At 35.2% G+C, this 55,118-nt stretch carries 42 protein-coding genes and 1 pseudogene; 8 read left to right on the top strand and 35 right to left on the bottom strand.

All coding sequences use genetic code 11. The features are described from left to right. The first annotated feature begins 320 nt into the window (after nt 1–320). Nucleotides 321–1,619 carry an NCS2 family permease gene (locus BEN26_RS10975; RefSeq protein ID WP_069797965.1) on the top strand — a complete coding sequence of 433 codons (1,299 nt, stop codon included), beginning with the start codon at nt 321–323 and terminating at the stop codon, nt 1,617–1,619. 63 nt (nt 1,620–1,682) lie between these two features. Next, nucleotides 1,683–2,030 carry a cupin domain-containing protein gene (locus BEN26_RS10980; protein WP_068724212.1) on the top strand — a complete coding sequence of 116 codons (348 nt, stop codon included), beginning with the start codon at nt 1,683–1,685 and terminating at the stop codon, nt 2,028–2,030. A gap of 173 nt (nt 2,031–2,203) precedes the next feature. On the opposite strand, the gene mnmA is transcribed toward BEN26_RS10980, so the two are convergent. From mnmA to BEN26_RS11015, 7 genes are all read right to left on the bottom strand, one after another. Beyond that, entirely contained in the window at nt 2,204–3,298 is a 1,095-nt protein-coding gene (mnmA, locus tag BEN26_RS10985) for a tRNA 2-thiouridine(34) synthase MnmA (RefSeq protein ID WP_068724214.1), read from the bottom strand. Nucleotides 3,299–3,380: 82 nt separating this feature from the next. Next, the gene (locus BEN26_RS10990) at nt 3,381–4,616 is read right to left on the bottom strand and encodes an MFS transporter (RefSeq protein WP_255421893.1); all 1,236 of its coding nucleotides are present in this window, start codon (nt 4,614–4,616) and stop codon (nt 3,381–3,383) included. Between the two features lie 132 nt (nt 4,617–4,748). Beyond that, entirely contained in the window at nt 4,749–6,194 is a 1,446-nt protein-coding gene (gene cshA / locus BEN26_RS10995; protein WP_069797967.1) for a degradosome RNA helicase CshA, read from the bottom strand. Between the two features lie 216 nt (nt 6,195–6,410). Continuing rightward, a complete protein-coding gene (ggt, locus tag BEN26_RS11000; RefSeq protein WP_069797969.1) occupies nt 6,411–8,018 on the bottom strand; it encodes a gamma-glutamyltransferase in 1,608 nt (535 codons plus the stop codon). A gap of 100 nt (nt 8,019–8,118) precedes the next feature. Next, nucleotides 8,119–8,730, bottom strand: coding sequence for a DedA family protein (locus BEN26_RS11005; RefSeq protein WP_255421894.1), 612 nt, complete (start codon nt 8,728–8,730; stop codon nt 8,119–8,121). A gap of 105 nt (nt 8,731–8,835) precedes the next feature. Continuing rightward, nucleotides 8,836–9,609 (bottom strand): SDR family NAD(P)-dependent oxidoreductase, encoded by a 774-nt coding sequence (locus tag BEN26_RS11010; protein WP_069797973.1) that lies wholly within the window; start codon nt 9,607–9,609, stop codon nt 8,836–8,838. Nucleotides 9,610–10,250: 641 nt separating this feature from the next. Next, nucleotides 10,251–10,835, bottom strand: a complete 585-nt coding sequence (locus BEN26_RS11015) for a lytic transglycosylase domain-containing protein (protein WP_084818725.1) — start codon at nt 10,833–10,835, stop codon at nt 10,251–10,253. Nucleotides 10,836–11,164: 329 nt separating this feature from the next. Between BEN26_RS11015 and BEN26_RS14350 the strand changes: the two are divergent. Beyond that, nucleotides 11,165–11,934, top strand: a pseudogene (locus BEN26_RS14350) (transposase); the annotation flags it as partial. 259 nt (nt 11,935–12,193) lie between these two features. Further along, complete coding sequence (locus BEN26_RS11025) at nt 12,194–12,709, top strand: L,D-transpeptidase (protein WP_069797975.1); 516 nt, start codon at nt 12,194–12,196, stop codon at nt 12,707–12,709. Nucleotides 12,710–12,751: 42 nt separating this feature from the next. Here the strand turns inward: BEN26_RS11025 and BEN26_RS11030 are convergent, their stop codons facing one another. From BEN26_RS11030 to BEN26_RS11090, 13 genes are all read right to left on the bottom strand, one after another. Beyond that, the gene (locus BEN26_RS11030) at nt 12,752–16,345 is read right to left on the bottom strand and encodes an AAA family ATPase (RefSeq protein WP_069797977.1); all 3,594 of its coding nucleotides are present in this window, start codon (nt 16,343–16,345) and stop codon (nt 12,752–12,754) included. After that, nucleotides 16,342–17,580, bottom strand: a complete 1,239-nt coding sequence (locus tag BEN26_RS11035) for an exonuclease SbcCD subunit D (RefSeq protein ID WP_069797979.1) — start codon at nt 17,578–17,580, stop codon at nt 16,342–16,344. The genes BEN26_RS11030 and BEN26_RS11035 overlap by 4 nt, the downstream gene beginning before the upstream one ends. Nucleotides 17,581–17,673: 93 nt before the next feature. Next, the gene (locus tag BEN26_RS11040; RefSeq protein ID WP_069797981.1) at nt 17,674–18,348 is read right to left on the bottom strand and encodes a tetratricopeptide repeat protein; all 675 of its coding nucleotides are present in this window, start codon (nt 18,346–18,348) and stop codon (nt 17,674–17,676) included. Nucleotides 18,349–18,485: 137 nt separating this feature from the next. After that, complete coding sequence (gene pgmB, locus BEN26_RS11045) at nt 18,486–21,461, bottom strand: beta-phosphoglucomutase (RefSeq protein WP_069797983.1); 2,976 nt, start codon at nt 21,459–21,461, stop codon at nt 18,486–18,488. Nucleotides 21,462–21,522: 61 nt separating this feature from the next. Then, nucleotides 21,523–23,217 (bottom strand): phospho-sugar mutase, encoded by a 1,695-nt coding sequence (locus tag BEN26_RS11050; RefSeq protein WP_069797985.1) that lies wholly within the window; start codon nt 23,215–23,217, stop codon nt 21,523–21,525. Nucleotides 23,218–23,386: 169 nt separating this feature from the next. After that, entirely contained in the window at nt 23,387–24,529 is a 1,143-nt protein-coding gene (locus BEN26_RS11055; protein ID WP_069797987.1) for a glycerate kinase, read from the bottom strand. 43 nt (nt 24,530–24,572) lie between these two features. After that, complete coding sequence (locus BEN26_RS11060) at nt 24,573–25,841, bottom strand: GntP family permease (protein WP_069797990.1); 1,269 nt, start codon at nt 25,839–25,841, stop codon at nt 24,573–24,575. Between the two features lie 142 nt (nt 25,842–25,983). Continuing rightward, nucleotides 25,984–27,144 carry a sugar diacid recognition domain-containing protein gene (locus BEN26_RS11065; protein ID WP_069797992.1) on the bottom strand — a complete coding sequence of 387 codons (1,161 nt, stop codon included), beginning with the start codon at nt 27,142–27,144 and terminating at the stop codon, nt 25,984–25,986. A 36-nt stretch (nt 27,145–27,180) separates the two neighbouring features. Then, entirely contained in the window at nt 27,181–28,689 is a 1,509-nt protein-coding gene (locus BEN26_RS11070; RefSeq protein ID WP_069797994.1) for a carboxypeptidase M32, read from the bottom strand. A 247-nt stretch (nt 28,690–28,936) separates the two neighbouring features. After that, entirely contained in the window at nt 28,937–29,536 is a 600-nt protein-coding gene (pcp, locus tag BEN26_RS11075) for a pyroglutamyl-peptidase I (protein ID WP_069797996.1), read from the bottom strand. A 13-nt stretch (nt 29,537–29,549) separates the two neighbouring features. After that, on the bottom strand, nt 29,550–31,184 hold the full coding sequence (locus BEN26_RS11080) for a peptide ABC transporter substrate-binding protein (RefSeq protein ID WP_069797999.1): 1,635 nt from the start codon (nt 31,182–31,184) through the stop codon (nt 29,550–29,552). A 36-nt stretch (nt 31,185–31,220) separates the two neighbouring features. Next, a complete protein-coding gene (locus BEN26_RS11085; RefSeq protein WP_069798000.1) occupies nt 31,221–32,069 on the bottom strand; it encodes a M55 family metallopeptidase in 849 nt (282 codons plus the stop codon). Between the two features lie 218 nt (nt 32,070–32,287). After that, nucleotides 32,288–32,740, bottom strand: coding sequence for an Lrp/AsnC family transcriptional regulator (locus BEN26_RS11090; RefSeq protein ID WP_068724271.1), 453 nt, complete (start codon nt 32,738–32,740; stop codon nt 32,288–32,290). A gap of 384 nt (nt 32,741–33,124) precedes the next feature. On the opposite strand from BEN26_RS11090, the gene BEN26_RS11095 reads away from it, so the two are divergent. Continuing rightward, the gene (locus tag BEN26_RS11095) at nt 33,125–34,402 is read left to right on the top strand and encodes an MFS transporter (RefSeq protein WP_069798002.1); all 1,278 of its coding nucleotides are present in this window, start codon (nt 33,125–33,127) and stop codon (nt 34,400–34,402) included. Between the two features lie 145 nt (nt 34,403–34,547). Here BEN26_RS11095 and BEN26_RS11100 read toward each other — a convergent pair whose 3' ends face one another. The 7 genes from BEN26_RS11100 to BEN26_RS11130 all read right to left on the bottom strand — a co-directional run bounded on the left by BEN26_RS11100 (nt 34,548) and on the right by BEN26_RS11130 (nt 43,693). After that, nucleotides 34,548–35,456 (bottom strand): zinc dependent phospholipase C family protein, encoded by a 909-nt coding sequence (locus tag BEN26_RS11100; protein ID WP_069798004.1) that lies wholly within the window; start codon nt 35,454–35,456, stop codon nt 34,548–34,550. Continuing rightward, entirely contained in the window at nt 35,434–36,666 is a 1,233-nt protein-coding gene (locus BEN26_RS11105; protein WP_069798006.1) for an MDR family MFS transporter, read from the bottom strand. Before BEN26_RS11105 ends, BEN26_RS11100 begins: the two co-directional genes overlap by 23 nt. Nucleotides 36,667–36,853: 187 nt before the next feature. Further along, on the bottom strand, nt 36,854–39,958 hold the full coding sequence (locus BEN26_RS11110; protein ID WP_069798008.1) for an ATP-binding protein: 3,105 nt from the start codon (nt 39,956–39,958) through the stop codon (nt 36,854–36,856). After that, a complete protein-coding gene (locus BEN26_RS11115) occupies nt 39,955–41,229 on the bottom strand; it encodes a metallophosphoesterase family protein (protein WP_069798010.1) in 1,275 nt (424 codons plus the stop codon). The genes BEN26_RS11110 and BEN26_RS11115 overlap by 4 nt, the downstream gene beginning before the upstream one ends. 112 nt (nt 41,230–41,341) lie before the next feature. Further along, a complete protein-coding gene (locus BEN26_RS11120) occupies nt 41,342–42,586 on the bottom strand; it encodes an MFS transporter (protein ID WP_069798012.1) in 1,245 nt (414 codons plus the stop codon). Between the two features lie 162 nt (nt 42,587–42,748). After that, nucleotides 42,749–43,327 (bottom strand): non-canonical purine NTP pyrophosphatase, encoded by a 579-nt coding sequence (locus tag BEN26_RS11125; protein ID WP_069798014.1) that lies wholly within the window; start codon nt 43,325–43,327, stop codon nt 42,749–42,751. Nucleotides 43,328–43,372: 45 nt separating this feature from the next. After that, nucleotides 43,373–43,693 carry a hypothetical protein gene (locus BEN26_RS11130; protein WP_069798015.1) on the bottom strand — a complete coding sequence of 107 codons (321 nt, stop codon included), beginning with the start codon at nt 43,691–43,693 and terminating at the stop codon, nt 43,373–43,375. A gap of 247 nt (nt 43,694–43,940) precedes the next feature. Between BEN26_RS11130 and BEN26_RS11135 the strand changes: the two genes are divergently transcribed. After that, a complete protein-coding gene (locus BEN26_RS11135; protein WP_068724295.1) occupies nt 43,941–44,399 on the top strand; it encodes an OsmC family protein in 459 nt (152 codons plus the stop codon). A gap of 91 nt (nt 44,400–44,490) precedes the next feature. Here the strand turns inward: BEN26_RS11135 and BEN26_RS11140 are convergent, their stop codons facing one another. The 3 genes from BEN26_RS11140 to BEN26_RS11150 are packed head-to-tail and all read right to left on the bottom strand — an operon-like array spanning nt 44,491 to nt 47,976. Beyond that, nucleotides 44,491–46,473, bottom strand: coding sequence for a TRAP transporter permease (locus BEN26_RS11140; RefSeq protein ID WP_069798017.1), 1,983 nt, complete (start codon nt 46,471–46,473; stop codon nt 44,491–44,493). Further along, nucleotides 46,463–47,029 (bottom strand): DUF1850 domain-containing protein, encoded by a 567-nt coding sequence (locus BEN26_RS11145; RefSeq protein WP_069798019.1) that lies wholly within the window; start codon nt 47,027–47,029, stop codon nt 46,463–46,465. The genes BEN26_RS11140 and BEN26_RS11145 overlap by 11 nt, the downstream gene beginning before the upstream one ends. After that, nucleotides 47,026–47,976 carry a TAXI family TRAP transporter solute-binding subunit gene (locus BEN26_RS11150; protein ID WP_068724299.1) on the bottom strand — a complete coding sequence of 317 codons (951 nt, stop codon included), beginning with the start codon at nt 47,974–47,976 and terminating at the stop codon, nt 47,026–47,028. Before BEN26_RS11150 ends, BEN26_RS11145 begins: the two co-directional genes overlap by 4 nt. A gap of 259 nt (nt 47,977–48,235) precedes the next feature. On the opposite strand from BEN26_RS11150, the gene BEN26_RS11155 reads away from it, so the two are divergent. Then, nucleotides 48,236–48,691 (top strand): OsmC family protein, encoded by a 456-nt coding sequence (locus BEN26_RS11155; RefSeq protein WP_069798021.1) that lies wholly within the window; start codon nt 48,236–48,238, stop codon nt 48,689–48,691. A gap of 133 nt (nt 48,692–48,824) precedes the next feature. Next, complete coding sequence (locus tag BEN26_RS11160) at nt 48,825–49,193, top strand: hypothetical protein (protein WP_069798023.1); 369 nt, start codon at nt 48,825–48,827, stop codon at nt 49,191–49,193. Here BEN26_RS11160 and BEN26_RS11165 read toward each other — a convergent pair. The 5 genes from BEN26_RS11165 to BEN26_RS11185 all read right to left on the bottom strand — a co-directional run bounded on the left by BEN26_RS11165 (nt 49,176) and on the right by BEN26_RS11185 (nt 54,775). Next, nucleotides 49,176–49,907 carry a DnaD domain protein gene (locus BEN26_RS11165; RefSeq protein ID WP_069798025.1) on the bottom strand — a complete coding sequence of 244 codons (732 nt, stop codon included), beginning with the start codon at nt 49,905–49,907 and terminating at the stop codon, nt 49,176–49,178. The genes BEN26_RS11160 and BEN26_RS11165 overlap by 18 nt on opposite strands. A 250-nt stretch (nt 49,908–50,157) precedes the next feature. Continuing rightward, on the bottom strand, nt 50,158–51,447 hold the full coding sequence (gene asnS / locus BEN26_RS11170; protein WP_069798027.1) for an asparagine--tRNA ligase: 1,290 nt from the start codon (nt 51,445–51,447) through the stop codon (nt 50,158–50,160). 34 nt (nt 51,448–51,481) lie between these two features. Further along, nucleotides 51,482–52,657: a pyridoxal phosphate-dependent aminotransferase gene (locus BEN26_RS11175; RefSeq protein ID WP_069798029.1), complete on the bottom strand. Its 1,176-nt coding sequence runs from the start codon at nt 52,655–52,657 to the stop codon at nt 51,482–51,484. Nucleotides 52,658–52,686: 29 nt separating this feature from the next. Then, nucleotides 52,687–53,889, bottom strand: coding sequence for an acetate/propionate family kinase (locus BEN26_RS11180; RefSeq protein WP_069798031.1), 1,203 nt, complete (start codon nt 53,887–53,889; stop codon nt 52,687–52,689). A gap of 16 nt (nt 53,890–53,905) precedes the next feature. Continuing rightward, on the bottom strand, nt 53,906–54,775 hold the full coding sequence (locus BEN26_RS11185) for a 3-hydroxyacyl-CoA dehydrogenase family protein (RefSeq protein ID WP_069798033.1): 870 nt from the start codon (nt 54,773–54,775) through the stop codon (nt 53,906–53,908). Between the last annotated feature and the right edge of the window lie 343 nt (nt 54,776–55,118).

The following is a 55,118-nucleotide window of genomic DNA, read 5'->3' on the forward strand; positions in this document are numbered from 1 at the left end:
GCCATATTCGCTACACAGATCTTTGACAGAAGTGCCTGAATGATACAAATCCACAATCGTTTTCTTAAAGTCATCATTGAATTTTTTGCGTTTCATATTGGACACATCCTCTCCCGTTTTTATTGTAAGGGACTTAACTAAGTTGTGTCCATGAAACTATACTAACATCAATTTGTTGTTGCATTTAATTTTACAATGAACCTTCGTTTTTATGAACATCTATATTAAACAAAAATGTTGATGACAGGATTATTCTTTCATATAATGAACATGTTTGTGATTACTTATCTTTACTAAGACAAAGCGTTGAGGTGATTAAATTGAATCATTTTTTTAAACTTCAGGAACGGGGTACAACCGTTTCTACAGAATTTTTAGCTGGGTTAACTACATATTTGACAATGGTATATATTGTTATCGTGAATCCTGCCATCTTAAGTGATGCAGGAATGGATTTTAATGCTGTATTTATTGCTACGATTATTACAAGTATGTTAGCGACGTTAATTATGGGTTTATTTGCAAATTATCCTATTGCAATTGCTCCAGGTATGGGGTTAAATGCTTATTTTACTTATACGATCGTAAAAGGCAATGGTGTTCCATGGCAGGTTGCATTAGGTGCTGTCTTGGTTGCTGGAATTTTATTTGTTTTACTTTCTGTCACTAACTTTCGAAATATCTTAATCAATGCAATTCCTAAAAATTTAAAATATGCCATTACAGCAGGAATTGGTTTATTCATTTCCTTCATTGGTCTACAACATGCTGAAATTGTTGTTGATTCCCCTGCAACATTGGTCACAATTGGTGATTTCTCTAAGCCAATGACTCTTTTATCCATCATTGGGTTAACCATCTCTTTGATTTTAATGGCGTACAATATAAAAGGGTCATTATTTATTGGGATGATTATTACCTTCCTTCTCGCTTGGATATCTGGACACGTTTCAATACCCGAAACGATTTTTGCGATGCCAACTGGACTTTCAAAAACTGCGTTTCAAATGGATTTAGGCGGAATATTTGAGCATGGATTATATACGGTTATTTTTACTTTTCTTTTAATTACCCTTTTTGATACGACGGGAACGATGCTAGGTGTTGCGGAACAGGCAGGGTTAATGCGTGACGGGGAGTTTCCTAGGGCAAGATCTGCATTTTTAGCAGACGCTTTTGGTGCTACTTTTGGTGCTTTAATGGGGACAAGTCCAACGACAGCCTATATTGAATCCACTTCCGGAGTTGCTGTTGGTGGAAAAACTGGACTCACCGCCGTTTTCGTTAGCATACTAATGCTTGTGACTCTATTCTTTGCACCAATCGCACAATTACTAGCAAGCATCCCAGCAGTAACTGCACCTGCTTTGATCATCGTTGGCTTCTTCATGATGAATGGGTTAAGAAAAATTGATTGGCACGATTTAGAAGATGCCTTTCCTGCTTTCTTAGTTATTGTTACTATGCCGTTAACCTATAGCATTGCAACTGGAATTGGAATTGGTTTTATTGTTTATCCTGTGTTAAAAGTGATACGAGGCAAGGCAAAAGAAGTACACCCAATTTTATTTTTATTTGCAGTTCTCTTTTTTATCCAGCTAGTCTTTTTAAGCCATTAAATGTTTCTTAAAATCTAGGTAGGGTTTATAATAGATGTAAGTTTATATAAAGGGGGAAGCGTAATGATTGTATCTCATCTTCGGGAGTTAAAAACAATGAAAATGGATCATCCTGATGCCAAAGAAGTTTTAAAAAAAGTTTTGGTTTCACCAGCAGAGGGTTGGGAAGGTTATGTCATGCGAGTATTTGATTTGGGAGAAGGTGGACATTCACCTAAACATAGTCATCCTTGGCCACATATCAATTATATGATTCAAGGGAAAGGAATCCTACATATTGATGGAAAGGATTACGAGGTTGAAGAAGGTTCATTTGCCTTTGTTCCACCAAATAAGGTCCACCAATTTTCCAATCGAGGTTCAGAAACATTTACATTCATCTGTATTGTTCCTGAAGAAGGGGATAAATAAGATAAGTTTGTATATTCCAACGCGCTCCGTTGTCCGTGTATTTCTTCTAAGGGAAGAAAGTTATACTTTCATTAACATTAAAAAATAGCAAAATATAGTTAAGGGGTAGTTATTGGGATAGCGCGTTCTTTACCATCTCATAACTCCCCTTTTTATTTGTAGACATTTATGACTTATTTATAGATTTTATCAATCGTACCCCCGCCAAGGCAAACTTCTCCATCATAAAATACAACGGCTTGTCCAGGAGTAATCGCTTTTTGTGGATCATCAAAGATTACCTCACAGGTCTTATCTGTTTGAATACGTACACGTACGCCTTGGTCAGGTTGACGATAACGAAATTTAGCTGTACATTTAAACTCTTGTTCAGGTTTCTGTTTACTGATCCAGTTCACATCTGTCGCAAATAAACCTTTTGAGAATAGACTTGGATGGTTTTCACCCTGTACAACATAAAGGATGTTATGTTCTAAATCTTTCTCCGCGACAAACCATGGTTCACCTGTTCCTGAACCACCGATGCCTAAACCTTTCCTTTGGCCTAAGGTATAGTACATTAACCCATGGTGTCTTCCCTTTAATTCACCATCTAAAGATCTTATTTCTCCAGGTTGGGCAGGTAGATATCTTCCTAAAAATTCATTAAAATCTCTTTCACCAATAAAACAGATCCCCGTACTATCCTTTTTCTTAGCAGTTGCTAGCCCAGCTTCCTCTGCTATTTTCCTTACTTCCTGTTTGGTTAAGTGACCTAGAGGAAACATCGTTTTAGAAAGTTGATATTGATTTAATGCGTTAAGAAAATAGGTTTGGTCTTTCCTTTGATCAGCAGCTCGTAATAATTTGTGCTCTCCATCAATATAATCCACACGTGCATAATGGCCAGTTGCAATATAGTCGGCCTCTAGCTCTAACGCCTTTTCTAAAAATTCCCCAAATTTGATCTCTCGATTACACATGACGTCAGGATTAGGAGTTCTCCCTTTTTTATATTCATCTAAAAAGTAAGCAAATACTTTTTCAGAGTATTCTTTTTCAAAATTTACTGTATAGTATGGGATTCCAATTTGGGTAGCGACCCTTGCTACATCCTCAAAATCTTCTTCAGCCGTACAATACCCTAATTCATCTGTACTGTCCCAATTTTTCATGAAAATTCCTATCACATCGTAGCCTTGCTGTTTTAATAATAATGCGGCTACAGAAGAGTCTACTCCACCAGACATACCCATGATTACTTTTATATCTTCTGGTCTTTTTTGCATATCAATCGCCTCTCTTAAAACTGAAAAACTATAACTGATAATGAATTATAGCAGATTTCAAATAGTAATACAAAAAATATGGTTAAGATGTTAGTTGTTCAAGCCCCTCTTTATGATAGGATGCATGGATAAGAAATAGTAAAACAGCAATGCTTGAAGTAATTGCTGCCAAGGTAAGAATTGGTATAACTCCATAATAATCATACATATTCCCAAAAATATAGGGACCTAAAAGACGTCCAAAACTACCAAAGCCACCTACGACTCCTAAATAAAAAGGGGCAGCTAATCCAGTTCTTTCAGTAATAAAGGCAGGAATCGTTGGGGCAATAAGCATTTCCCCGATGGTTGCAATGATCATTCCAATAATAAAATCTAGATAGTAATGATGGAAAAAAACCATAAAGACAAAAGCAATTGCATAAAACAGAGCACTTGCAACAAGTCTAGAACTTAACGATTTAATAATCGTTCGATTTAAAAAGCTTGTAATGGGTTGACCTGCAAAAATGACAATGCCATTGATCGTCCATAAGAAACTATATCTAGCCATACTAAATCCTTGTTCATCCAAGTATGGTGCAATCCCGGAACTCCACTGAGAAGTAGAGAACCAAACAAACAGAGAGCCTAAACCAATAAATAAATACATTTTATAATCAAATAATAACTCTTTTGGTGTTTGCATCACTTGTTGTGACTGTTGACCTAAAGAATAGATTTGTGTATCTTTTAACGTTACTTTATTTAAAAGAAATAAAAAGAATAGGGCAAATCCAAAGGTTGTGAGTCCATTGAATAGAAAGATTAAATGAAAAGAAATGGTTGCAAGGATCCCGGAAAGAGTCGAACCAATGGCCATCCCTACATTATTGCTAACATAAACCACGTTAAATAATTCACGTGTTTTCTCCTTCCAGTGGAAGCCAATAAATGCGTTGATTGCTGGCATGGTAATCGACATCAGAAATCCTAGGAAAGTGAGAGTAGCCATATAAATCGTCCAACTAGAGATAAAGATAATTGAAACTTGTGCGATAGAGGTTAAAATGAGAGAACCAACAATCAGCTTTTTTACCCCAAGCTTATGAAACATAGAGCCTCCCACAATTTGGCCAATAATCCCTGCCAGTGACTGTAGCAATAATACAAAGCCTGCATCCCCATAAGACCGATGTAATACATTATGTACATATAAGGTAGTAAGAGGCCACATTAAGGCACTGCCCATGGAATTAATAAAACTGGCAATGATAAAAAATAAGGCCTCTTTTGGATAGTTTTTTAGGATCGTCATGGTATGTAATCCTTTTCTCAAGAACTTCACCTTTTTCTATGTAGTGTGACAACAAATACAAGTATACTATGTTTAAGTCAAAAAGAAACGATAAAAAAGTTTTTTCCATGAAAAAAGACTCCTAAAAAGGAGCCTCTTTATTAATTAATATGTTTATTTTGATTTGCCTTTTTTTCTTCTAGGTGATGAATGATTTCTACTTCTCTGTTCAAAATTCCCTTTTGGAATTCGCTTTCCTCTTTTATTTTGGGGCCTTTGTTCCGTTTTAACCTTTTTTACACGAAGAGGTGCTTCTTCTGTTAATTTAACCGGGGTTTGATTGGGCTCTTTTGTCAAAAGTTTTAATGCAGCGGATAAAAGGCTAACAGAATCGGTTTCGTTTAATAAATCCTCTGCCAAACCACGGTATTGCTGAATCTCTTCCTCTTCGATAACACGTAATAGCTTTTCCATGGTAATTCGTTGCTGTCCTTCTAATGCTTCAGCTAGAGTAGGGACGGATCGACGTTCTACTTTATGTTTCGTCATATGTTCGATAAATTTTAAATGTTCAATTTCTCTTGGTGTTACAAAAGTTGTTGCTAGACCTGCTTTTCCTGCTCTACCTGTTCTCCCAATACGATGGACATAGCTTTCTGGGTCTTGAGGAATATCAAAATTATAGACATGAGTCACTCCACTAATATCTAGCCCTCTTGCCGCCACATCAGTGGCTACTAAGACTTCAATGGTTCCGTCTTTAAATTGACGTAAAACAGAATCTCTCTTTGCTTGTGTTAAATCACCGTGAATTCCTTCTGCAGAATAACCACGTTTATTTAATGCTTCCGAAAGTTCGTCTACACGTCGTTTTGTTCTGCCAAATACAATAGCTAATTCAGGAGATTCTATATCCAATAGCCGACAAAGGACATCAAATTTTTGTTTTTCGTGCACTTCAACGTATTCTTGCTTAATACTAGGAACAGTAATTTCCTTAGCTTTAATTTTGATGATTTCTGGATCTCTCATAAAACGTTGAGCAAGTGCTTGAATTGGCTTAGGCATTGTCGCTGAAAAGAGTAAAGTTTGTCTTGTTTCTGGTATTTCTTGAAGAATAGCTTCAATATCCTCAACAAAGCCCATGTTTAGCATTTCGTCTGCTTCATCTAATACGACCATAGAAACTTGTTGTAAACGAATGGTTTTTCGATTGATGTGGTCAATTAAACGCCCAGGAGTGCCAACGATAATTTGCGGGCGTTTCTTTAGAGCTTTGATTTGTCTATTGATATCTTGTCCACCATAGATCGGTAATGTACGAATTTTTTTAAATTGCCCAATCTTATTTAATTCCTCCGCTACCTGTACCGCCAATTCTCTTGTCGGTGTAACTACAATCCCTTGGATCTGTTCTACATCAATTGACACTTTTTCTACTAAGGGGATTCCAAATGCAGCCGTTTTTCCTGTCCCAGTTTGGGCTTGTCCAATGAGGTCCTTTCCTTCCAAAGCTAATGGAATCGTCTTCTCTTGAATAGGTGTTGGTTCTTCAAAACCCATGTTATTGATCGATTGTACTAGGTTGTTACTTAAGCCAAATTCACTAAATGTTGTCATTTTACATCAAACTCCTTTTGTAACTCTCATATCTATATCATGTACAATTTTTTAATCTCTTAAAAGAAAAAAAGCATTATCCGTCAAATGGCAGAAAATGCTTTCCACAATCTATTAGGCTTATATAAGGTACCACATTATAGTTAAAATAACAAGTTCTTTATTCATTATTCTTTTCTATTATCAATAAAAGTGTAAACTGACTACTAAATCATTTTACCAAGAAGCAATTGTTCCATCTGTTCTTGGTTCAGTCCCTCCGACTAAAACACCATGTTTATTTCTCCAAATGATTTGTCCTCTGCCAAAGCCACCTGTTCCTAATGCCCATTTTATAGAATGCCCCCTTCTTGCCAAAGCCTCTACAAGATGGGCTGGCATTTGCTGTTCTACTTCTATAACCTTCCCTTCCATCCATTGCCATCTAGGTGCGTCTAGTGCAGCTTGTGGGTTAAGCTGAAAATCTATGGTATTCATGATCACTTGAACATGTCCTTGTGGCTGCATAAAGCCACCCATGACACCAAATGGACCAATTGGTTGACCATTTCTTGTTAAAAATCCGGGAATAATCGTATGGTATGTCTTTTTACCAGGTTCTAAGTAATTTTCATGAGCTGGGTCAAGGGAAAAATTATGGCCACGATTTTGTAAAGCAATTCCTGTTCCAGGTACCACTAAACCTGAGCCAAAGCCCATATAGTTACTTTGGATATAAGAAACCATATTGCCTTCTCCATCTGCCGTTGCCAAATAAACCGTTCCACCTTTAGGGGGCTGGCCAGCAATAGGAAGCAAAGCGTTGTTGCCAATTAATTTTCTTCTTTCTTCTGCATAGGCATCTGATAGTAAGTCTTCTACTTTTACTTTCATCTTTCTTGGGTCAGTAATATATTTCTGCCCATCAGCAAAGGCAAGTTTCATCGCTTCAATTTGTTTATGATAGGTATCTACTGTATCCTTCTCGGTAAACTCAAATCCTTTTAATATATTAAGGGCGATTAAAGCAACAAGCCCATGACCATTAGGCGGAATTTCCCAAACGTCATACCTGCGATAATTCACTTTGATTGGTGTAACCCATTCTGGTTTGAAGCTTTCAAGATCCTTTATTGTTAAATAACCACCGTATTGCTTAGAAAATTGATCAATCTTTTCAGCTATTTCCCCACGATAAAAAGAATTTGATTTAGTTTCGGCAATTGACATTAACGTTTTCGCATGGTTAGGTGAACGCCAAATTTCGCCAATTTGTGGAGCCTTTCCATCAGGAGCAAAGGTCTCAAACCATGATTGATATTGTTCTTCTTTCAAATTTTCTTTGTAGATTTGATATGCTCTGTTCCAATACTTTCCTAGTATCGGGGAAATAGGGTAACCTTTTTCAGCATATTCTATTGCTGGTCTAAGAACTTCAGTAAGGGGAAGTTTACCAAAGCGTTCAGAGAGAGCCGACCAGGCTGAGGGTGCTCCAGGTACGGTAACAGGTAACCAGCCATATTTAGGCATCGTATCATATCCAGCCTTTTTTACTTTGTCTGCAGATATTTGTATTGGTGCTGGCCCGCTAGCATTAAGACCATGTAATTCCCCTTTTGTCCAAACAAGGGCAAAAGCGTCCCCTCCAATTCCATTGGAAGTAGGTTCAACCACGGTTAAACAAGCGGCTGTTGCAATAGCAGCATCTATTGCATTTCCTCCCTTTTTCAAGATCTCTAAACCAGCTTGTGCAGCGAGTGGTTGTGAGGTTGCGACCATTCCATTTTTCGCATAGACAGACATTCTTTGTGATGAATAAGGATGATAAAGTGGATCGTAGTTCATTTTAACTTTCACCTCTACTATTATTTTTATTTAGAATAGATTGAATTGAAAGATATTTTTTAAATTATAACATAGTAGAGTGATAAATTTACCAATGATTTTACATTTGTTTTTTAAGTTTTTTTTGGATACGTAAGGTTAATAGTAATAATAAAATGATTGCAATGAAAATAGCAAAGGTTGTAGAATATGGTCGAATCATTTCATCTATTTGCAGCCAATGTTCACCAAAACGATAACCTAAATAAATGAATACATAGGTCCATGGTAAAGAACCAACAAAGGTAAAGATTAAGAATTTGCCAAATCCCATTCGTCCCATACCAGCTGGAATAGAGATAAATGTGCGGATGACAGGAAGTAATCGACTAAATAAAACAGCCCATTCACCATATCGTTCAAACCAACGCTCTGCCTTATTTAAGTCATGCTCATTTAAAAAAATATATTTTCCGTACTTGAAAACAAAAGGTCGTCCACCCCAACGGCCGATCCCATAAGATAAAACAGATCCTAATAAACCACCTAGTACACCTGCAATTGTCGCATCAAGTAATGTAAGCTTTCCTTGATAAACAAGGAATCCACCCAATGGTAAGATAAGTTCACTTGGGATAGGAATAGCTGCACTCTCTAATGTCATCCCTATGGTAATACCCCAATAGCCTAATTGTCCGAGAAACTCAACGATTTTAAGAAAGATATCTAGCAAGATATTCTCCTCCCTCATTGCTGCATGATTTTCTATTCACTTAAATGACAGAGGAAAGTGAAAAAAAGTTCACTCCTTTGCCAATAGCAATTATATGTTACACTACTACTTTCGATTCATTTGTTTTGCTATCCATTTATCAAAGATTTTCGGAAATAAATGATATAATTTAACCCCGATGTTGGCCAAACTAGGAATCGTTTTTTCATGCTTTTTATCGATCATCATTTTTAAAACCTCTTTAGCAACTTTTTCGGGGGATAACATCAACCATTTCACTTGTTCTACATAATGACCTGATGGATCAGCTCGATCAAAAAACGGAGTATCAATGGGTCCTGGGTTCAGCGTTGAGACATAAACACTAGTTCCATTCAACTCATGACGTAATCCATTTGAAAAGCCGATTACGGCGAATTTACTTGCCGAATAGCCACTTGCTTTAGCTGTTGCTAGTTTTCCAGCGACCGAAGCGATGTTGATGATATGGCCATTTTTTTGTTTTAACATGATCGGTAATACAGCTTTTGTGCACCTAACCATTCCCATATAATTGACATCCATCATCTCTTCAATATCTTCAATGGAGGCATCTACAAATCGATCAAAGATTCCAAAACCTGCATTATTGATCAGAATATCAATTTTACCGTATTTTTGTACAATTTGATTCATCACTTTGAAAACCTGTTCTGTTGAAGTGACATCAAGCTGAAATATCTCATGGGCACCTGATAATTTAGTTGAAACCTTTTGTAGTTTTTCTAACGAGCGAGCAGTTAAGATGGGAATGGCCCCTTTTTCAGCTAACTGCTTTGCAATTTCTGCCCCAATTCCACTTGATGCTCCAGTAATGACTACGATTTTGTCTTTGAACATTCTGTTCTTTCTTCCTTTCTTATGAAAAAGATATTTACTTCAAAAGAAAGTTGTCTGTGTTTTTTAATTGCCACTTTCTGTATTATGGCTTCGGCTGACTCCTCACGACAAATCTTGTTTCAACCGGGTTTCATACTCCTTTTCCACCCGTCCGTGAGGCCTCCATGGTAAGACGATTCACTTTCATTCCATGTACCCGCAACATTTACGCTGACGTGTCCGTGTAGCTTTTGGGCTTTGACTTGTCAGGCAGTCTTACCCCACGTTTTGCGCCTAATATTGTTCGTGTTCCTCGGGTCAGAACTTTGCCGCCGGCTTCCTTCAGATTCCACTTTGCGATGGACACCCTTGCCTTAAGCTAATGGTTGGTCGCTACATACCCCCATAGCGGACTTTCACCGCCTAGTTAATCGCCATGCGTGGCGCACCCAAAAAAAGAATCATTTCCCTCATGCGGAAATGATTCTTTTTAAATAGTATTCCCAATCTAAAATTAGTGAGGAATAATGGATGTGTGAACCATCCACAGCGAATAAGGGTTGCCTAAGAATATTAGGTGGAGACTTAAACACCAACCTCCGCTGAAATAAGTTCCTGTTCTTTCGAGTAGGAAGCCATTTACTTCTATAAGTAGTGGTAGTTTACGAAAGTTTACTTAATACCTTATCGATATACTGTCTCGTTTCTGCAAAAGGTGGAATTCCCGCAAAACGATCAACATTTCCTGGTCCAGCGTTATAAGCTGCTAATGCTAATTTGATATTCTGGTACTTGTCCAATAATTGACGTAAATATTTAACTCCACCTTCAATATTCTCCTTTGGATCAAAAGGATTTTGTACCCCTAAAGATTCTGCAGTCTTAGGCATTAATTGCATAAGTCCCATCGCACCTACCTTAGAAACTGCATTAGAGTCAAAGTTGGATTCTACTTGGATCACCGCTTTTACCAATTCGGAAGAAACTTGATATTTTTGTGAAACTTTATCAATTATATCTTCAAAGTCAGTTTTGCTATACCTTTTGTTATGTAATATGGGTGGAATTGAAACGGATCTAACTAACCCACCCTGATTTTGATTTAAAGGACTGCCTTTTTCTAATTCTTGATTTAATATTTCATCAAATTTGGATTCGACGCCATACTTCTCCTCATTTTGCTTAGCATTGATTTGTGCAAGTAATAGATATTTGATTAGGAGATCGTTTGTAGACGATTCAATCATGTTTATACCCATTCCTTTCGCTTCGCTCAAGGCACAAAACGCAATGAAATAAGTTGGCCTTAAGCGTTATTTTTATTAATCTATAGTCATAGGGATAACAGTGAAACTACAAATCACGTGGAGGTGAGTGGGTTGCTCCAGTTGTGGAGTGACCGCATGTTTATATGTGTAGATTGCCTTTCCAAGCACAAATAAGTGTGACTTCGAGCACACAGACTTATCTTTGTATAAACATTACTCGTTTATTGCTGGGTAATCAGTCAATGTTGTCTATCCCTATCATTCTTTGAAAAGAGTTTTCCCTATGGCTTTAAAAATTGTTTATCCAATTTAATGTACTTGAAGATTCCTGCAATATCACTCTGGCACATCCTAAATACGTCAAGGCGATACGCGGCAAAAAGACGGACAAAAAGGATGCCCAATGGATTGCCGATTTATTTAAGCATGACCTTGTAGCTGGAAGCTTTATGCCTCCACTTGCGATCAGACAGCTTCGTGACCTTATGCGTTATCGTTTTAAATTGATTAACTTTATGTCCAGTGAGAAGAACCGTCTTCAAAACAGTTTAACCGTGTCTAACATTCAGCTTGGAAATGTTGTTTCGGATACCTTCGGCAAAAGCTCCATGAACATCATTGACAAGCTTCTTAAAAATCCTCTGGATACCTCTTTTGATTTAGAACCTTTAATCCATGGCTCCATGAAGGACAAACTTCCTGAACTGGAACTCGCCATTGACGGATTTATTACTCCAGAACAAGCAGAAAAATTAAAGGTGATTAAACAGCACTATGAAGACCTTGAATCTTAACTGTTCCGTCTTTTAAAAATATCTTTTCCGCCATTGCCGTGGTTTCGGAAATCGGTGCAAACATGGACGTGTTCCCAACAGCTAAGCATTTATGTTCCTGGGCAGGACTGACTCCCACCAATAATGAGAGTGCCGGCAAGAAAAAGTCAGTAAGAATTTCGAGAGCTGGCTGCTACATAAAGCCTCTTTTGGTACAGTGTGCTACCGCTGTAGTCAAAAGCAAAAAGCATCCCGAAATCCGAAACCGTTATTTAAAACTCAAAAAACGCCGTGGCCATAAACGATTTTATTAGCTAAAACTCAAGGTTATCGTGTAATGGTGGCAACTTGATATTTTCTTATCCATATATTTTTTAAAAAGTCATCAATAGATGGCTTCTAGTATTTATTTCAGACTTCACCTCATCAAGGATAACCTGTATCTTATTTCAAGAATAACTTAAAAGATGAAGGTTCACAATATTTTTTTCAAGATTTTCCATGCAAGAATGAATATTGTTTAGGTAAAAATATCTATGAATGTAGGTTTAAGGGAGATAAAAAATGATTAAAAAAAATATGTTGTTCATTTTTGTTTTGTTTCTATTCTTTACATTTCCCATAACAGCAGCAACGGAAGATAAACAAACCGATCAGGAAAATTTGACTATGCCAGACGAATATGAGGGTGTCTATTTGGAAATCAATAAGACACAGAATACCTTAAAGGTTTATTTAAATGGTTATGTTGTGAAAAGGTTTCCGGTAGCCACAGGGAAAAATAATCTTTTAACGCCTGAAGGTAAATTTAAAATTATTACAAAGGTGAAAAATCCATGGTATTTACCGAAAAATATCCAAGGAGGAGACAAAAAAAATCCATTAGGCACTCGTTGGTTGGGATTAAATGTACCAGGAACAGGTGGATATAAATATGGAATCCATGGAACAAGTAATCCATACTCCATCGGTCATCATGTTAGTCTTGGTTGTATTCGGATGCATAATAAAGATATAGAGTGGATGTATCGGCATATTCCACTTGGCACACCAGTCATTATCAAAAGCGACATGAAATAATCCCCTCTTCCAAACGGTATATTGGGGGTTAGGTACGATTGTTTAGGCGTATTCTACATTTATCTTCGAACCATTACCAAACGTATCTGGTGGAGTAACGATAATTCTACGGTTTAAACGATTTTGCAACTCTGGTACATGCGAAATAATGCCAATAGTCATCCTTTCAGCATGTAGCTTTTCTAAAGTCATCATAACTGTATCTAAAAGATCTGTATCTAAAGTACCAAATCCTTCATCCAAGAAGAAAAATTCTAAAGGCTGACCACCTTTTAATTGAATCTGTGAAGATAAAGCTAATGCTAATGCTAGAGAAGTTAAAAATGTCTCTCCTCCTGATAAGGTTTGAACAGGCCTTGATAAACCACCATTTAAATCATCGATCATGATAAAACCACCTTCTTGATCTACATCAAGTCGGTAACGATTTCTTGTTAATTGCTTTAGTTTTTCAGAAGCAGTTAAAGTGATATTGTGTAGATGTTCTTGAGCGATAAAATCAACGAAGGCATTACCACGTAACACTTGATTTAATTCGGATACAACATCCAATTCCTTTTGTACTAATTTTCGTTGTTCTTCAAATATTAACCATTCTTGATGATCTTGTTCTAATTGTCGATATTGGTAATTTAACTCAGATAATCTTGATTTTGTAATCTCAAATACTTCTTCCAATTCTAGTTTTTGTTTTTGTAGTGTTTGCCATTCTTCTTCGATCAAAGTTCTTCCTTTTAATTGAACGACATATTGTTTTTCTTGTTGATATAGAAGATACATGGTGTCATTATAAACCTTGATTTGTTGATTCAGTGTTTCTATTTCTTCATGAGGAATTAGATAGGCTTTTACATGTTCAATCGATTGCCAGTTATTTTCCTGTAATTTTTCTTCTAATGCTTTAGAAAGGTCTTCGAATTGACTTCTCAATGTCTTCATTACTGCTTCTTCCGAACTTAACTTTCGCTCAAGTTGGTTATATTCTTCTTTTGAATTAACCCAACTATTCTCAAATTCAGCTCGTTTTTGCTTTAATTCGTCTAATCGCTGATCTACTTCTGAAATCCTCTGTATCGCAGGTTTTCCATTTGTAACCTTTTCCAAATTTGCATATAACTCTTGCCGTTTCTCTTCTGTTTGCTTATTATTCATCTCTAATATATCAAGAATAGATCGATTGTTTTGTTTTTCCTCATTTAACTTTTTTTCATTTAAGTCTAAATTTGATTTTATTTCTTCTGCCTTCGTTATTTGTTCAAGCAATTTTTCTCGTTGTTCATCAAATGCTGCTATCTCTTGTTTACGAATTTCAATGGTTTGTAAATCCCAATCTCCTTTTACTTTTTGCCATTGTTGTTCTACTTCTTGAAGTTGAGATTGAATTTGTTCTTTTGAGTGTACTATGGTTTGTTTACGTTCTAGATATAAGGTGATTTTTGATTGGATGATCTTTATATCTTGTTCTTCTATACCAATCGTTTTTTGCACTTCTTGAAGTTGTGTCTGCAAGTTTTGATACTCTTCACTCCAAGATGCTAGTTGTTCTTTAAGATTTATATGTTCCTTTTGTTCTTTGGTGAAAAGTTTTATCATTTTTACCAGATCTAATTCTTTGTATGGTAGGGGTAAGGCCTTTCTCAAATCTTGTACTTGTTCTTTTTTAGCTTCTATCTCCTTCTCTATTTTGAAAAGTTGATGTAAAACCATTTCTTTTTTACCTTCCAGTGTTTTTAGAGAAATGTTTTCATCTGTAAGTTGAGCTTCGATCTGCTTGATTTGATACTGGATTTGTTCATGTTCTTGATAAGATTCAGGCTCTACTATACCTTGATAAGGATTTGGATGATGTACTGAACCACAAACTAAACAAGGGACACCTTCTTCTAAATGTTCAGCCAGAATAATTGCCATCATTTCTATCTGTTTCTTATCCGATTTTGAAAATGTAAGCTTCAGTTCGTCTAACTTTATTTGTAATGAATCAATCCTTTCATTTATTTTCTCAATATGAGAAGAGATTTCAGCAATTGTTTCAGATGTTTGCTTTTTTTCTTTTTCTAATGTTTGAATTTCATGATTGATGGTCTGCAATTTATTTAACTTCAGTTCAAGTTCTAGAAGGCCACGGTCTTGTTCATGCCACTTTTCTTCTGTAATAGGTTTTTGGTCTAACATTTTTTGTTCTAATCGTTTTAAGTTTACATAATCTTCATTATGTTCCTTTGTGTTTTCTGTATGCTTTTCGATTTCCGCTTTTTGGACATTGATAGCTGTATCGATTTGAGTAATTTCAGCAATGAGTTCATCTAATTTACTTGTTATTTGTAGCAAATTCTGTCGAACCAGAAAAGCCTGGTCTAATTTATTTCTTTCTTCAGAAGTGACATGGATTTCTTCCATTTTTTGTTTCCATTGTTGAAGGTTAAACTCGATTTCATTTTTTTGTTGCAAAATGGACAATCTATCTTTTTCAATTTGATCTAACCGTTGAAGCACTGAATTCCTTTCTTCAGCATATCCTTCTAAAGTCTTAGCTAATTTTTCAATTTCCTTCTCCCATTCTAACGCTATGTCAAATTTGTATTTCTTCTCTTGAAGTAGTGGGACATCTTTATCAAATTGTTCTTTGGCTTGCAAAAATTGATGTTCCTTTTCCTTCAAACTCTCCGCTAGTTGCTTTTTGTGAAGATTTAATTGATTTATATTAGATTGCAAATGATCCATTTGTTCCAGTGTCTTTTGATATTGCTGAATGTATGGTTCAAGCTGAAATGCTTTTGTTGCCTTTTCACTTTTTTCTTCTAGTAGCCGCACATCTTGTTCTTTTTCCTTTAATTCGTTTAATTGTTGATGAACATAGTCTAATTGCCTTTGTAGTTCATATACCTGTTGTTTTTCAGTAAAATTTATTAGAAATCGACTTAAAGCTTCTTGCTTTTTCTCTTTTCTTTTTGTGGTTTCCTGAAGCTCCATATAAAGCTGATCAAGATTTTCCTTTGTTGCATGTGCTATCATTTCTTGCTTAATCAATATCTCATCTCGTTTTTTTCTAAGTTCATTCTCTTTTAATTGCACTTTATCCTTTAACTTTTTCCCATACTCATCTAAATGAAAAAGTCGCTCTAGCATTGGTCTTCGATCTTGAGCTTTTAATGTGAGAAATTCTGCAAATTTTCCCTGTGGCAAGACTACTGCACGTGTAAAATCATCCACAGTTAGACCAAGCAAGTTTTCTATTTCATTTGTTACTTCCCTTTCTTTATCAGCAATCACTGTTTCTTTCCCGTTTTCTATTACCACAAGACGGGCCAAAGTTGATTTAACACGGTGTTCTTGACTTCTACTATATACTCGTTCAACTATATATATCCGAGGAAATTGACCAAAATATAATTCAAACGAAAATTTAACATGAATTTTTTCTTCTTGTTGATTTAAGATACCTATCCGATTTGCATCACTTCGCTCTACTCGGCCATATAATGCTAAAGTAATCGCGTCTAATATCGTCGATTTTCCACTTCCTGTAGGACCAAAGATGCCAAAAACTCCAGCATCAGAAACTTGCTGAAAATCAATATGTTGTGCTTTACGAAAACTATGTAATCCTGCAATGATTAAAGAGATCGGCTTCAATCTTCTTCAACCTCCTCGTCATTTTGTTGTTGAAACAGTTTAAGAAATAGATCTACAATTTCCTTTCTAGGTTCAGCACCTATACGTTGTTGATAAAATCTCTTAAATAATTCTGATGGTTGTTTAGATTGCATTTCAATCGCTTCCATTGCCTGTTCTAGTTCTGGTGTAACGACTCGAATATGAATAAATCCCTCATTCATTTTGCGAATTCGCTGGATTTCTTCCATTGATAGTGGATGGGGCATATGAAGCTCTAAGTCGATCCAAGCAGGTGTAGTTCCCTCGTTTGTCAGCCATTCTTCTAATTCAGGAATGCCATTTTTAATCTTCTTTTGTATCAATAACTTCCCACTGGATAAGTAAATTTCGTAAGGTTGCACTGAATCATTTGGATTAACATCAAAAATAGTGACAGATTTTTTGTGATTTGCTTCTGAAAAGCTATAGGCCAAAGGAGAACCAGCATAGCGCGTTAAACTTAATGTTCCTTTCACATCTTGCGGTCGATGTAAATGGCCTAAGGCAATATATTGAAAGAAGTCTGGAATGTGAATAGGATTGACTGTATAAGCTCCGCCAACTTGAATTTCGATTTCTGAATCAGAGGCTTGTCCACCTTGGACAAAAAGATGGCTCATTGCCAAATTTACCGTGTTTGCCCGGAAAATTGATCGTTGGGACTGAAACCATTGATGAACAAAAGCGGAATAGGATTCTCTTATTTCTTTCACATCTGCACTTTCATGAAACAATTGTTTTAATCGCGATTCAGATGGGTATGGTAAAGTTGATACCATAGCCGTTTGATTTGCTGTTGGTAAATATAGTTCAAGCCATCCTATCCCAGTTTTTTCTGCATAGACTTGTCCATGATTTTTTAACTGGCTTGGATAAATTTCATCTGTGGGTAACCCCAAGAGATAAATACCTTGTTTATCCGCTAATGGATTTGCAGCTCGAATACGTTCTGGTTGGTCATGATTTCCTGCAATCACGACAACTCCCCGTTTTCCATAGTTGCTTAAGCGATGAATCGTTTCATAAAAGAGATGTTCTGCCCATGCAGGAGGATTCACCGATTGATAAATATCTCCTGCTATTAAAACAAGATCTATCTTTTCATCATCAGCAATTTGACAGATTTCATCCATCACTTCAATTTGCTCATTTTGTCGATCTCTTCCTTCTAATGTTTTTCCTAAATGCCAATCTGCGGTATGTAAAACTCTCATCCGGAAACTCCTCTCTTCTAACCTTTCTCTATTGTATCTGTCTTTTGCCACAAAAAAAACACTTTCCATCATGGAAAGTGAAATGAAATAGTTTTAGCAGTCAAATTGCATATGTCGATGTGTTAAGGAAAGAAGCTGGCTAACTGTTCCTTGTGGTGAAAGATCCATGGTTAAGATATGATCTACTTCTTTAAGGTTCACTTCTGAATAAGTGTATGCTTGTTTCAAAAGTTGGATGGCTTGGCTCGTATCTTCCTTTTCAAAAGCCAATAGTGCCAAATTGAAGTATGAATAGAATAGTAAACTGTTGGTTTTTTCTTCTTTCTTATGTACTTCTTCATTTTTAATAATGGAATAAATTTCTTGAGTCACTTTATCAGTATCACCAGATAAAGCATGTATTTGCCACATTTGATTATAGAGAAGGCCTCGATTGATCAAAGGAAAGGAAGTAACCGTTTTTTGAGAGAGACAGTCAATCGCTAGATTCAATAGTTCGATTGAGTGTTCTTTATCTCCTGTTGAGACCCAATAATAATCCGCTAAGTCAGATAACGACCAGATGTATTGCTCATCATCTTCCTGCTTCACTTCTTCTAAAATCGATTCTAAAAGTTCAATAGCAGGTTTATAAATATTTAGATTTGCTAAAAGTCGACCAAGTAATGCACGATTATGCCAATTTTCATAAGATTCCAGTGCTCCTTTTTGCAATGGAACATATTCTTTTACATAATCTGCCCAGTACCGATATTCTTGTTCGTTCAAAGCTATTCTCCTTTCATCTACTCTTGTAAATTCGTTGATACTTCACCATATGATGCAAAAGTAGATTCTAGTACAGGACATGCTCTGAACCAGCAAATTTTTATGAATGATGAAAAAAAGCCACCGTATATTGGTGGCTATTTAAAATTTTCTCTTAATCTTTCCAATGTAAGTTCATTTGTATCTTTCACAATAAGGTCTGCTAGATGCATCGAATCTTCATTTCCAACTCCTACGGCAAACATATTTGCTTCTTTAATGGCTCTTATTCCAGCTTCTGCATCTTCAATACCCACACAGTTTTGCACTGGTACCTTTAATTGTTCGGCGGCCACCATGAAGATTTCTGGATCAGGCTTTCCTTTCACGATTTTACCAGCATCAACAATGGTATCGAAATATTCTCCGACTTGCAGTTTATCAATAACAGTAAAGGCATTTTTACTGGCAGAAGCAAGGGCAATTTTAACGCCATTTGTTTTTAATTCTTTTAATAATGGCAAGATCCCTGGCAATAAATCATTCGGTGTAATTTTTTGAATCAACTGCTTATAATGGTCATTTTTCCGATTAGCTAGGGATATCTTCTCTTCAATTGTGTAAGATTTGTTTCCTTGTTGCAGAATGAGCTCTAATGAATCCATTCGACCAACACCTTTAAGCTTTTCATTAAATTGACGATCAAAAGGAAGACCTAATTCTTCAGCTAGCTGTTTCCAAGCCAAATAGTGATATTCAGCAGTATCTGTAATCACACCATCTAAATCAAAAATAACCGCTTCAATGAAAGGTTTCAGACTTTTATTTATGGATTTGCCTTGTTCTAATTGAAGGCTTTCTTGACGATGATAAATCGTTATCGGTTTTCCTTCTAATAAGGTATAACTAACCTTTTCTGTTGCAATATCTACATCAATCAAACGGCCTTTAAACGTAACCTTAAAGTGATAACCCTCCCATTTTTTAGGAACGATTGGATTAAATCTTAAGATTCCTCCATATTCTCTTACACCAGCAAATCCATTAAAAATGGACAACCAAGCTCCAGCCATTGATGCTGTATGGATTCCATCTTTTACATTTTTATTGATATCATCTAAATCCATTCTTGCCGTTCTCATGAAGTATTCATAAGCTTTATCATGATAACCTATTTCAGCAGCCATTATGCTGTATGTGCAAGGAGATAATGAAGAATCATGAGTAGTAATTGGTACATAATAGTCATAATCGCGTTTCTTATCTGCCAAGTTGAAACGATCTCCTTGTAAGAATAAAGCAAGAACTACATCCGCTTGTTTTAACACTTGATAACGATAAATTACCAATGGATGATAATGTAAAAGTAATGGATAATTTTCTTGGGGCGTATTTGCAAAGTCCCATACCGCTTTATCTAAAAAAGAATCGTCCTGTGGATGAATCCCTAATTCATCATCATAAGGTAGATACATTTTTTCTGCAGCGTTCTTCCATTCTTCAATCTCTGCATCGTTTAAATTGATCTTTTCAGCTAATGATTTGAATTCATTAGAAAATTTATCTTTAAGTAACTGAGCAGTATGATAAGCAAACTCTAAATGGTCTTTTGCCATAATGTTTGTATATAAGTTGTTATTCACGATTGCCGTGTACTCATCAGGACCAGTTACATCATTGATACAGAAGCGATTTCCTTTCCTTTTGATATAATCTCCTGCATCTACCCAAAGTCTAGCGGTTTCAAAGAGCATTTCAGCGCCTTTTTCTACTAGAAAATCTAAATCATCTGTCGCATGTATATATTTTTTGAGGGCAAAAATGATATCTGCATTGATGTGATATTGGGCAGTCCCTGCTGGATAATAGGCTGAGGTTTCTTCCCCATTAATGGTTCGCCATGCATAAAGCGCACCTTTATGTGATAATTCTTTAGCTCTTTTACGAGCTTTATCCAAAATACTGTAACGATATTCGATTAACTTTTTGCTGATTTCTGGATTCGTATAAAGGAAGAATGGTAACACATACGTCTCTGTATCCCAAAAATAATGGCCTTCGTATCCTTCGCCTGTAATTCCTTTTGCTCCGATATTCGTCTTTCCATCTTTCCCCACAGATTGAAGTAGATGATATTCATTAAAACGAATACTCTGTTGTAAAGAAAGATCTCCTTTAATTTCAACATCGCTTCGGTACCAGAAGTTTTGTAAATACTGTTTTTGATCAGCAAATAATGCATCAAATCCTCGTTGTTTCGCAGCCATGACTGTTTCTCTCGCCAACTCATGCAACCGATTTTCAGGATAATCTTTTGATGTATAGTAGGTAATATATTTTGATAAGCGAATGGATTGTTCTTTTTTGGCCACAATTGTGTACTTAGTTTCGACCCATTGATCTTTTGATTGCGCTATAAATGTAAAATTACTTTCAGTCGCTAGCTCATTTTCCATAGCACAGACTAAAGCAAACTGAGTATTTTTTGTCTTTTGATGTATTGCACCGAAAGTTCCTCTTTGCACTACGTCTTCTGTTAAAAGAACTTGCTCCGATAAAACTGATCCAGCCCTAGGATCACCCATAGAGACTTGATTTTGCACTTTTCCGTTAATTGCTGAGATAAGAATGACTTCACCATCAAAATTAAGGGGGATTACTTCATAAGAAATCGTTGCTAAATGTTTGTTAGTTAAAGCAACAAATCGCTTAATTTTAAGTTTTACTTGTTTGCCTGAAGGTGATTCCCAGGTTACTTCTCGAGTTAAAACCCCTTCTTTCATGTTTAATTCCCGATAGTAGTTAAGAATTTTTCCGGTAAATAGATTAAATTCTTCACCTTCAACATATAACCGAATAATTTTACTATCCGTTACATTTAACATTGTTTGAGAATATTTGGCATAACCGTAAGCTTCTTCTCCATATATAATTGGTTCTGACTCATAAAAACCATTTAAGTAAGTCCCGTTTACTGAAGTACCCTCAGGGCCAGCATATCCTTCTTCAAAATTTCCACGCATGCCAATATATCCATTTCCTGTAGCAAAAATCGTTTCATCCTGTAGATTTGTTTCGACATCAAAAGAATTTTCAATAATTTTCCATTCATGAAATGGGTAGATTACTTTCATTTTATGACTCCTTTTTACGTATAAATATTCCTTATCTTGTATTGTTTCCCACAATAGCATTTCATGTAAGTTGTGCCAAGACAGCCTCTTTTAGTTGTTTTAATTTTTCTTGAACTGAAAGTGGAGAATTACTAACCATACTAAAGTAAAACTTTAGCTTTGGCTCTGTACCAGATGGGCGAATGGCAATCCAAGCGTCATCCTCAAAAATGATTTTAAGCACATTGGATTTAGGAAGACCCATTGGTGACAGTAAATAATCTTCTACCGACTTCACCTTCATACCAATTAACTCTTTGGGTGGATTTTCTCTAAAGGACGTAACAATCTCCTTAATTTTGTTACTTCCTTCAATTCCTTTTAATGTGATTGAAACTAGATCTTCTTTGTAATACCCAAATCGTTGGTATACTTCATCTAGAATGTCTAACAGACTTTTTCCTTCAAGTTTATATACAAGAGCCATTTCGGCTACAATAGCAGTAATTTGTACTGCATCCTTATCCCGAACAAAATCCCCTGCTAAATAACCATAGCTTTCTTCGTAACCAAATAAAAAGGTGTATTGTCCTGTTTCGCGATATTCTTTTATTTTTTCACCGATATATTTAAAACCTGTTAATGTTTTTTCTGTTGCAATATGAAAAGCACTAGCGATTTTTTCTCCTAAGTCTGAAGTAACAATGGTATTTACCATTACCCCATTCTCAGGAAGAATTCCTTTCTTCGCTTTCTCATTTAATAAATAGTATAAAATTATCGCACCTAATTGATTTCCATTTAAAGCCTCATATTCTTCCCCATTTTTCACCAGAACACCAAGTCGATCTGCATCTGGATCGGTTGCCATGATGATATCTGCATTCTTTTCCTTAGCTAATTGCAGAGCTAAATGAAAAACTTCTCTTTCTTCTGGATTTGGTGCTTTTACTGTTGAAAAATTGGGATCAGGATGTTCCTGTTCTTTTACAATATGTAAGTTTGTAAAGCCAACTTGATGTAATATCTCTCTAACAGGTTTATTTCCTGTACCATGTAAAGGGGTGTAAATAATCGATAATTCTTTGCCACTTTGGGCTATCAGATCCTGATTTAATAACAATGACCGAACATTCTTGGCATATTCATTGTCAATCTCTTTACCAATATAATGGATTAAACCTTGTTCAAGCAATTGATCTAAAGGTTCTACTGAAATATGTAATATGTCTTTTACATTGGTCATCTGATGATAGATTTGTTCAGCCATTTCTTCAGTGATTTGGTTCCCATCTGTATTGTAAACTTTGTAACCATTGTATTCTGAAGGATTGTGGCTAGCTGTAATCACTATACCTGCAAAGGCATGCAAATGTCGAACGGCAAAGGATAAGAGTGGTGTAGGTCTAAGCTCATTAAATAAATAGACCTGAACTCCATGAGTAGCTAAAACTTTCGCAGATTCTTCTGCAAAAGTTTGTGAATATCTTCTTGAATCATATGCGATAACCACGCCTTGCTTGATCGCTTTTTCACCTTGCTCAATAATACAATTAGTTAGCCCCATTGTGGCTTTTCGAACAGTGTAGATATTCATTCTGTTTGTACCAGCGCCTATTATTCCTCGTAAACCACCAGTCCCAAACTCTAAATTTTTGTAAAAACGTTCTTCGATCTCTTTCATGTTTCCTTCTATTTGCTGCAATTCTTCCATCAATTCTGGTTGTAAGTTGTCATACTGTAACCATGTTTCATATTGTTTTAATACTTCTCCCATTTGACCACCACCATATTAAGCATTTAATTTGGAGTTACTTCATCATACTATCATTTTAACTTATGAATTTGAAATGACAACTATGTATATCAGTGAAAAAGGAGCATAAACATCTCGTTTAAGCTCCTTCATTTTAAGAATTGACCAAATTTTACCTATATAAGAGATTTTATATTTCATTTTTACTTATTCTCCAAACAGCGGCTACATTACGAGCTGTTTGATAAACGTAATTAGATGCGCCTTCGAATGCATCATGTAAAGAAATCACGCCAGGTACAACACTAAATAAAGCATCAATACCATGTTGATGGACAATATGACTGTCTGTGGATACACTACCTGCTATTCCAATCACAGGAATGTTTAGTTTTTTTGCAGTTTTGGCTACTCCAATGGGTGTCTTTCCATGGATGGTTTGATTATCAATCTTACCTTCTCCGGTGATCACCAAATCAGCCTTGTTCATATGCTTTTCCAATTCTGTTGCAGCTATAACGATATCGACTCCTCTTTTTAATTCAGCAGAAAGAAAAGCAAGTAAGCCAGCACCGAGACCTCCAGCAGCACCTGCTCCAGGAATATCAATGACATTTTTTTTGAGATCTTTTTTGATGATTTCAGCATAATGGGTTAAATTTCGATCAAGAAGGTTGACCATTTCAGGTGTTGCACCTTTTTGAGGTCCGTAAATTGCTGCAGCGCCAGTGGGACCAACAAGTGGATTATTTACATCACAAGCCACTTCAATCTTTACTTGTTGAAGTCTTGGATCTAATGCTGACAAATCAATTGAAACAAGCTGGTTTAATGAACCACCACCATAGCCAATTTGTTCGCCTTTATCATCTAGTAACTGAGCACCTAATGCTTGAGCCATTCCTGCTCCCCCATCATTGGTAGCACTTCCACCAATTCCAATAATGATATGTTCTACCTCATAATCTAAAGCAGCAAGAATTAACTCTCCTGTTCCCCATGTCGTAGTGATTAAAGGATTGCGATCCGATTGAGGAACCAAATGCAAACCTGATGCGGCAGCCATTTCAATGACAGCAGTTTTTCCATTTCCCAAAACCCCAAAAAATGCTTCCACGGGATGTCCCAATGGGCCAATCACTTGTTTATTTATAATTTGGCCATCTGTGGCATCTACTAAGGATTCAACTGTTCCTTCCCCACCATCTGCCATAGGAATCTTTATATAGGTTGCATCAGGATATATCTCTTGAAAACCTTTCTCAATCGCATTGGCAACTTCTAGTGCTGTTAAACTTTCCTTAAATGAATCTGGCGCGATAACAATTTTCATTTGAGACACTCCAATCTATTTTGTCTTTCTTAGAAGCATATTCTTATCCGAAAAATTTAAATACACCATAAATCAAAGTAGAAACAACAGCTAATGTTAAACCTACTAATGATTCATAAGGGATTAACTTTAATCTTTCTTTGATTTGCATATTTACACTACCGCCTGTAGCATGGAAGAAACTACCGTGTGGTAAATGGTCTAATACTGTTGCACCTGCATGAATCATAGCTGCACCTGCTATCGCAGCAACGCCTAATTCTAAAATAGTTGGACCAAATACACTACTTGCTACAGCTGTACCCGCGGTGGTCGAAGCTGTTGCTCCTGACATAAGTACACCAGAAATTGGTGCCAATAGATAAGCTGGTAAACCTGAAGAGCTTAATGCATTAATGACTACATCTTTTAATCCAGAGTTGGCAATGATACCTGCTAATGTACCTGTACCTAATAACATAATCGCAACTCCAGACATTTTTCCTAAACCAGATACTGCATATTGGTTGATTTGTTTGATTCTACCCATAAATAATGCACCGATCAATCCACCTAAAGGTAATGCAATCATTGGGTCAATACTAATATCAGCAATTGGACGTAATGCTAATAGGACAATAGTGACAACTGGCCCTACAATAGCCGTAAAGAAGATCGGTAGGTTTCCATCGCTGTGGTTTTGGATTTCTGCTAATTCAACCTGTGAACCTTTATGAGTAAGTTTTTTTGCAATAAAATAAGTGACAATCAGACCAAAAAATGCTGGTATAATTCCTGCTGCCATAACCGATGTTAATGGAATATTGAAGGCTTCCGAAGCAGCAATCGCATTTGGGTTAGGAGAAATGACGTTACCTGCTTTACCTCCACCAATCATCGCAATTAAAATGGCCATTTTAGAAAGGTTAGCCCTTTTTGCAATCGCTAACGCAATTGGTGAAACGGTAATAACCGCAACATCAATAAATACCCCTACAGCTGTTAAGATAAGGGTTGCAATCGCTAACGCAAACAATGCTCTTGTTTCCCCTAATTTTTTCACGATGGTTTCAGCTATCGTTGATGCTGCACCAGACTCTATGAGTACACCTGCTAAAACTCCAGCTGCTAAGATTCTTAATACTGCTGGAATGATACCTTTGGCACCATCCATCATTAATGTGACTGTTTGACCTAGATCTGCACCGCCAATAATACCACCTATTAATGCTCCAGCGATCATTCCGTAAGCAGGTGGAACTTTCCTAAGAATCAGGACAATGGCAATGACTAATGCTACTATAGCACCTAAAGCAGTTACTTGAACATCCATGTTTTGACTCCTCCTAAAGTATTTTTATGATGATTAGTTCAATTACCATTGTAAGCGGTTCCTTGCCAATTAACATCATTCATACAACAAAAAATAACCAAAAAAACAAGCCGTTTTTTTGGTTATTTGCATAAATAATGCTTTATTTTGAATTTAACAAATTTAATAACATTGAGATATATAAGTCTATTAAATCTTTTAGTTTTTTGGGATCTTTACCTGTCATTTCTTTTATTTTTTCGAGGCGATAATGTAGAGTATTTCGATGAATAAATAACTTCTCTGCTGTATGATTAACTTCACCGTTCTCTTCAATAAATACTTTTAATGTTTGTTGAAGTTCACCCTTTTTGTCATTTTGAACAATTCTTTGATAAACTTCAAATAGTGGATGTTTTAATGTTTTTGGTAGATCCACTAATAAGGTAGGAAAACCCATCTCTTGATAAGAATAAATATCGATATCAGGAAATAAATGTTTCCCAACTTCTAATGTTTTCATTGCCTCATGATAGGATAAAGATAGTCCCGCTATTTCAGGATAATACGATCCTATACTCATGGTTGTCTTGACCTTTGATAATTGGAAGATACGTGATCCCCATGAACGCAATTGTTGCAGTGTTTGTCCTTCATTCCATTGATCATCATTTAATTTAATTTTTTTAAACAGGATAATATCAGTGGTATACCCCAGTGCCATTAAGTCATCATTATCTAGCAAATTTTGAAGGGTAGAGACTACTTTTTTCCTTCTACTCAATAATTCCTTTTCAGATAACTGATTAACCTTTATTTCAATAATGACTGCCACTCTAGGTATTTGAAATGAAATTCCAAGAATCTTTGCCCTTTCAAGAAACCATGGATCTGTTTCAAGATTGCCAACTACAATCTGATGAATGACTTCCTCTTTTAATCTTTGATCCCACTGAATTTGCTCTAAAAGAAAGGCCTGTTCTAGAATCATTTCTGCAGCCATTTTAACTAATTCTCCATAGCCTCGTATTTCCTCTGGGCGGCCAGTAATTCCAACTACACCAACAATTTCGTTTCTAAAAAAGATCGGAAGATTTACTCCTGGCTTTGCTCCTTTTAGATAGTTCGCCTTTACTTCATCGATTTCAACCACAGATTGACTTTTGATTACAGCAACTGCGCCATCGTGGATTTGATTGATCCTTTCTTTTTCTCCAGAACCAATAATAACTCCTTTTTCATTCATCACATTGATATTTCTGTGAATGATATTCATGGTTCGATCAACAATTTGTTCAGCTAGTTCATGATTAAGAAAAATCATTTCATTCCTCCCACAACCATTTAAAAGAAAAAAGGGCTAGACTTGGTAGATATCTTTTACTTTCTCGGTTAAATATTCAATTAAATATTTCGCATTTAAACTCTCATGGGTTACATCTTTTAACAGTTCGTTTGGTGTTTTTGCTTTACCAAAACGGTGAATCTTATTGTCTAACCAATTTTTGATTGGGATTAAATCCCCTTTTTGCAATAATTCATTAAAATTTGGTAACTCTAATTTAAGTTGATGATAAAATTGTGCAGCATAGATATTACCTAATGCATAGGTTGGAAAATAACCAATCATCCCTCCAGACCAGTGCACATCTTGTAATACTCCCTCCGCATCGGTATTAGGAACAATCCCTAAATATTCCTGCATTTTTTCTTTCCAAATCGTGGGCAGTTCTTCTACTTGTATCGTTCCATTGATCAGTCCTTTTTCAATTTCATAACGGATCATAATGTGAAAATTATATGTAAGTTCATCCGCCTCAGTTCGAATCAATGAAGGTTTCATTTCATTAACCGCTCTATAAAAATCTTCTTTTGTGATATTTCCTAATTGTTCAGGGAAATAAGAAATCAAATCTTCATAATAGGTATCCCAGAAAAGAGAGCTTCGGCCAATCATATTTTCCCAAAAACGAGATTGAGATTCATGAATCCCCATTGAACTTCCTTCTGCCAAAGGTGTTTTTTCCAAATCTTTTGAGATATTTTGCTCATATTGCGCATGTCCACCTTCATGCATGGTTCCGAATAATGCGATGGTTAGATCATTTTTCTCAAACTTGGTTGTTACCCTTGCATCACCACGATTTAATGTGATTTGGAAGGGATGAACCGTTTCATCAAGCCTACCAGCTTCAAAATCGTAACCCATTTTCCTTAAAATAAATTGGCACAGTTCTTTTTGTTGATGGGGATCATACTCTTTTTTCAAAAAGCTTGTATCGACGGGGGAGGCTTTGGCTACCTTTTGTATTAATGGAACCAATGCATCTCTTAAATCTTTAAAAATTGGATCAAGTTGTTCAACTGTCATTCCTGGTTCATATTGGTCTAATAAGGCATTGTATTTATTTCCTTCATAACCCCAAAGTTCAATAAATTCTTGGTTAAATTTTACTATTTTCTCTAGATATGGTTTAAATAAAGAGAAATCATTCTTTTTCTTTGCTTCCTCCCAAACAGACTCTGCATTAGAGACGAGAACAACATATTCTTGGTATTTGTCTTTTGGAATTTTCTTATCTCGATCAAATTCTTTCTTTAATAAGCGAACAGATTTTAGTGTGATTTGATCAATTTCATCCTCATATTCTGACAATTGATTTAATAACTGTTCCATTTCTGAAGACGTTTTCATTTGGAAAACTTCTGAAGATAAAATACCTATGACTTCAGAACGTCCTTCTACTCCATTTTTAGGTGCCCCTGTTCTTAAATCCCAATACATCACATTGATTGCTTCATTGTACGACTTTATCTTTTTTACAAGTTCGTAAAATCTTTTTACCTGTTCTTCAATCTTGCTTGACACATATTTCACCTCTATCTTTATTTTCTTCTATTTTCCATGATTTAACTGTGAAATTCAAGTGTAATTGCACACTTCATTGATATATTCCTGACGATATTCTTCCACTCTAATTGGGTAGTGAAATCACTTTTTCCAAATAAAGAAACCTCCGCTAGTTCGTCATTTTGATTTTAATTCTTTCTAATAATGAAAAAGAGTCGGTTTTTCCGACTCTTTTATAGGAACCTATTTGAATCAATTTCAATGTTTACAAAACATTGATGATCAACTCGATTGCCTTAACTAAGTCATGTTGATGCCAACTTGGTAAAGAACGATTTTTGAGCGCTAAATCATGAGAAGCAGTCACATGAACAAATCCAGAACGTGTAGAAAGACCTTCTTTTGCTATTTTGTGTAACATACTATACATGACATGATTGCACAAATAGGTACCAGCACTATTTGATATTTCTGCAGGATATCCTTCTGCAACCAAAGTATCTACTATTCTTCTGATTGGTAATGTAGAAAAATAGGCAGCAGGACCTTCTTGCTCTATAGGTTGATCTTGCATGATAACTCCTTTATTATCTGCAGCCCCATCATTACAATTAATAGCGATACGTTCAGGTGTAATTCGGTTTCTTCCAGCAGCAAGTCCTAATGAAATGACAACATCTGGTCTTTCTTTATCAAAAACCCTAAATAAAACTTTTGCCGCTTCTGCAAAATCTACAGGAAGAACCTGTTCAATTACTAAATATTGGTTAATTACCTTTCCTTTTAATTCTTTAACAATTTCTTCTGTTGGATTGATTGGATTATCCAAAAACGGTTCAAATCCAGTTAGCAGTAATTTCTTCATTTTCTACTTTCCTTTATTCAGCAATTTTTTTTGCCCAACGGACATTTGGATAGCGGTTATAAGGATACACAATTCCCTCAAACTTTTTCGATGTGAGATAATTATTGGAATAGAAGTAGATTGGCATGAATGGGAGTTCTTGCATCAATACTTCTTCTGCTTGATGTAAATATTCCATCCGTTTGGTCTGGTCTTGTTCTACTTTTCCTTTATGTAATAAATCATCATATTTCTCACTTATCCATAATGTTCTATTATTAGGACTATCACCTAGAAAATAATCCAGAATGACAGATGGATCTAAGAAAATTCCAACCCAACCCATGCGAGCCATTTGAAAGTCAGATGAATTTGTTCTTTCCAAATAGGCTTTCCATTCCTGATTTTCTAAAGTAATTTCAATCCCTAAGTTTTTCTTAAGCATATCCTGAATTGCTTCTGCAATCTTCTTGTGATTTTCAGAGGTGTTATAAATTAAAGTCACCTCAGGAAACTTTGTCCAACCTTCTTCTTGCATTGCTTCTTGGATTAATTGTTTTGCTTTTTCTAAGTCTTTCTTTAAATAAGCTTCTTTTTGTGCACGAAAATCTTCTCCTGAAGGCGTTTTAACACCATAAGGAACAAAGGCGTATGCTGGTGTTTCACCAGATAATGTAATATGATTAGTAATGGCTTCTCGATCTATTGCTAAGTTAAAAGCCTCTCGTACTTTTGGATTATTAAATGGTTGCTTTTTGACATTAAACATAAACATATATGTTCCAAATAAAGGTGTGATTTTAAATTCCTCATTTGATTTTTCAGTTTGAATCGCATCAGCGGGGATACTTTGAATCAAGTCAATTTGTCCACCTTTATACATTTGATAATAGGTGGTGGCTTGATTGATCATCACCCATGTTACTTTTTCCATTGTGATTTCATTTTTGTTATAGTACTGATCATTCTTTTCGATCACTACTTCTGAGTCATGGATCCAACTAGTTAACTTGTAAGCACCATTGCTCACCAAAGTTTCCGCTTCTGCTGCCCAATCTTTATTCTCTTCAACAAGAGATTTTTTCACAGGGAAGTAAACCCAAAATGTTAACATTTTATCAAAAAAACCAACTGGCTCTTCTAATTCCACGACTAATGTATGGTCATCTATCGCTTTTACTCCAACTTGATCTACAGTTGCCTCTCCACTATTATACGCTTCTGCCCCTTTAATGTAATATAAATAAAAAGCAAAATCACTTGCAGTCTCTGGGTTTAGAACACGTTTCCAAGCATATTCAAAATCATATGCTGTTAGTGGATCTCCATCTGACCATTTTGCATCATCACGAATGGTGATGGTATAAGTTTTCCCATCTTCAGAAACTTGAACATCTTTGGCTGCTCCTTTGACTATATCACCATTTTTGTCTGTGGTATATAGACCCTCAAAAAGATGTTCAATTACCCAACCTGAAGTAGTATCGGTTGCTAATGCTGGATCTAAAGTCGGCGGTTCACTCATTGCATTTAACGTAATCTCTTGTTTAATATTGTTTGTGGTACTTCCTGTTTCTGAAGATGTTTGCTTTGCAGTATTTCCACATGCAGTTAAAACTGGAACAACGAATAAAACGATAACTAAGAATGAAAATAATAACCTTTTCAATTGATTTTCCTCCTCTTTTTTATACATTTATTTAGTTTAAGCATTGGCATGTCCTAAAACCCCATTTGTTGCTGACATACCAATGATCACTAATCCCCACATCATTTTGTATGCTGTTACATAATCATCACAAGTAAAGCGAATGGTTTTAGGGTTTATTAATTCAACTGAAGGAATCGTTGTTGTCATTAGTGCTTGATTGCTCCCCTTAAACTCAATTTCAAATATAACTGGACCTTGGACAACATATGGTTTGATTTGGCTTGCATTTTTTACAGCATTTTTAGCTTTTTTCCTTATCAACTCGTGAGCATTATCCGGTGATAATAATTCCGCAGCAAAACGGTCAATTCCACGCTTAACAATAGCTGTTTCAACATTGGGTAATGTGTCTTTTACTTCTGAGGTTACTATGTCATCCCCTGTAACAAGTAGAACTGGAACTTTATAAAATCCTGCAACACCAGCATTTAATTCACTTTCTCCAACTACCTTACCATTGATTCGCATTTCATTTACAGCTACCCCTGCCAAGGTATGACTAATTACAGAACGTTCGGAACCACCTTCCCGCCCATGATAGCCAACAAAGAATACACCATCAAAACTATCATCAATACCTTCCATTTGGCACATGACGCGATTATTTCCAGAAATTAAGCGAGCCCTTGGGTCAAGATCCTCAATCAGAATATTTGACATATTTCCATGACCATCCGCTACTACTACTTCTGTTGCTCCCCCTTGAAAGGCACCTTCTATTGCGGCATTTACATCCTGTGTCATTAGTTTGCGAAAACGATGATACTCATCATTTTTCTTCAATTGCATGTTTGTCGCTACACCTGAAATCCCTTCCATGTCCACTGAAATATAGATTTTCATGATCCTACTTCCTTTCTAAAATTCAATTTTTGTATTTTCATCTAAAGTTATTTTTTATCATTGGATGAGCAATCAAACTGAAGTCCATCATCTTTATTCCTACCCCTGCACCAAGTTTTAAACTATATCATCTCTTTCCGCTTCTTCTTTGATAGTAGCCTCAATATCAATATACAATTGTTGTTAAGAATAATAAAAATGGCTTAAAAAAACATACCTTATAAATACTCGAATGAATTTTTATATACCTCGAGTTGAACCATTACATTCACATGCATAATTCCTGCAATTCTATTAACCTTTTTTAGCGTCTCTGTTAATTCCTCATAGGTATGTACATTAACTTGAGTAAGCAACTGAAATTCCCCAGAAACAAAAGAAATGTATCGGATTTCTCGAAAAGACCGAAGTTCATCAATTACATGATCAAGCGTATTTGGCTGCACGCTTATTTGAATAATTGCTCCCGTTTTGACCCCAAGAGAAATTGGATTTACTATTCCTACAACCTCAAGAATTTGGTTCTCAACAAGGTTCTTATATCTTACACGTATTGTTTTTTCTGATACATTTAATTGATTTGCAATCTCTGTAAAAGCCATTCTTCCATCCTTCGATAGAAGCTTAATCATTTCTTTATCCAGTTCATCTAAGGTATATGTTTGCACCATTCCATTTCCTCTCCTCAAACTATATTTTAAATTTTAGTAATGATATTAGGACTAATACATATAAAAAGCGGCTTATTTAATCAATAATTTGAAATTTTACTACTGAATTTCGTAAAATATTTGATTGTTATTTTAATTTATAAAACTCTTAAAGACAATAGTTTTTTGAAAAATTATAAAAAAATAAATCCAACAAAAAATGACACTAATTTCACGCAAACATTTGTGTGACTGCCCAGATCGCTCTTCAAGCTAATGCAAGGGATCATGGTGAAATTTGATTCTCCAACGTTAATGTAAATTTTATATAAATTTAATGATGCAACCGATTCTTTTCGTTTAATTACATGATATGATTGGAAAAAAGGGACGTGGAGGAACTTTATGGATAGAAAAAAAGCAATCTTTGGCTGGACCATGTATGATTGGGCAGATTCTGCATTTGCAACAACAATTATGGCCGCCGTTTTACCGATTTATTACACAGATATAGCAGGGATCACACTAGAGAAGACGACAGCTACCGCTTATTGGGGATATACTCAATCGATTGCGATGTTGATTGTTGCAATTCTTGCCCCAATCTTAGGAGCTATATCTGATTATACATGTTCCAAAAAACAGTTTTTACGATTTTTTGTCTATATGGGTGCGATTGCAACAAGTTTACTCTTTTTTACAGATAAAGGAGATTATCTCTTGGTTTCCTTTCTTTATATATTAGGAATGATCGGATTTTCTGGAGGAAACGTTTTTTACGATGCCTTTCTTCCTGAGATTGTTCCTTTAGAGGAAATGGATAATGTTTCATCTAGAGGTTATGCATTTGGATATATTGGTGGAGGTTTCTTATTATTAGTTAATCTAACAATGATCCAAAAACCGGAATTATTTCATATTCCTGATGCTACGACAGCAACTCAACTCTCATTCTTAACTGTCGGTACTTGGTGGCTTATTTTTTCATTGCCCTTATTTAAATTTGTAAATGAAAAGAAGACAGATCAACAAAACTCTACAAAGAAATCCTACCTAATTATTGGATTAAGTCGTGTGATAACGACTTTTAAAGAAATCAACCATTATAAGGAATTAGTAAAATTCCTCATTGCTTTTTGGTTATATAATGATGGGATTAGTACCATTATCAAAATGGCAACCATTTATGGTAGAGAAATTGGGATTGGGACTTCAGATTTAATTGCTGCCTTATTGATCACTCAGTTTGTAGGTATTCCCTTCTCTCTTTTATTTGGAAAATTAGCTGGGAAAATCGGTTCTAAGCAGTCTTTATACTTATCATTATGGATTTATGTTATCATCGTCATTTTTGGTTATTTTATGACTTCGACTGTCCACTTTTATATCTTGGCTTCTGCTGTTGGTTTGGTTCAGGGAGGAAGTCAAGCCATCAGTCGTTCGATCTATGGCAGTTTGGTTCCAGTTCATCGAACTGCTGAATTCTTTGGCTTTTATGGAATCTCAAGCAAATTTGCTTCTATATTCGGGCCTTTCCTTTTTGCTATTGTAGGTCAACTAACAGGCTCTAGTCGTTTTGGTATCGTTTCTCTCGTTTTATTCTTTGTCGTTGGAATATGGCTTTTAACCAAAGTAGACCTAAAAAAAGGCCAACAACAAGCAAAAGTAGTAAACTTGCTGTAGCCTTTCAGAGTTTTGTAGAAAATAGTATTTTTTATTATGAAATTGTACTTTGTACCGTGCTCCTTTGCTCATTCCTTCTTATGATTTAATAAATAAGGTAAGAAAGGTAATCACAAAAGTCACCTTTTGTAAAAAGAACAATTTTTTATAAGATGAGCTCAAAAAATTGATTTTCCAGCTTGGCATCACAAGGTTTTCCTGTCTCATAGGACACATTTCCAATCAGTGACTTCATTTGTTCAATTGGTTTGATACCACGAAGATAATCTTCTATACATTGATAGATTGGAATTGCTTCCTGTTTAGCTCGATCAAAAAGATCCAGAAAGCTTTCTTTACTTCCTTCAATTCCATTTGTAGGGTGAAACCACTCAGTATGTTGAAGATTGAGAAAGTCTTTATTCGGGATCTTTTTGCTGTAAGAAAATGGCGAAACCATCTCCCCTAGCAGTATATGTTTAATCCCTGTTGGGTCAAATAAAAACTTTAAAGCTTTTATCATATCCTGATAGGATTGATTAATCACCAATTGTAAATCAGGTCTTTTTTCAGCATGAACTTTTTTAATTAAATAGATTAGCATTTGCTGGATCTGAGATGGTAGATTTTTGCCTACATCAATTTCTTTAAAAACGGGTGTCTTCCAAGTGTCAACTCCTTTAAAACGTTTCATCATTAAGGTATCTATCATAATCTCTAACTTTTGATGTTTATTTCCCTCTTCTCCTGAACGATAAACAATATAGGGATGAGTATTTCGGTCTAAAAGATGGTGGCTAACAAAACCAAAAACATATGCTTTTAATAACGGGTCTGGGTGTTGCTTTAAATATTGAACCATCTCTACCAGAAATGAACCACAGTGTTTCTTATGAAGTAAACTACCAATCTTCGTTACTGACTTATCCTTTCTCCATGGCCAAAAATGATGGTAGAAAAAAGGATCAGGCCCTTGGCAACCTAGGTAGTAAATCTCTTTATGTTCTAAAAAGTCGTACCCAATTTCTTTATCCAAGTGCTCCCCAAATAGGTTATGGGTCCATACATTGGGCATAGCGTTTTCTTCCCTTCATTTTCAGTCCTCGATCATAATTGGAAAAGATTAATCCTGATATGACAAAGAAGGATATCATAATGATGATCAGTACATCCATCGTAGTATGATCATAAAGCCAACCACCAATTAAAAAGCCTAGCATCCTTCCACCAGCTCCGGCACTACTAATAACCCCTTGATAAAATCCAGCTTTTCCCTCCGGTGCTAAATTGGCTGCTGCAGAGGGAACGGCTGGCCAAACTAGCATTTCTGCTAATGTCATTATGACCATAGCCAATACAAATCCGAAATAACTTTTATTCTGATATAACAATAAAAAGGAAAAAACAAAAATGATCATTCCAATCAGCAATTGTTTTTTAATGGTTCGTAAAAGAAACTTAGTAATGTAATTAACCAATGGTTGTCCAAGAACAATCAAAGCCCCATTGATTGTCCATAGTAATGTGTATTTAGATAATGGGATACCTATGCTTGAAATATACGCTGATAGACTTGTTTGCCATTGTACATAAGGAATCCATGATAAGATAAATGCTAACGAGATCACCATCAGGGCAATAAAATGACTAAGTTGGTTCTTGATCATACTTTCGTTCCCGATTAGATCACGATGTCCGATTGTATTGTCAGAAACCTCTTGCCATTGATCCTTGTTAAAACCAAATAACACCAGAAGGAGAAAAAGAATAAACGTTAAAGCATTGACGATAAAGATAAGGGAAAAAGAAATCTGTGCAATCAACCCTCCAAGAGTAGACCCTAATGCCACTCCAAAGTTTTGAGCCACATAAATCATATTAAAGGCTCTTCTTCCTCCTTCAGGCCACACAGAACCAGCCATTGCATACATAGAAGGAAAAACTAGTCCATTACTAAAGCCTAAAATCAGCATCAGTATGACATAAATCGTCCACTGATTAAAGACTGACAATGCTAAAACAGTAATGACAGATAGTAAGATTCCAGTAATAATCGTTTTCTTACCGCCCCATTTATCAAATAACCAGCCACCAATCAAATTTCCTAATATACCAGTTGCTTGTTGTAGCATTAAAACGATACCAGCAATAGACATCGATTGGTGTAAGACTTTTGTTATATAAATGGTATTTAAAGGCCATAGAAAAGAGTTACCCGTCACATTGATAGTCATTCCGATTGCCAAAATCCAAATAGAGATTGGGTAGTTAAAAATCTTTTTCATTGATGTCACCTTTTTTAACGATTGCAGTTTCTATTTAACTATTCCATTTTAACGGCTCCCAATTTATTTTGAAAGCACATTTTAAACTTTTTATTTATTTAGTGAGCCGTCCTAGTAACATATAATATATCGTAAAATCTTGTATAAACATTTACATGGAGAATTTTTATCTGTTTACCAAAAGAAACTATATGATACCACTTGAAGAATAATGATTTAGTGATATCTGTTTGATTTCCTTAATAAGTGCTCCTATTTTTCTTGTAACATGTGGGTGGCAAGTGAAAAAAATAACTTGATGCTGCTTTGCCAGAATCTCTAATGCCTGGATAGATAGTTCTAATCTTCTAGGATCAAAATTTACGAAAATGTCATCTAAAATAATTGGAAGAAAATATTGATTAGAAAATTCTTCAACAAGTGCAAAACGCAACCCTAAGAATAGCTGTTCGATCGTACCCCGGCTTAAAAACTGAGGCATAAATCTTTGTCCATCTTTTCTAATAACTTCAACAGAATGACTATTGATGGGAACATAGACTTGTTGGTATTCTCCATCCGTTAATAACGATAAGTAATGTGAAGCCCTTTTCATCACCTGTGGCTGTTTTTCTTTTTCATAGCGACTCATCGCTTTTTCCATGATCTGTTTTGCTAGCGTGATCGTCATCCATTCTTTTACCTTTTGATGAAGCTGAGATTGCATTTCTACATAACTTTGGTTTAGTTCTGTAAGGGTTTGATCTTCTTCAAGCTCTTTAATTTGGTTTTGTAATTCTCCTTTTTCTTCTAACAATTGTTTATTTAAGGTTGATCTTTTTTCTATCTCGTCTTTAAACTGAACAAGTTTTGCCATGATCTCCTCTTTATTTTCAGTTTCAAGAGTTTTTAACAATCGCTGGTATTCCTCTTCAGTCTTACAACTTAATTTTAATAAAGTAGTGAGTTGTCTACTTTCATTCAAAAGGATTTGATAATGTTCAAAATTCTTTGCTTTATGATAAAATTCTTCTTTATCTTTAACCTCTGCATAATTGATTAGTTCTTCAATTTGATCATAAATCGATTTTATTTTATTTTCCAACATCTCCAGCTGTTCTTTCCACCCATCGAACTTTTCTAATAAAATCTGATGGTTTTGCTTTGCCTGCAGATGATCATTTAAGCGTTCATTTAATTGAAAAATCCCTTCTTCAATAGATTTGCCGTTTAACCCAACAATTTCTAATAATTCTTTACTTTTTTTTTCATATTCAACAATTTCTTTTTTAACAAAATCTATTTTTTTTATTAAACTTTCTTCTTTCTTGATCCATTCTTTTACTCTCTGTATTGTTGCGATGATATCAAAGACGACCAATGGTGACAATACCTCATCAAAATGGTGTTGAAAAAACCAGTCCTTCCAGTTTTTCTGTAAGGTAGTTAAGTCCTTTTCTAAATGCTGACGAACTTTTTGTAAAGTAGAAAGTTCTACCCGAATTCCTCTTCTTTCTTTATTTATTTCTTCAAGATGAGCCTTTTTCTCATCTAATTGTCCTTTTTGTGAAATTGCTTTTGCCCTTAACTCTTCTATTTTGTTTATTGTGAACTCATCGAGAACCTCAAAACCATAGTTTTCAATAAGTGGAATTGACTTATTCAAGATCGTAGTGATTTGATTTTGAAGGTCTTCAAGTTGCTCATCTAGCTGGGTCATTGAGACATTCAATTTTCTTCCCTGATTAACGTGTAGTTTTTGTTGATAATGTAAAGTTAACAGAATGACATTAAAGAATAATAATAGACTTGCTGGTAGCCATTCTTTAAAATAGAAAAGTACAATACTACCTAACAAGAAAATTCCTACCATAATAAGGAGAATTCCATTGCTTTGAAAAGAATTTGAATGATCTTGTTGATGCTGGTATACATTCCTTTGTTGTTCTAATTGTGTTTTTTGCCATTCCTTTTCCTTAAGGTCATTCCAATTCTTTTTTATGACCGGATATATTTCTTCGAGCTTATCAGCTTTTTGCTCAGAAAAGACATGTTCTTTTAAAGAATATATAGAATCTTCAAGATGAATCTTCCTTAGCTCCTTATCTTCGATTCTTTGTTTTACGCTTTCTAGTTCTCTTTGTTTGCTTTGTATTTGTAGTGAGTATTCTTGTAAAAATTGTTTATCTTGAATAGAAAATTCAATCAATTGTACTTTTTCTTTTGAAAAAGTTGGCCCCAATTGTTTTAACATATCATTTATTTGTTCGTGTAAGCTTTCCTTTTCTTGCGATAAACTCTGGTATTCCCTTTGATTTTCTTGATATTTATTTAATTGATTCTTAAAATGTTGAATTTTATCCTTATTTTCTTCAAGAAAAGGATTTTCATAGAAATTTTCAAGTTCCTTTTCTACTTCTAGTTTCCTATTTAATACATTCTCTTTTTCTACTTCTAAATCTAAACATTTTTCTTCTAATGTCTTTAATCTGCTCATTCCGTCTTCTGGGAATAGAAAAGGATTAGGATACTCCTTAAGTTGTTCTTGCAAAAGATTCAGTCGAATGTAAGTATCATAGGATTGGACAACTTTCTCTAACCATAGCGTATTCTTTTTTATTCTTTCCATTTGTAATTCGTTCTCAACTATTTCTTCTTCTAGACTTTTTATTTTCAAGATCAATGTTTGATATTGATCATATTTTTGCTTTAATTTTTCTTTAGATAGATAAATACGATCCATCTCTGCCAAGATCAAATTTATTTCAGGTTTTTTACCGCCCATTTTAAATAGTTGTTGCTGTTTCTGTTCAAGCGTCTGCTTCATTTTCAAAATTTGGCTTGCTGATCCTGTACCTGTATGATAGATAAAACTATTTATTTCTTCATCTTGAAGCGAATCGATTTGTTGCAACTCTGTTAAACCAAAAGAAAAGATTTGCTTATATACCTTTTCGTTAACTTTTCCAATGAGTTGTGGCAAAACCTCTTCCCCTGCTACTTCTCCATTAGGAAGATAAACTTTTACATCTCCAGATACCTTTTGCGACTGAATTCGTTCAATTCGATAAGATTGGTTATTTACATCAACGATTTCAATGGTCCCTCCAAATTTGCCCCCATGAATTGGTTCGTACCGAAGATGAGCATTTTTTCTTCCTTCAAAACCAAAAAGAATAGAACGAATAAACGCCATCATCGTACTTTTTCCAGACTCATTCATCCCTTCTATCACATTGATTCCATTGTGAAGTTCAATGGTTAGATCATTCAGTTTTCCAAACCCATAGATATATAATTTTTTAATGATCAAGAATTTCTCTCCTCCCTAGTGAAAAAGTGAATGGCTAAATGTTTAGCTTTTTCAAAAATGTTATCTATGTCTTCATTAGAAAAAGAGGTAAAATGATTTTTTAAGCTACGGTTTTTAAATAGTTCATGACCCAATTCTTTTTCTATTACAGTTACATCCATTTGTTCTTTTGCAAGTGTTAATTGTTCTAGATAATCAACCAAAAAGGAACCTTTTTCTAAATAGTCTTCAATCTGAAAATAAGGCGTGGTTTTTAATTGAATCGATTCTATCCATGTCCATTGACTTTGAACGATATAGTTTTGGTTTAATATTTCAACCATTTCTTCCTTTTTTCCATCTTCATGTAACTCGAAATGTAAGTCCGACTCGCCAATCAAAGAAATTCGGAGAATCATTGGAACTTGAGAGGTTTGCATCATCCCATCTATCTTTTCCTGAATATGATCCATAAGACGATTCATGTTCTCTATTGAGGTAATATCGATCACTACTTCGTCCCATTTAATCTGTGAGGTTTCGATCCATTTCATCGTTTGAACTTTTTGACGATCAACTTCAACCAGTACACACCCTTTAGTACCTGTTTCTTTCATATGGCGGCCTTGTGGATTCCCAGGGTAAACGATCACAGGCGTGGAATTAGAAACCACATGCTTTTTATGGATATGACCTAAAGCCCAATAATCCATGTCAGAATAAAGTAGTTCTTGCGTTGTAGTAGGCGCATATGTATCATGCTCAGGGTTTCCATCTAGATTGGTGTGTAGTAAACCGATATGGAATATTCCTTCAGCAGACTCTTTTTTCTTATACTCAGGAACGATATTTTCTCTAAATGACTTTGTTGGAAAACTACGTCCATATATTCGAACTAATTCTTTTTGCTCTTTAATAAAGGAATAGACTTCCACTTTGTCAGAAGGAAAAAAATGAACGCTCTTTGGCCAATCAAATGAAGACTTTATCTGATCTGCTGGGTCGTGGTTACCATGTATAATATAACTTTGTATTCCATGTTCATCTAACTTTTTAAGTCCTTGGTAAAAATGAAGCAATGCTTTTAAACTATGTTCCTCCACATCAAAAACATCTCCAGAAATAAGCAAAAAATCTACTTGATACTTAATACAATAATCGATAATTTGATCAAAAGCCCTGAAAGTAGATTGTTGAATTTGTTGATGTAAATGCTTAGGTATATGGACTAATCCCTTAAATGGTGTATCTAAATGAAGATCTGCAGTGTGGATAAAACGAAATGTAGACATTTATACCCTCCATGAAAAATTTAACTTCTCTTTTTCTAGTTTACATCGAATTCACGTTCGTATACAAGTATTAAAATAGCCCACAATAATGATGTATAAAAAAATACCCCGTCTAATGACGAAGTATTGCTGGAATACGATCCTTTTCAAATTTAAAAGCAACGACAAAAAAGGCAAAAGCTCCTAATAAACGAATGACTGATGATATATTCATAGCCCAAAACATGCCGGTCAATGATAATAGCCAAACACCAATTTGGGGTGAAATAAAACCGATAAAACCAATAACAATGGTGTATAAAGTAATATAAGAAGAACGATTCTTCCCTGGCGAAACACCCAATAATTGATTAAATAACAAAAAGTTCGTCCCTGCTAGAAATGCACCAGTAAATAAATTCGTCATTGTTAAGTAGACTAAATTGGTAGAAAGTACAGTTAAAAAAGGAGCAGATGCCATCCCTGCTGAAGCAATAAAGAGCATCACTGAATTACCGAATCGTTCAGACATTCTTCCCCACCAAGTATAGGTGAGAATCTGTGATAATTGATTTGTAACAGTAAATAAACTTAACCAGACTGCAGTAGCTCCTGCTGTTTTAATCTGATAGATACTAAATAAAGGCCAAGCCATTTGCCAGCCGAAATTAAAAAGCATTGAACTTAAAAGAAAAAAAAGAAATGGTTTCTCTGAGATACTTTCTTTCATCGCTGTCAATAAATGTTTGGATTTAGTTGAATCGATAAGACTATATTCCTTTCGTTCAACATGTTTGAATAGATAGTATGCTTCCAATAAACCAAATAAAAAAGAAACAAAAAAGAGAATTTGAAATGGATATGGATTCGTTGTATTAAAATGATTTAAAATCCAACCTACTAATGCGGTAGATACCATTCCTACAATAGTTAAGATCCGATTACGGTTACTAAAGAAAAGTCCTCTCTCTTTCTCTGGGATTAAATCCCCGATTAAAGATTGCCAGGAAAGGTTTGTTAAACTTCCAGGTACATTCATTAAACCAATTAAGATCACTAAGACCCATGCTTGGTATAATGGAAGAAATGGAATGAGGGCAAAAAGTAAGAGGAAAAACCTCGTCGATAAAATCCCTATTCCGCATACTTTTCGTTTCATTTCTTGTCGGCTAAACCAATAGCCTCCAATCACCGTTGTGATTAAGCTAACGATAGCTGGGAGTGAATTAATTAAACCAACTTGTTGATTATTGGCATGAAGAATATTAATTGCATATAACGAAATGAAACCAGTATAAGTATTGGCGATCGTTGAATAAGCTCCATTTAAAATACTATAATGTTTGTTTTTTTGGACGATCTCGTACGGATAATGCATTTAGTTCCCTAACCTTTCAGAGTTATAGCAACAGTATAATACGAAACCGGTTTAAAAACGAATTGAAAATTTGTTTAAAAATAATTAAAAATCATGTAAAAAAACACAATTATCCTCGATTTTCTTTTCTTCTATTTATTTATCATTATCGGAATTTTCGTTTCACGAAGTTTTATCTACAACGAGTTGGTTTTTTAACCATTTCCCCATCTCTTCTAACGCAATTCTTCGATAAGAGAGAAATACTCTTTTTTCAATTGGCATCTCTCCTAAAACCTTGTTATATCCATTGGGTATAAAAATAGGATCAAAAGGGAATTTAAGGTCGATTGGCAAATCGTTTGGAATCAAGTTGGTAATTTTACCATGTAGTTCTCCATGAAATACCTTTATTTCATTTCTCCATTTCATTGCAATGACCCCGTGAAAATAAGCTGACCTATTCTCCTCTTTTAACAGTTTTTCAATTCCTTTATACCCAACTAAGTTAAAAATTCTTTTCGTTAAAATACCAGGGAAGTTAGGATATGCTTCAAAAAAAATACCTGAATCATCTACAAATACAGGTTCCTCTCTATCTTCAATTTGAGATAATTTATACCTTGCAATAGATTCCATCGTTCCTTCGGTTGGTTCTTTAAATGGAAACGATTCACCCTCTACCTCAAAGCCAAAGGGTGCTAAAGCCATTTTTGCTTCAATTAATTTTTCAGAATTTGTAGTGGCAAAAATAAGTTTCATCTATAATACACCTTTCTCTACATTAAATGGTGTTAATCAAATTCTCTATTCGTTCATACTTTTTTCTGTAACCTCTCCCTGTGTTCTAAACCAGATGTTTAATTCATTGATTACGCTAGCCTTATCCACAATTTCTTCATGAACTTTACAATATTCTTCGAAGCTCATCTCAAACATAAGTTCTTGTTTCTCCATAATTTCCTTTTCTACCAGTTTAATTCGATCTGGGATCTTAGCGCGCTCCTGTTCCCAGCGATCAATAATATAACTTTGTTCTAATGTAGAATATTCTTCCCAATCTTTATCAAATTGAGGAATATTAATTCCCAATCTAAAATCATATACGAATTTAACTACTTGTTTCAACTTAAAAAGACCCCTCTCATTGTAATTACTAGTTGATACATCTATTTTAATAAAAAAAAGAAAAAAATAGAATGGTTAACCATACTTAGAAGGTTAAAATATTCACAAATTAGACAAATTTTTTATGACAAATTTTCAAACTCTTCATTTTAGATATTTTAATTTAATACTAATTCTAGTATACTTTCATTGTGGAATTATTCACAAACTAAAAATAAAGTTAAATATTTAGGGGGAGGCATTTAATATGGCAAATCAAGTTATGCGTTCTACTGTTACTCTTAAAGATGGGCTTAAGGTTGAAGCAGAGTCTCGCGGATTTAAAGTCATTGTTGACGAGCCACAACAAATGGGCGGTAGCAATTTAGGCATGACTCCTGTTGAATTATTACTTTCTGCATTAGGAAGTTGCCTAACGATTACAATTACCATGTTTTCTAAAGCTTTTCACATCGATATCAAAGATCTTAAGGTTGATGTTGAAGGTGACTTTGATCCCATGGGTGCTATGGGAAATGATCCAAACGCACGTAGTGGCTTTACTGAAATTCGTGTTAATATTCATATCTCTTCAGATGCTCCAGAAAGCCGTATTCATCGTTTAATCGAGATGGCTGAACAAAAATGTCCTGTAAGTGATACTTTAAGACATGGTGTTGGTATTAACGCTAAATTTGAATTGAATACTGAGATTGTTTCTGCTTAACTGTTCGTCTCTAATTTTGCTAATTTCAATTGATCAAATATGAACTTACAAAAAAGAAAGCCCATCAATGATGGACTTTCTTTTTCTTTGTTTATGAAGATGTTCCTAATCTTCCTTTTTTTATATCCTTATTTCTCGTCAGATATTGAATAACTAAGAGAATAGCCAACGTTCCTAAGCCTACAGTATCAGTCCAGATACCTGGAACAATCAATAATAATCCTGCAGGTATTGCTAAAATTCGTTCTAACCAATTCAAATGTCTTAACCAATAACCCATTAACCCAGCACTTATTCCAAGCATTCCAATACTAGCAGTTGTAATAATTAAAAGAGTTTTCCAGAAGTTCGTATCAATTAAAAGCAATTCAGGAGATAGTACAAAGATATAGGGAATGATAAAGGCTGCAATTGCCAACCTTGTAGCTTCTGCTCCAGTACGAATTGGTTTTCCACCTGCTATGCCAGATGCGGCAAAAGCGGCTAAAGCAACTGGTGGAGTGATGTCTGCAACAATACCAAAATAGAAGGTAAACATGTGAGCTGCTAAAGCAGGCTTCCCTAATGTGATAATAGCTGGCGCTGCAATCGTTGATGTAATGATATAATTTGCAGTTGTTGGAGACCCCATGCCCAGAATAATTGAGGAGATCATTGTCAAGATTAAGGTTGGAATAAGAATTCCACCTGCAAGGTCGATTAAACCATTTGCAAATTTAAGTCCTAATCCAGTTAAGGTCACGGTACCAACGATCATACCTGCAGCCGCAGTCGCAGCCACAACACCTAAAGCAGACTTCGCACCGTCTTCTAATGCAAGAAAAAGATCTTTTATTTTCATATTATTATGACCTAACAGCATACCGATAAGGCCAACAATAATAACGGAAACAATTCCACTAATCGCGGAAAAAATGGGTGACCTTCCCATCATTAAAAATCCTATGATCACAAATAGAGGTATTAACAAATAAAGTTTCTTTAAGATTTCCTTTTTATCTGGTAATTCTTCCTTTGTTAGTCCACGTAGACCAGTACGTTTTGCTTCAAAATGTACCATGATCCAAATCCCAGCAAAATATAAAATAGCAGGGATTGCAGCAGCTTTTGCAATCTCCCAATAAGATAATCCAATAAACTCTGCCATCAAAAATGCTGCTGCCCCCATAATAGGTGGCATAATTTGACCACCAGTAGAAGCAGCAGCTTCTACTGCTCCGGCAAATTCAGGACGATAACCTAATTTTCTCATCATTGGAATGGTAAATGAACCAGAGGTAACAACATTAGCAACTGAACTACCACTAATTGTACCTTGTAATGCACTTGAGAAAACAGCAACTTTGGCTGGCCCCCCTACTCTTCTACCAGCAATCAATAATGCCAGATCATTAAAGTATTGACCAACTCCTGTTTTCTCTAAAAAAGCGCCAAACAATAAGAACAAAAAAATAAATTTAGCTGAAACCCATAAGGGTGTTCCTAGGATTCCATTAAGTGTGAAATACATATGGGAGATAATTCTTTCCCATGAGAGACCACGAAAGGCTAGAAAACCAGGAAAATAATTTCCAAACTTTGCATAAATCAAGAAGAGTGCAGCAATCAACGTAATTGGAATACCCACTACTCTTCTTGAAGCTTCGAGTACCAATAGAACAGCTAATAATCCAATAATGAAATCTAGTTTGTTATAATTTCCTGCTCTCATGACTAATCCATCATATTCATATACCCAATAAAGCCCGACAGATGCACCTAAAATAGGCAAAATAATATCTAATATTTTTACAAAAATATTTAATATGGGGAAATCAAGTTTTATATATTTCTTTGTTGGAAATAAAATATAAATTAAACTTAACCCAAATGCTAGATGGATTGTAATTAAAAGCTGTGAAGGTAAGTTTCCTGTTAAAGATGCATAAACTTGGAAGATTGAGAAACTAATAGCTAAAATGGTAACGATCCACTTCATTAATCCCTTATACTGATAAAAAGCTGATTCACGATCATACTTTGTTAATAGTTGATGAACTTCTTCTTGTGATAAATGTTGAATGTCATGACTCATTCCTATCCCTCCCTTTTATCCACTGTACTAAGTTGCTTTTCGTTGCTTCAAATCGGATCCAATGACCTGGCACTGTTAACTTTGAAAGTGGGAGTTCTTTATTTTGGATCAATAATTTGTGGTTGGCGATCACTTGCCCAACCCTTTGATCAAAATATGGAAATACACGATGAATGGAGTCGAGAATAAATTTACCATTCTCTATCTTAAATTTCTCTCCATTTTCTATTTCAGATGGGATTCCAACCCCATAGCTTTCAAAAATGACTTTATCAAGGACAATATTTAATTGTTTATCAACATGATAAAACTCTTGAACAGGCGTTCGGTGTATTGAATGAATATATAGAATCGAAAACTTGTTGTTATTTTGCAAAGAAAAACGTTCAAGAACTTGATCAGTTTGACCATCTGTAAGAACTAACATTGGAAAAAACGGTATATTGATTAAAATTAGAATGATAATTAGTAAAATGATTAGAATCATGAATGGAGGATGAAAGAAAAACCGAGGTAACAGGTGCCACCTCGGTTTAGAATGTAAGAATGGCATCATTTAATGCCTTTTTCCTCGAAGTACTTTGCAGCTCCTGGATGTAGTGGTAGACTAATCCCTTGAGTCGCAGTTTCTAAACTGATTTGCTCTGCTTTTTTGTTAATGGCTACTAATCCACCTAAATTTTCAAATAAAGCTTTTGTAATATTATAAACTTGGTCTTCAGACAAACCAGAACGTGCAACTAACATCGCTTTAACAGCAACAGTTTTAACATCTTCATTTTGGCCAGAATAGGTTCCAGCAGGAATCACTTCTTCTGTGTAGTATGGGTATTTAGCAATTAACCCTTGAATTTTGTCATCATTTAAATTTAAGATTTTTACTCCTTTAGTCGCTGATAGTTCAGATACTGCAGAAGTTGGAGCACCAGCTGTTATAAATGCTGCATCTAATTGGCCATCCTGGATTTTCTGTGAAGAATCACCAAAAGAAAGACGTTCAGCTTGCAAATCATCAAATGTCAAACCATAGATTTCTAAAATTTGTTTAGCGTTAGCTTCAACCCCACTTCCAGCATCACCAACAGATACTCTTCTACCTTTTAAATCAGCAACAGATTTGATATCGCTGTCAGCTGGTAATACGATTTGTACCGTTTCATTATATAATGAGGCAATTGCTTGTAGATTTTCAACTGGTTTATCAAACATCTCTGTACCTTTTACAGCATAATCAGCAATATCTGTCTGGGTAAAAGCAAGGTCAACTTCTTCACTTGCAATTAAACGCATGTTTTCAGCAGAAGCCCCTGTTGTTTGGGCAGTAGCATCCATATCTGTGTTATCCTTAATGATCTGTGCGATTCCACCACCTAAAGGATAATAAGTACCCGAGGTTCCACCAGTGGCAATAATTAATTGATTGCTACCACCTTGGTCACCACATCCAACCAAAGCAATAGATAATAGCATAGTAATGGCAAGTAAAAAAGCAAATTTTTTCATAAATTGACCCCCTTCTTCATTATGTATTTTTTTAGTCAATTTTAATTTTAAACTATATTCTAATAATTTGTATAGACTTTTTTGATATTTGTAAAAGGATAAATCTAAATTACAACATGTTCAAATAAAATTCAATAAATCTTCAATTTTTTTTTGAACTTATCATGACATTTGTTTATTTAAATTTTAAGTTCATATACTAAATTTGCTAAAATAGTTATTGTGATCAATTTCACATTTATTTGGGAGGTATAGATGAATGGCAAAGACCGAGTTTCAATCAACTGTTTCTTTGAAAGAAGGTTTATTTGTAGAAGCAATTTCTAGAGGGTTTGCTGTCCACATGGACGAACCAGAACAGCTTGGTGGTACCGACAAAGCAATGAATCCAGTGGAACTATTATTATCAGCATTAGGAGGATGTTTGGCTATTACTGTTGGCGCATTTAGTAAAGCTGCGCATGTAGACGTTAAGGAATGCAAGGTACATGTGACTGGTGATCTTGATCCTGAAGGTTTCTTGGGTTTTAACAAAGAAGTACGTAAAGGATTTAGTCAAATTCGTTATCAAATTGAAATCGTCTCTGATTCTCCTGAAGAACGAATTAAGAAGTTGATGCAAATGGTTGAAGAAAGATGCCCAGTATCTGATACATTAAAAGGTGTAGAAGTTAAAGGGGATTATGTTCTTCAAAACCAAGTTGCAAATAAGTGATCTTATTATCAAGAGAGCCTTTTAACGGCTCTCTTTCATTTAAATGAGAAAAAATATGTGTGCACTTGTGAATATAGGACATCTTGTGATATAACCTTTTTATGCAATGAAATGATATGAAAGGAAGAAGATGATGGAAACCATTTTTACACCAGAATATCTTTTTATTCAATCCAATACCCTCTATATTTCAAGTGAAAAACTTTCAAATTTTATTCAAAAACAAGGAGAAGCGCATCCAAAGATGATTAGTTTGGATGCTCCTATTTTGTGGGAACGATTAGACAATCAAAAAAAAACAGAAGTTTTACTGCACATCGATTGGAATGCTTTCTCCGATTTAATTACAATCCAATTCTCGGAAAAAGATCTAAATTTGTTACAGGAGAATCGAGAAATTGAATCATTAGGTATTTTAGTTCATTTTGATCCAGATGATGGAAATGCAGAACAGGTCATATTCATCATGGGCATTCAAGAAGGATTAAGAGTCATTCTCTAACCAGTTATAAAATTCAAATTTTTCGTTTCCATTCTTTTTTGTATGCCTTATAGTACTCTGATCTTGGTTGACCCTAAACTGTTTCGTATGTTCTTTTATCTGTTCTACGGTCTTTAAATTCTTCTTCTGCCATTCGAATAAGATTTTGTCAATATACCGGAAATTTAACTTATTTGAGAAAACAGCCTCTTTCAATGCGTATAGAATTATTTCGTTAGAATAATGATCCTGGTCTAACCAAGCTGAGATCAATTCAACTTCCATAGGTGATAACGGTCTGCCAAACTCCTGTTCAAAAACCTTAAAGAGATTATTTTCTTTTAATTCTTTTTCTGATTTCTTTTTCTCGATCCTGTCCATTTGCATTTCTCTTTCAAAGTGGTCAATGATTTTTAAATAGAATGGTGTTAGGTTATACGTCTCATAGAGAATTCCAGATGTCTCATCTTTCATTTCATCAATTTGAAGATATCCTTGTTTTACAAGCCGTTGCAAGATTCGAACTAATTCTTCCGTTTTCAAAGCCATTCTTTGTTCCAATTCTGAAATACTGGGAAATAGCTTCCCCTTACTTTGAAAGTATAGAATATGTATAATTAACATCATTTCTTGATCTGATAAACCTATCTTTTTATAATTTGATAGTAATTGGTTAAAAATAGGAGTTGTCCCTTCTTGTAAAATAGATAAAAATAATTCATGTTTTAATATCACAGTAAACACCTCAAAGCTAGTATACACCAAAAAAGAGCACCAAAGGTGCTCTTTTTTCAAATGTAAAGAAAGTATAACTTTCTTCCACTTGTCATTTAGGGGTTTGTATATTCCATAAGCTGCGACCTTCAGAAGTGCCCTTCTCTCCTTAATCTTTATTTATAGAAGGGCACGGATGACGGAGCGCGATGGAATATACAAACCTTTTCTTAAATGTAAAGAAAGTATCACGTTCTTATCTATTTTCATATTATGGATATAAACGGTTGAGCAAACGCGGGAAGGGAATGGTTTCTCTTACATGATCTAAACCGCAAATCCATGCAACTGTGCGCTCTAATCCTAATCCAAATCCTGAATGAGGTACTGAACCATATTTTCTAATATCTAAATACCACTTATAAGAATCGATCGATAGATGATGATCTTTAAATCGTTGTTCAAGCAAATTTGGATCATCAATTCTTTGGCTACCGCCAATAATTTCTCCATAGCCTTCTGGGGCAATAAGATCTGCACATAAAACAACTTCAGGGCGATTAGGATCTGGTTTCATATAGAATGCTTTTAATTCAGTAGGGTAATGAGTAATAAAAACAGGCTTCTCATATTTTTCAGCAATTGCAGTTTCATGAGGTGCGCCAAAATCATCTCCCCATTGAATTTCATGGCCTTCTTCTTGTAAAAATTTAATGGCATCATCATACGTAATCCGTGGAAAAGGAGCCATAACTTTTTCTAGCTTAGAAATATCCCTATCAAGTGTTTGTAATTCTATCTTGCAATTTTTTAATACGGATTGAACAACATGTGAAACGAATTCCTCTTGAATTTTAAGATTTTCTTCATGATCAATAAAGGCCATCTCAGGTTCAATCATCCAAAATTCTATTAAATGCTTTCTAGTCTTAGATTTTTCTGCACGAAAGGTTGGGCCAAAAGAATAGACTCTGCCTAAGGCCATCGCTGTTGCTTCCATGTATAATTGACCACTTTGTGAAAGATAAGCATCTTCATCAAAATATTTCGTGTGAAATAAATTAGTCGTTCCTTCAGCAGAAGTCGGAGTTAAAATAGGTGGATCAACCAATGTAAAACCATTTTGATCCAAATACTCTTGAATAGCACGAATAATTTCGCCTCGAATCTTTAAAATAGCTCTTTGTCTAGGCGTTCTAATCCATAAATGACGATGATCCATTAAAAAATCAGTACCATGCTCTTTTTTAGTGATTGGATATTCTTCAGCAATTTGAATGATTTCAATCCCAGTTACGAAGATTTCATAACCAATGTTAGATCGATCATCCTTACGAACAGTTCCTGTTACATACAATGAGCTTTCTTGGGTTAATTGAGTAGCAGACTCCCAAACTTCTTCATAAACTTCGTTTTTCACAACAACACCTTGAATAAAGCCTGTTCCGTCACGAAGTTGTAAAAATTGAATTTTTCCGCTTGAGCGTTTGTTATACAGCCATACACCAAGTTTTACTTCTTGTTCAACATATTGAGCGATATCCTTTATCGTGGCTAACAATGACTTTCCCCTCCAATAGATATGGACTGAATGTTTAAGACATCACAAATTCTTTGATACGTTTCACTGCTTCCGTTAGTTGCTCTAATGAAGTTGCATACGATAAACGAATGAAATTAGGAGCACCAAACCCTGAACCTGGAACAACGGCTACCTTTGCTTCCTCTAATAAAGCATTTGCCCAGTCATCAGCATTTGCGAATTTTTTCTCCTGGATACTTTTTGTTACATCAACAAAAATGTAAAATGCCCCTAGTGGCTTGATTGGTTTTATACTTGGTATTTCCTCTAATAATTCCAGTACCTTATTTCTTCTTTTTTCAAATACATTTCTCATTTCAACTAATTCAGATTGAGGCCCTACCAGTGCTTCTAATGCACCATATTGTGCAAAAGTAACAGGATTTGACGTACTATGACTGGCCAAATTAGTCATTGCTTTGATGATTGTTGCGTCCCCTGCAGCATATCCAATTCGCCAACCCGTCATTGCATAAGGTTTAGATACCCCATTGATAACTAGCGTACGTTTGAATGCATCTTCACTTAAACTAGCAATACTGACGTGTTCAATTCCATCATAGATTAATTTTTCATAAATTTCATCAGAAACGATGAGGATATCATGTCTTTTACAAATCTCAGCAATTGCAATGAGTTCATCGCGAGAATAGATGGTACCTGTTGGATTACTTGGTGAGTTGATAATCAGGGCTTTTGTTTTCGAAGTAATCGCCGATTCCAACTGTTCTGGTGTAATCTTATATTGATTTTCCTCTTTTCCTTCAAGGTAAACTGGAATAGCTTCCGCTAACTTAACCTGTTCAGGATAACTAACCCAATATGGTGCTGGAATGATTACTTCATCTCCAGGGTCACAGACCACCTGAAAGAAATTATAAAGAGCATGTTTTGCCCCTAAAGCTACCATGATTTGGTTTGAATGATAATGTAGACCATTATCCTTTGCAAACTTCTCTATAATGGCCTCTTTTAACTCTGGAATTCCTGAAGCAGCTGTATATTTGGTTTGACCATTTTTCATTGCTTGAATAGCTGCATCAATGATGTGGTCTGGTGTATTGAAATCTGGTTCTCCTGCACCAAGTCCCACGACATCCATTCCCTTACTTCGTAATTCTTTTGCCTTTGCGTTAATAGCTAAAGTTGATGAAGGTGTTAAACCCATGACCCGATTAGCTAATTGCATCGATACATCCTCCCCATAGTAAAATATTTTTATTTACTTGATTTTACTATTCTTAGGGTGTCCCTTGCAATCATAAGTTCTTCATTTGTAGGTACAACAAGTACTTCAACCTTGGACTCTGGTGTGCTGATTCTTCTGATCTGCTTAGAACGAGTATTATTTATTTCATCATCAATTTTAACACCCAAATAACTTAAATGGTCAGTAATTGCCTTTCGAAGCAAATTTGAGTTCTCTCCTACACCAGCAGTAAAGATCAATACATCAATTCCATCCATAGCTGCAGCATAGGCACCAATATACTTTCTAATACGATATTCGTACATATCAAAAGCTAACTTTGCATATTCATTTTTTTCCATGTTTTCTTCAATATCTCTCATATCACTCCCAATTCCTGATACCCCAATAAGTCCACTATGTTTATTCAACATAGAATTTACTTCATTTAAAGTTAAATCTTCTTTATCCATTACAAATGGAATAATTGCAGGGTCGATGTCCCCACTTCTTGTCCCCATCATCAATCCTTCTAAAGGAGTCATTCCCATACTCGTGTCTATAGATTGACCTTTATTTACTGCTGTAACACTAGCACCATTTCCAATATGGCAGGAAACGATTTTTAGTTGTTCCAATGGTTTATTTAAAAATTCTGCTGCCTTCATACTTACATATTTATGGGAGGTTCCATGAAAACCGTATCTTCTAATTTTATGCTTTTTATAAAGAATTCGAGGTAATGCATACATAAAGGCATTTTGAGGCATGGTTTGATGAAAAGCAGTATCAAACACTGCAACATTGGGTACATTGGGCAAAACAGTTTCAACTGCCTCTATTCCCACAAGGTTTGCAGGATTATGTAATGGAGCTAAATCAAAAGTTCCTTTGATCGCCGCTTTTACTTGTCCATCTACTTTTACAGAATCGGAAAAAACTTCTCCTCCATGAACAACCCGATGACCGACTGCTTCAATCTCCGTAACATTTTTGATCACGCCATGTTTTGGGTCAACTAAGAAATCAAACACTTTTTCAATTGCCGTAGTATGATCAAGAATTTCAGTTACCAACTTTACTTCTTCTTTATCTGTAGGTTCATGCGTTAATATCGCATCCTCCATTCCAATTCTTTCTACTTTGCCTGAAGCAATAACGGATTCGTCTTGCATGTCAAATAATTGGTATTTTAATGAGGAACTACCACAATTTAGTACAAAAATTTTCATCTGAAAAACCTCTCCTTTACTTTACACGTTCTCCATTTTCATATTTAAAAAAGCCTTGTCCAGTTTTTTCACCAAGATGTCCTGCACGTACTAATTTTTTTAGGAAAGAAGAAGGGCGATACTTCACTTCTCCATACTCTTTGTACATTGCTTCCATCACACGCAATACAGCATCAAGTCCCATTCGATCGGCCATCTCTAATGGTCCATAAGGAAAATCAAAACCTAACTTCATCGCGGTGTCTACATCATCTTCTGAAGCAACACCTTCCATTACGATATTTATCGCTTCAGTAATCAATGGCATCATTAAACGAACAGTTACATAGCCAGGAGCTTCAAAGACTTGAATACCTGTTTTATTCATTTGTTCTACAAAAGTTTTAGAGATAGCAAAGGTTTCATCTGAAGTTTTCAATCCACGAACAATTTGGACTAATTCTCTTTTAACGACAGGGTATGTAAAGTTAAGACCAATGAACTTCTCAGGTCTGCTTGTTACACTTGCCAACTCAGTTACACTTAGTGTCGATGTATTCGTAGCAAAAATGGCATTAGGATTACAGATTTGATCTATCTCTTTAAAAATTGCTTTTTTAAGTTCTAAAATTTCATCTACTGATTCGATTACTAATTCAACATCTTTAAGTAATTCTTTCTTAACAGAGTAAGTTATCTTGGATAAAATCACTTTCTTTTCACTTTCTGTGATTCCCCATTTTTCGATTGCTTTATTTAGGGAATGATTTAAATTTTCTTTGGCCTTTTCTAAAAGGGTCTCTTCCTTATCAATTAAAATAACATCGATTCCGTGTTCAGCTAGCATTTGAGCTATACCTAATCCCATTACGCCAGCACCGATAACACCCACTTTACGAATTGTCATGCAAAAATACCTCCCTTTAATTGTAAACATAACACAAATAATATATTAACATAATCCAGTAAAAATGTGTTATAGTTATTTCTAATTTAATTATATAACACAAGATCGGGTAGGAGGCTGGCCATTATTTGACCAGCCGACCTCCCACAGCACCGTACGTACCGTTCGGTATACGGCGCTTCCAAAGTTTACACGTCACTTCGCAGAATAACACTCGCTAAAACTTAGATATCCAGCTCGCTTAAATCGCTCGTTAGATAGGGCTTTTGTCAAGATAGGGCTATGAGCAGTACGCCAATAGCCTTTTCTTGTATTCGCCCACATCCACGCTTGCTCCTCACTC

The sequence above is a fragment of the Tepidibacillus sp. HK-1 genome (genome assembly GCF_001748485.2).
In the GTDB taxonomy this organism is placed as follows: domain Bacteria; phylum Bacillota; class Bacilli; order Tepidibacillales; family Tepidibacillaceae; genus Tepidibacillus_B; species Tepidibacillus_B infernus.

What these genes read in the sequence shown, in the direction of transcription:
- BEN26_RS11140 (WP_069798017.1), bottom strand. Translation starts at nt 46,473, where the DNA reads ATGAGTCATGACATTCAACATTTATCACAAGAAGAAGTTCATCAACTA.
- BEN26_RS11085 (WP_069798000.1), bottom strand. Translation starts at nt 32,069, where the DNA reads ATGAAAATCTATATTTCAGTGGACATGGAAGGGATTTCAGGTGTAGCG.
- BEN26_RS11175 (WP_069798029.1), bottom strand. Translation starts at nt 52,657, where the DNA reads ATGCAATTAGCTAATCGGGTCATGGGTTTAACACCTTCATCAACTTTA.
- BEN26_RS11150 (WP_068724299.1), bottom strand. Translation starts at nt 47,976, where the DNA reads ATGAAAAAATTTGCTTTTTTACTTGCCATTACTATGCTATTATCTATT.
- BEN26_RS11100 (WP_069798004.1), bottom strand. Translation starts at nt 35,456, where the DNA reads ATGCCCAATGTATGGACCCATAACCTATTTGGGGAGCACTTGGATAAA.
- BEN26_RS11135 (WP_068724295.1), top strand. Translation starts at nt 43,941, where the DNA reads ATGGCAAATCAAGTTATGCGTTCTACTGTTACTCTTAAAGATGGGCTT.
- BEN26_RS11115 (WP_069798010.1), bottom strand. Translation starts at nt 41,229, where the DNA reads ATGTCTACATTTCGTTTTATCCACACTGCAGATCTTCATTTAGATACA.
- BEN26_RS11145 (WP_069798019.1), bottom strand. Translation starts at nt 47,029, where the DNA reads ATGATGCCATTCTTACATTCTAAACCGAGGTGGCACCTGTTACCTCGG.
- BEN26_RS11065 (WP_069797992.1), bottom strand. Translation starts at nt 27,144, where the DNA reads ATGATTTTTCTTAATCATGAACTAGCTGAACAAATTGTTGATCGAACC.
- mnmA (WP_068724214.1), bottom strand. Translation starts at nt 3,298, where the DNA reads ATGCAAAAAAGACCAGAAGATATAAAAGTAATCATGGGTATGTCTGGT.
- BEN26_RS11160 (WP_069798023.1), top strand. Translation starts at nt 48,825, where the DNA reads ATGGAAACCATTTTTACACCAGAATATCTTTTTATTCAATCCAATACC.
- pgmB (WP_069797983.1), bottom strand. Translation starts at nt 21,461, where the DNA reads ATGAAAGTAATCTACCCATTTCATGAATGGAAAATTATTGAAAATTCT.
- pcp (WP_069797996.1), bottom strand. Translation starts at nt 29,536, where the DNA reads ATGAAGAAATTACTGCTAACTGGATTTGAACCGTTTTTGGATAATCCA.
- BEN26_RS11095 (WP_069798002.1), top strand. Translation starts at nt 33,125, where the DNA reads ATGGATAGAAAAAAAGCAATCTTTGGCTGGACCATGTATGATTGGGCA.
- BEN26_RS11120 (WP_069798012.1), bottom strand. Translation starts at nt 42,586, where the DNA reads ATGCATTATCCGTACGAGATCGTCCAAAAAAACAAACATTATAGTATT.
- BEN26_RS11015 (WP_084818725.1), bottom strand. Translation starts at nt 10,835, where the DNA reads ATGATTGAATCGTCTACAAACGATCTCCTAATCAAATATCTATTACTT.
- BEN26_RS11025 (WP_069797975.1), top strand. Translation starts at nt 12,194, where the DNA reads ATGATTAAAAAAAATATGTTGTTCATTTTTGTTTTGTTTCTATTCTTT.
- BEN26_RS11155 (WP_069798021.1), top strand. Translation starts at nt 48,236, where the DNA reads ATGGCAAAGACCGAGTTTCAATCAACTGTTTCTTTGAAAGAAGGTTTA.
- BEN26_RS11125 (WP_069798014.1), bottom strand. Translation starts at nt 43,327, where the DNA reads ATGAAACTTATTTTTGCCACTACAAATTCTGAAAAATTAATTGAAGCA.
- BEN26_RS10980 (WP_068724212.1), top strand. Translation starts at nt 1,683, where the DNA reads ATGATTGTATCTCATCTTCGGGAGTTAAAAACAATGAAAATGGATCAT.
- BEN26_RS11050 (WP_069797985.1), bottom strand. Translation starts at nt 23,217, where the DNA reads ATGGGAGAAGTATTAAAACAATATGAAACATGGTTACAGTATGACAAC.
- ggt (WP_069797969.1), bottom strand. Translation starts at nt 8,018, where the DNA reads ATGAACTACGATCCACTTTATCATCCTTATTCATCACAAAGAATGTCT.
- cshA (WP_069797967.1), bottom strand. Translation starts at nt 6,194, where the DNA reads ATGACAACATTTAGTGAATTTGGCTTAAGTAACAACCTAGTACAATCG.
- BEN26_RS11180 (WP_069798031.1), bottom strand. Translation starts at nt 53,889, where the DNA reads ATGAAAATTTTTGTACTAAATTGTGGTAGTTCCTCATTAAAATACCAA.
- BEN26_RS11060 (WP_069797990.1), bottom strand. Translation starts at nt 25,841, where the DNA reads ATGGATGTTCAAGTAACTGCTTTAGGTGCTATAGTAGCATTAGTCATT.
- BEN26_RS11010 (WP_069797973.1), bottom strand. Translation starts at nt 9,609, where the DNA reads ATGTTCAAAGACAAAATCGTAGTCATTACTGGAGCATCAAGTGGAATT.
- BEN26_RS11055 (WP_069797987.1), bottom strand. Translation starts at nt 24,529, where the DNA reads ATGAAAATTGTTATCGCGCCAGATTCATTTAAGGAAAGTTTAACAGCA.
- BEN26_RS11185 (WP_069798033.1), bottom strand. Translation starts at nt 54,775, where the DNA reads ATGACAATTCGTAAAGTGGGTGTTATCGGTGCTGGCGTAATGGGATTA.
- BEN26_RS11035 (WP_069797979.1), bottom strand. Translation starts at nt 17,580, where the DNA reads ATGAGAGTTTTACATACCGCAGATTGGCATTTAGGAAAAACATTAGAA.
- BEN26_RS11090 (WP_068724271.1), bottom strand. Translation starts at nt 32,740, where the DNA reads ATGGTGCAAACATATACCTTAGATGAACTGGATAAAGAAATGATTAAG.
- BEN26_RS11105 (WP_069798006.1), bottom strand. Translation starts at nt 36,666, where the DNA reads ATGAAAAAGATTTTTAACTACCCAATCTCTATTTGGATTTTGGCAATC.